This window comes from Halobaculum sp. P14 (assembly GCF_051195155.1).
Lineage (GTDB): Archaea > Halobacteriota > Halobacteria > Halobacteriales > Haloferacaceae > JBNTKA01.
In genome coordinates, this window is sequence record NZ_JBNTKB010000007.1 from 54,119 (window position 1) to 108,786 (window position 54,668).

Consider the following 54,668-nt stretch of genomic DNA (forward strand, 5'->3'; position numbering starts at 1 on the left):
GGCGTGGTCGCCGACGCGTTCGAGGTCGCGAATCGTGAGCAGCAGTCGGGAGACGTCCTGCATGATCTCGTCGACGTCCTCCTCGGAGTCGACGCCCTCCTGCTGGATGAGTTCGCGGACGACGGTGGCGCTGGCGTCTTCGCACATCTGGTCGAGTTCGTCGTCGGTGTCGGCGACTGCGTAGCAGGCGTCGACGTCCTCGTCGGCGTACGCCGCCATCGCGGCGTCGATCATGTCGAGCGTGAACTCGCCGATGCGCTGGACGTCGACGTCGGGAAACACGTCGTGTTCGGCGTCGAGCGTGTACTCGCCGAGGTTCGTCGCGAGGTCGCCGATGCGTTCGAGGTCCGTGATGATTTTGAACGACGACGCGATGAACCGCAGGTCGCCGGCGACCGGCTGCTGGAGCGCGAGCAGGTCGACGCAGTCCTGCTCCAGTTCGAGGTAGAGCTGGTTCACTTCGCTGTCCTCCTCGATGACGCGGCGCGCGAGCTCCTCGTCTTTCTGTTTGAGCGCGTCCATGCCGAGCCGCAGCCGGTCGGCACACAGTTCGCTCATGTAGAGCACGTCCTCGCGGAGCTCTTCGAGGCGCTCCTGGTACTGCTTCCGGGGCATACCGACTCTGCCGCCCGACGCGGGGTAAGCGTTACTCTCGTCGGTCCGCCGCGCGCGTCCCGAGACGGGTCACCGCGGCGGCTACAGGTCGTCTTCGACGTCCGACGTGCTCGACAGCGTCGACGCGAGCACGTCGACGACGCGGTCGCCGAACGCGAGCCCGCCGAGCGCGACGACGACGACGTACGCGGCGAACAGCGTCTGCGTTTCCATACCGAATCGTCGGTGCGCAGAGAGATAAGCCTCGTGCCCGGCGTTCGGCAGTGAGACCGGACTCGGGAGAGGCCGGTCAGGTGAGCATCGGGACCGTGACGACGCCGACTCGGTCGGCGAGCGCGAGCACCAACACGGCCGCCCCGACGACGGCGAACGCAGCGTCGCCCGCGCCGAACCGACGTTCGTTGGTGGCGGGCGGCCGCTCCGTGAACGAGTAGCCGCGCTGCTGGAGCACCGCCATCATCGTGTTGGCGCGTCGGACGACCGTGAACACGACCGGGATGAACATCCGCGGCAGGTTCCGCGCGAGCGTCAGCGGGTTCCGGGTTTCGAGTTTGACGCCCTTCAGCTTCGTCGCGTCCGCGATGCGAATCATGTCGTCGACCGTGAGGTACAGCAGCAGCAGCGTGTACTGCCACGCGAAACAGAACACTTCGGGCGCGCCGAGTCCGCGGAAGCCGTCGGCCATCTCCTCGACCCGCATCGTCGAGAACAGCGACACCGACGTCACCAGCGCCGCGGTCCACGCCAGCGCCAGTTTCAGGCCGGCCGCGAGCGCGCCGCCGTCGAGCGACCACGTGAACGTCCCTGCGACGATCTCGGGGAGCGACGGGAAGAACACGATGGAGAGGATGTTGATGAGCTGCAGCCCGTACAACGCGCCGAGCCACAGCGGCGGGACGCGCGCCAGGACGGCGACCCCGAGGCCGACGACGGTGAGCGCCGCCATCCACTGCCACGTCGGGGCGACGTAGATGAGCGCGACCAGCACGAGGAACACGAATATCTTCGCCCGCGGGTCGCGCCGGTGGACGAGCGTGTCGCGGTCGTTGTACAGCGTCGGGACGCGGAGTTTCACGCTGACACCTCCGTGAGCACGTCAGTGAGTCCGCGCCGGGAGAGCGCGTCGACGTCGACGTCGTCTGCGAGGCGGGCGGCTCGCGGCGGCGCGACGTCCCACTCGACGAGCCGCTCCCAGTTCGAGGGCGCGAACACGGACCGCGTCTCGCCGGTCGTCGCGACCGCGCCGTCGACGAGGACGGTGACGGTGTCGGCGGCCGAACAGACGAGGTCCATGTCGTGTTCGACGAGCACGACGGCCTTCCCGGCGTCTCGGAGCCGCTCGATGGTCTCGTGGACGCTGTTCCGCGCGGCCGCGTCCAGCCCGACCATCGGCTCGTCGAGCACGACGACGTCCGGGTCGAGCACGAGCGCCTCCGCGATGGTGACGAGTCGGCGGTGTCCGCGCGGGAACAGCGTCGGGTCGCGCTCCATCAGTTCCTCGTCGAGCCCGACGAGTTCGCGGGCGTACTCGACGCGGGACTCGATTTCGTCGTCGGTGAACCGCGTCTCCTTGGAGAACCAGCCGGTTCGCTCGTACCGCCGGCGTTCGAGCGGGTAGGCGAGTTCCTCGCGTACCGTCGCCTCCGAGAGCTGCTCGTCCGGGTTCTGAAACGCGGTGCCGACGTCCCACGCGAGGTCCATCGCGGTGGAGTCAGTCGTGTCGGTACCGCAGACCGTGACGGTACCGTCGTCGGGCTTCGACAGGCCGGCGAGCAGCTTCGTGAGCGTCGTCTTCCCGGCGCCGTTGCCGCCGACGACCGCGCGCACCTCGTTGGCGTGGACGTCGAGCGAGACGCTGTCGACCGCCCGGGTTCCGTCGCCGTACTCGTAGACGGCGTCGTCGACCGACAGCTGCGTCGGGCCGAAGCCGTCCGGGACGACGGTCTGCCGCTGTACGTCGCCGACGCCCGCGTCCCGGACCGTTCGCTCGAACTCGCCGTCCGTGAGCGGCGCTCCGGGCAGCCCTGCTCCGTCCGCGACGTGGAGCGGCGTCGGCGGGTGGACGCCGTCGGTGTCGAGGAAGTCGTCCGAGCGCAGCACCGTCTCCGTGGGACCGATGGTCCGGAGGTCGCCGTCGTCCATGACGCCGAGGCGGTCGACGCGCTCGGCGAGGAAGTCCGGGTCGTCGTCGACGACGATCACCGAGGTGTCGCCGGCGAGGTCGTCGATGATGCCGCCGAGCCGCTCTTTCCCGCGGGGGTCGAGCATCCCGGTCGCGTTGTCGAAGATGACGACGTCCGGGTCCATCGCGAGCACCGCGGCGACGGCGACGCGCTGCTGTTGGCCTCCCGACAGCTCCCAGGTCCGCTTGGACGAGGCGTCGAGGTCGCCGAGCCCGACGCGGTCGAGCAGTTCTCGGGCGCGGGCCGCGGCCTCCTCGCGCGGAACGCCGCTGTTCCGCAGCGGCGCCATTACTTCGTCGAGCGCGTACACCTGCGTCATCTGCGCCCCGAAGTCTTCGAACACCATGCCGACGCGGCGGCCGTCGGCGGCGTCGTTCGCCTCCGACAGCGGCACGCCGTCGAGTTCGATGTCGCCGGCGAGGGTGCCGCCGGTGACCGACGGGACGAACCCCGCGAGCGCCATGCACAGCGTGGTTTTTCCGGCGCCGACGGGGCCGGCGAGACCGAGTGCCTCGCCGGGGTCGACCGACACCGAGACGTCGTTCAACGCGGGGTCTGGTTCGCCGGCGTACGTGAATGTGAGCGAGTCAGCGTGTAACATCGGACGGTGGAGTGTGAGGCGGGGACCGAGCGGTCGGTGAGCGAGCGATGCGTGTCGCGGTCATCTCGTCAGTTGGCCGACGAGGAGCCCTGCGGAGCGAATCCGAGGTAGCGCTCGATGCGGCCGTGCAGCAGCGGGTAGACGATGACGAGCGGGATGGCCCCCAGCACGATTCCGTGCGTGACCGTGTTCCCGACGACGTTGATGGCGTAGAACGTCGCCGTCTCGCCGTCGATGACGAGGTACGCGACGCCCTCGATGGCGATCTGAACGAACGCGCCGACGACCGCGGCGATGGACATGTGGGTTTTGTTCGTCGGGTCGCCCCAGCGGTGGAGCACGTACGCGAACGCCCACAGGCCGACGACGTAGCCGAAGAAGCCGAACGCGTCGTCGGCGGCGTACCCCTCGACGACGTCGAGGATGCCTTCACCGAGCGCCATCCCGAAGCCGACCGACAGCGTGGCGGCGCCGTACGGAAGCAGCGCCGCGAGCAGGTACGGCAGGAAGAACGGTTTGAAGTCGGTGTCCCCGAAGAACTCCGGAATCCCTGCGAACTCGGTGAGCAGGAGCCCGCCGACGAACAGTACCGCCGTGATTCCCGTGATGACCATCAGCTTGGCCGGTGGAATCTGCTGTGACTGGTTCTGCGACATCGACTGTTCGTCGGGAGAGCACCCCCAAAAGGCGTGCTAAGAGGTGTACTGAGCGCCCGTGAGCGGTTCGGAACGATATATAGCGCTACCGAGCGGAACCGAATCGGGACACGCCGCCCGGCGGCGCCGGGTCGCTCGCGAGTGACGCGGCCCCGCGTCGATGCGCGACCGTCGGGCGGGAGTGCAGACGGCGACGAACGGATGCTTCGGCGGCGCGGCGGGAAAGCGGGGCCGCGAAGGCCGTCGTCGTGGCGGGCCGGCGGAGTCGCGGAGTCGACGGGCAGGCCGTCGCCGGACTACCCGAACTTCCCGGTGATGTAGTCTTCGACGCGCTGAGACTCGGGGTTCTCGAATATCTTCTCGGTGTCGTCGTACTCGACGAGTTCGCCGCCGGTGAGGAACACCGCGGTCTTGTTGGAGATGCGGGCGGCCTGCTGCATGTTGTGGGTGACGATGACGACCGTGTACTCGTCGGCGAGGTCGGCGATGAGGTCTTCGATCTGGCTGGTGGCGACCGGGTCGAGCGCCGAGGCGGGCTCGTCCATCAGGATGACCTCGGGGTCGACGGCGATGGCGCGGGCGATACAGAGCCGCTGCTGCTGGCCGCCGGAGAGTTCGAGCCCGGACTCGTCGAGCCGGTCTTTCACTTCGTCCCACAGCGCCGCCGCCTTCAGCGCCTCCTCGACGCGCTCGTCGAGGTTCTCGGTGCGGTCCTGGATGCGGAGGCCGTAGGCGACGTTGTCGTAGATGCTCTTCGGGAACGGGTTCGGGTGCTGGAACACCATGCCGATGCGGCGGCGGAGCGCCACCGGGTCGACGTCGTCGTCGTAGACGTTCTTCCCGTTGAACAGCAGTTCTCCCTCGACGCGCGCGGCGTCGATGAGGTCGTTCATCCGGTTGATACACCGGAGGAACGTCGACTTCCCGCAGCCTGACGGCCCGATCATCGCGGTGACCTGGTTCTCCGGGATTTCGATGGAGATGTCGTCGAGCGCCTGGTCGTCGTTGTACCAGACGTCGAGGTGTCGGCTCTCGATGGCCGTGTCGGCTGCGGCGACCGGTTCGGCGTCGTCGGACTCTGAGAGGCCGCCGCGGCCGGGGTCGGTGTCGACGAGCTGGTCCGGACTGGAGTCTGTCGGGTCCGTGTCGCTCATCCGTACATCACCTGGGGCGCTCCCGCGGATAGGTGTTCCGTACCGAGCGGTCGGCCGCGCTGTTCGCCCCGGAGGCCGCGTGTCGAGGTGGTGTCTGTCGGTGGAGTCATTGCTGGAACCTGTTGCGGACGACGATGGCGATGGAGTTCATCGTCAGCATCGCGCTGAGCAGCACGACGATGCCGGCCGCCAGCACCGTCGTGTAGAACTTCGGGCTGGCGTACGTGGACGCCCAGACGTACAGCTGCAGCGGCATCGCGCCGATGGTGGAGTTCCACGAGTCGGGGACGCCGAACACCTGGGCGGCGCCGATGACGAGCAGCGGCGCGGTTTCGCCGATGGCGCGCGACAGCGCCAGGATGGTGCCGGTGAGGATGCCGGGGAGCGCCCGCGGCAGCACGACGTCGCGGGTGGTCTGCCACCGCGTCGCGCCCATGCCGTAGGAGGCCTGCCGGAGCGAGTCCGGCACCGACCGGATGGCTTCCCGCGCCGAGATGATGATGATGGGGAGGATGAGCAGCGCGAGCGTCGCGCCCGCGACGATGAGCGTCCCGGAGTTCATGCCGCCGTACCTGATGAACAGGCCGAGGCCGAGCAGGCCGTAGACGACCGACGGGACGCCCGAGAGGTTGTTGATGTTGATGTCGATGATGCGGGTGACGGTGTTGTCGGGCGCGTACTCTTCGAGGTAGATGGCGGCGCCGACGCCGACGGGGAACGAGAGGACGCCGACGACGATCATGATGAGGACGGTGCCGACGATGCCGGGGTAGATGCCGACCTCGTCGGGGTCGCCGCTCTGGACGACGCTGGTGAGGAACGACCAGTCGACGTACGAGTCGGGGCCGGTGAAGCCGAGCGTCGAGACGACGACGGTGCCGACGACCGCGCCGGCGACGACGACGACCGGGAGCGCCAGCCCGGGTCGCTGGACGGGCCGTTCTCGGAGCACCGTCGCGGCGTACACCGCGGTCGGCACGCCGGCCATGACGGTCATGATGACGCCCGGGAGCTGTCCGACGCCGACGGCGGCGCCGACGAACGCGCCGGCGACCGCGGCGGCGACGGTGGCGGCGCCGGCGACGAGCGGCGCGCGGCCGCCCCACCGCTCGGCGTACTTCGCGACGAGGTACGCCTCGGGGACGCCGAGCGTCAGCGCCATCACGAGCCAGTCGGACGGCACCGTCGTGAGCCCCTGGACGACGCCGGGGACGACGAGCAGCGACGCGGCGCCGACCGCGACGACCGAGCCGACGCGCGCGAGGAACGGGAGGCGCGTGTCGACGCGGCGGAGCGCGACGACGAGCAGCGCCGGCACCGCGAACGCGACGACGAACGACAGCCAGACGAGCGTCGGGATGACGTCGAGAAAGATGGCGGCGAGCCCGCCGGCGTACAGCAGGCTGACCGCCGGCAGGAAGAACGCGAGGAGCCCGGTGGTGAGCGCCGAGTAGCTCCGGCGGTAGAGCCACGCGCCGGTCGCGAGCGTCGGCGCGACGAGCGTGAGCAGGTAGGTGACGTGCCAGCCGGCGTCGGCGGTGAACGGCTGGAAGGCGTCGTTGGCGACGTACAGCAGCAGCGCGGCGAGCACGACCAGGCCGGTGAGCGTCGCGGCGAGGATGGCGTACCGGAACACGATGCCGGCGCGCCGACTGACCTGTCCGAACCCGGAGTCGCCGGTGCCGCCGGTGCCGCCGGTGCCGCCGGTGTCGCTGGCGTCGGCGGCCATTATTCGTACACCTCGCGGTAGCGTCGGGCGATGACGTCGCTGATGATGTTCATGACGAGCGTGATGCAGAACAGCACGAGGCCGATGGCGAACAGGCTGCGGTAGGCGAGGCCGCCGCCGGTGATGTCGCCGAACAGCAGCTGAATCATCGCGGCGGTCATCGTCATCCCGGGTTCGAGGTACGCCTGCGGGTTCAGCGGGTTGTGGAGGATGGCGCGCGACCCGGTGGCGAGCGTGACGGCCATGGTCTCACCGATGGCGCGCGAGAGCCCGAGGATGAACGACGAGATGATGCCGGAGGTGGCGGCCGGGACGACGATGCTGACGGAGACGTCGAACTTCGTCGCGCCCATGCCGTAGCCGGCTTCGCGGAGTTCGTCGGGGACGGCGCTCATGGCGTCCTCGCTGACCGACGCGATCATCGGGATAATCATGACGCCGACGACGACGCACGCGGAGACGATGTTAAAAAAGCCGATGGAGGGGAAGACCGTGGAGAGCGCCGGCGTGATGTACGCGACGGCGAAGATGCCGTAGATGATGGAGGGGACGCCGGCGAGCACTTCGAGCGCGGGCTTCAGGTACGACCTGGCGCGTTCGCTGGCGTACTCGCTGAGGTAGATGGCGGTGGCGACGCCGAGCGGGATGGCGATGACGGCGGAGCCGAACGTCACCATCAGCGTCGCGGAGACGAGCGGCAGCACGCCGAGTTCGGGGCCCGAGAGGTTCCACGAGGTGCCGGTGAGGAACTCCGTGATGGACGCCGTCGCGCCCTGGACGCCGCCGACGTACGGCGCCGTGACGGTGAAGAACTTCGCGGCCTCGTGGACGAGCAACAGCACGATACTTGCCGTCGTGACGACCGAAATCGCGGCACAGGCGAAGAAGAACCAGCGTGCGAGCAGTTCGCGCGAGGAGTTCTCGGTTCGCCGTGTGAGGTCGCCGGTGCTCCGGTCGCCGCTCATTTCAAGTCGTGCATCGGGTGGGGTGCGAAAAAGCGCTTCGTTGCCGTCTCACCGTGCGACACCGTCGCTCGGTTCTCACGGGGCGCTGTCAGTTCGAGTTGGCTTCGTCGATGGCGGTCTGGAGCCGCTTCATCGCCTCCTCCTTCTCCGCTTCGGAGTTCGGGATGTAGCCGACTGACTGCGCGACGATTTTCTGGCTCGTGGACTGTTCGATCCAGTACTTCGCGAACTCGGCGACCTGGTCTTCCGACAGCGAGGACTTCGCGGCGTAGGTGAACAGCGGCCGGGAGAGCGGCGCGTACTCGCCGCTTTTCGCCGTCTCGATGGAGGGTTTCACGCAGCCGTCGCCGTTGTCGACGGCGAGCGCCTTCACGCGGTCTTTGTTCTCGGTGTAGTAGGCGAACCCGAGGTAGCCCATCGCGTACTCGTTCTGGGCGACGCCGTTGATGATCTGGTTGTCCTGTTCGGTCGCCTGGTAGTCCGAGCGGGAGGCGCCTTCCTCGCCGACGATGACCTCGGTGAAGTAGTCGTAGGTGCCGGAGGCGTCGGTCGGGCCGAACAGCTGGATGTTCTCGTCGGGCCACTCGGAGTTGACGTCGCTCCACTTGGTCGGCTTCGATTCGGGCGACCAGATTTCGGCGAGCTGTTCGACGGTGATGCAGTCGCCGTCCTTGAACCAGTCGGCCTTCGGGTTGACGACGACGGTGAGCGCGTCGGTCGCCACCTTCATCTCGACGGGCGAGACGCCGTTGTTCGCACACTGCTGTTTCTCCGCCTGCTTGATGGGGCGGGAGGCGTTGTTGAAGTCGGTTTCGCCGGGGCAGAAGTAGTTCGCGAAGCCGCCGCCGGAGCCGGTGGACTTCACGGAGATGTCGACTTTCGGGTGCTTCTCGACGAAGCGCTTGCGCATCGCGACCGCCAGCGGGAACACCGTCGAGCTGCCCGCGATGTCGACGCTGCCGGTGAGTTCGCCGCTGTTGCCGCTCCCCGAGCCCGGGTTGCTGGTGCAGCCCGCGACGCCGACGGTGCCGACCGCGCCGGCCGCCGCGAGGAAGTTCCGCCGCGAGACGCCGCCGCCGTTCTGCGTGTCCGTCATCACCTGAACCGTGCCGGTTGCCGCGTAAATACCCTACTATGAAATCTATATATCCCTCCCCTTGTGAACCACTGACTCGGTTATAGAGAATCGAGAGAGACATCAATATACCGTATTGGGGCATTTACCGCCGATATTTTGGCTTTTCGGAGAACGGGCCGGTGAGTGGATAGTCTCCTGACACCACCGAATCCGGTCGTCTCGGCCGGCGTTACCCGGCGAATATCTGTAGAATAAATATACGGCAGTAGATTTATGGTGTCCGTTCCCCGTATCCGTACTATGGTCGAAACCCGGAAAGTCCAGGTGACCGGCGGTTCCACGTACACCGTCTCGATTCCGAAGGACTGGGCGACCGAAAACGACGTCAGCGCGGGGAGCACCGTCGAGTTCTACCCGGAGGGGGACTCGCTGTTCTTGACGCCGAAGACCGAAGAGGAGCGCACCGAGGGGACGCTCGACATCGGCGACCTCGGCGGCGAGGAGTTGACGCGCGCGGTGATGACGATGTACGTCTCCGGGTTCGACATCATCGCGCTGGAGACGGGACGCATCTCGAACGACCAGCGGCGCACCATCCGCGACTCGGTGCAGAGCCTCGTCGGCCTAGAGGTGCTGGAGGAGACGCGCGACCGCGTCGTCATCCGCGACCTGCTGGACTCCTCGGAGCTGTCGATTCACAACGCCGTGACGCGGATGCGGCTCATCGCGCTGTCGATGCTGGAGGACGCCGTCGCGGCGCTCGCCGAGGACGACGACGACATGGCGAAGGACGTGATTCAGCGCGACGACGACGTCGACCGGCTGTACATGGTCGTGAGCCGCATCTTCCGCGCGACGCTCCGCACGCCGAAGGCCGCAGAGGAACTCGGGCTGGCGCGGGAGGTGTGTTTCGACTACCACTCGAGCGCCCGGCAGCTCGAACGCATCGGCGACCACGCCACCAAGATCGCGCATCTGACGCTCGAACTTGACGAGCGCAGCGGCGACGACGACGTCCCCGACGAGGTGCTCGACGCCATCCAGGAACTGGAGGTGGAGGCGCGCGACGTCGTCGACCGGTCGATGGACGCGCTGTTCGCCGAGGAGAACACGGAGGCGACGCGGAACGCGAACGACGCCCGCGCCACCGTCCGCAGCGTCGACCAGGAGGCGCGCAGCATCGACGAACTGCTCCGCGGACTCGACCCGGCGCGCGCCCAACTGCTCGGGCTCATCGTCGACTCCGTCTCGCGGTCCGCCGACTACGGCGGCAACATCGCCGAGACCGCGCTGCAGAAAGCCGCCCCGACGCCGTAATCCGGTTTTATACGTAGGTTTCTTCAGTACGTGGCTTTCCGGGTCGTGGCGGCGGTTCTTGCCGAGATGGGGTTTTTCGAATCCAGTGCGACGACTACCGCGACTACCGCGACTACCGCGACTGCCACGACCGCGACCGCCGCGACCGCCGCGACCGCCGCGACCGCCGCGACCGCGCTGCTGCTGGTGCGGCGAGACGCCTCGCCCTCCCCAGCCGACTCACTCGTCGCTTCGCTCCTCGTTCGCCCCTCGCGCGCGTCCGGCGCGGACGGAGCCGCGCCGGCACGCGCCACGCGGGAGAACAGTACCAGAACAGCCGTACCAGAACGACCGAACGTAGCAGAACAGTCGAAAACCGTCTTCGTCCGCGGTGGCTATTCGTCGGTCAGGGGTGCGTAGCCGGCGAGGTCGCGGAGGACGTCGTCGGTGGCGTCGAGTTCGTCGCGGAGCGCGGCGACGCCGGGCTTGCCGAGTCGGTCCGGGTTCCCGTGGACGCGGACGGCCTGTGTGCCGAGCGGGACGAATCCGAGGCCGAGGCGGTCGGCGGTGGCGCGGAGGCCGAGGCCGGCGTCGGCGTCGCCGTCGAGCACGGACCGGGCGGGCGACTCGTGGGCGCGGACCGTGAAGTCGTAGCCGTCGACGGCGTCGGTGAGTTCCTGCCGGGAGACGCCGCGGTCGGCGGCGAGGTCGGCGACGTGGTCGCGGAGGCTGGCGCGCAGCCCGGAGCCGCTGTCGCGGTTGACGAACCGGAGGTCGCGGTCGACGAGCGCCGCGAAGCCGTCGACGTCGTCGGGGTTGTCGGCGGGGACGACGAGCCCCCAGTCGCGGCGCCAGCCGCCGAGCGGGTCGGCGTCGAGGTCGTCGCCGACCGGGCCGGCGGTGACGGCGACGTCGGGGACGCCGTCGCGGAGCCGGCGGGTGGCTTCGCGGGAGCCGACCGGGAGGTAGCGCGGCCGGGGGAGCCGGTCGAGGAGCCGTGACAGCGCGGGGTCGTCCTCGCCGACGCCGAAGAGTTCGGGCGGGCGGACGTCCGGCGAGAACAGGTCGACCGTGACCGGTTCGCCGGCCGCGAGGTACTCGGTGTCCGGGTCGACGGCGACGACGCCGTCGGCGTCGACGAGGCTCGTGGTCGCGCCGGAGCCCTTGTCGACCGGGTAGGCGAGCGTGCCGCCGTCGCCGTCCTCGACGAGGCCGACGGGGAGCAGGCGCATCCGGCCCTCGCTGTACCGTTCGCGGACCGCCATCTCGGCGTCGACCGACGCGGTCTGCGGGTCGGGCTTCCCGGCGGCGTCGCGGACGGCGGGCGCGACGAAGGTGCGGAAGATGGTGAGCGCCGACACCGGGTAGCCCGGGAGGCCGACGTAGGCGGCGTCGCCGACGGTGCCGACCAGCATCGGCTTGCCGGGCTTCAGCGCGACGCCGTGGAGCAGCAGGTCGCCGCGCTCCTCGATGACGCGGTACACCACGTCGACGGCCGAGGCGGACGTCGACCCGGACGACAGCACGAGGTCGCACTCCTCGCTGGCGTCGACGAGGACGCGCTCCAGTTCGTCGTAGTCGTCGCCGACGTGCGGGTAGAGCCGCGGCTCGCCGCCGGCCTCCTCGACGCCGGCGGCGACGGTGTAGCTGTTCACGTCGTATATCTGGCCGCGTTCGCTGTGCAGGTCGCCGCCCGGCCGGACCAGTTCGTCGCCGGTGGAGACGATGCCGACCGTCGGCCGGCCGCGCACCGGCACCTCGTCGACGCCGAGCGCGGACAGCAGCCCGATTTCGCGCGGCGTCAGCTCCGTCCCGGGGCCGAGCGCCCGCGACCCGGCGGCGATGTCGGCGCCGGCGACCATCACGTGCTCGCCCGGCGTCACCGACGACCGAACCTCGATTTCGGTGGCGTCGCCGTCCTCGTCCCCTCCCCCGCCCGCGCCCTCGCTGCCGTCGACTTCGGAGGTCCGTTCGACCATCACGACGGCGTCGGCGCCGTCCGGCATCACGGCGCCCGTGGAGATTTCGGCGCACGTCCCCGGCTCCACCGTCACGTCCGGTTCGGCGCCGGCGTGGACCGCGCCGACGCGGTCGAGCACCGCCGGGTCGGCTTCGTCCGCGCCGAAGGTGTCGCGGGCGCGGACAGCGTAGCCGTCCATCGCCGCCCGGTCGAACCCGGGGACGTCGAGGTCGGCGTCGACGCGCTCGGCGAGCACGCGGCTGCGCGCCTCCCGGAGCGGCACGGTCTCCGGGTCCGGCGCGAGGTCGAGCGACTCGACGGCCTCGCGGGCCTCGGCGGACGACGCGAGGTCGCGGAACTCCTTCCGGTCGCTCATCGGCCCACCTCCCACAGCTCGACGTCCACGGGCTCGCCGGCGTCGAACCCCTCCCGCGACTCGGGGACGACGACCCAGCCATCGGCGCGCGCCGCCGACGAGAGCACGCCCGCCCCCGACGACCGCGTCGGCGTCGCCGTCACTGCCGGCGTCTCCGTCGTCGCCGTCGTCGCGGACTCGGCGTCGGCCGCCGCGGGCGTCGCGGTCGTGTCCGGGCTGCCGGGCGCCGCGTCGCCGTCCTCCGTTTCGGCTCCTGATTCGCCCGGCTCGTCGCCCAGCTCGTCGTCCGAGTCGTCGAGCGTCACGCGGGCGAACGTCCTGACGCCGGGTTCGCTCCGCACTTTCCGGGTGAGCGTGGCGCGCCGCGTCGGCGGCGGGTCGGCCGGGAATCCGCCGACTGCGGCGAGGAGCGGCCGGAGGAACTGGACGGCGCCGACGATGCAGGCGACCGGGTAGCCGGGCAGCATCACGACCGGCGTGTCGTCGACGCGGCCGAGGGCGACCGGGTGGCCGGGCTTGATAGCGACGCCGTGGACCAGCACCTCGCCGGCGTCGGCGACGACGTCCGGGACGAGGTCGCGGTCGCCGACGGAGGAGCCGCCGGTGGTGACGACGACGTCGTGGTCGGTGTCGCGGCCGACGGCGGCGGCGAGCGCGTCGGCGTCGTCGGTGACGACGTCGCGGTGCGTCGCCGCGGCGCCCCAGCGCTCGGCGAGCCGCGACACCGTCAGCCCGTTCGTCTCGATGACCTCGCCCGGCGACGGGTCGGCCTGCACGAGCTCCTCGCCGGTCGGAATCACGGCGACCGTCGGCGGCTCCGCGACCGCGACCTCGGTTTCGCCGACGGCTTTCAGCAGCCCGAGGTCGGACGGCCGGAGCCAGTGTGGCGGCTCGACGACTGCGTCGCCGGCGGCGACGTCCTCGCCGCGTTCGCCGACGTTCTCGCCGGCCGCGACGGCGCCGAACACGGACAGGTCGTCGCCGCGGGCTTCCCCGTCCTCGCTCCGGACGACCGCGTCGGCCCCGGGGGGGAGTTCCGCTCCGGTGTCGACGCGGACCGCCTCCCCCGGCCCGACGGCGTCGCCGGACTCGCCACCGTCGTTGCCGTCGTCGCCGACGCCGCCGACGATGCGCAGTGCGGCGGGCGACCGGTCTGACGCGCCGAAGGTGTCCTCGGCGCGGACCGCCCAGCCGTCCATCGCCGCCCGGTCGTAGCCGGGGACGTCGACCGACGACGTGACCGCCTCGGCGACCGCTCGGCCGTCCGCGGCCGACAGCGGAACCGACTCGGTGCGGCCGTGCGGCGTCGCCGCGGCCAGCAGCCGCTCGCGGGCCGCAGCCAGCCGCGTCCGGCGCTTGAATCCGGCGTGCGTCCGTTCTTCGCTCATACCGTGTGGTTACGGCGGCGAGGGTAAAAGAGCCGTACTCGCGGCGAACCGGCGGCCACCCGCGCCGGTCGGGGCGAACCGCCGCCCGTGCCGTCAGTTCGAGCCGCGGCGGGAGAGCAGTCTGCGGGCGCGGGTGCCGCGGCGCCGGACGCCGTCGAGCAGCCCGCGGACCGTGGCGACCGGCCTGACGGGCGCGATGACCTCCTCCGGCGTGTCCGGCGGGACCGCCGCGACAGACACCGGGACGTCGGGCGATTCGGCGTGCACTGGCGGCGACGCGTCCGTCTCCACGCTCCCCTCCTCGGACATGACTACCGGCAACGTAGGCCCCCTTTCTGATAAATCATTGGGAGAGGATAGCACACAGAGTTGTTCGCGGTCGGCAGTCCGCGGTCAGCGGTCGGCGGCACCGCGGCCTTTTTCGACCGCCCGGCCCAACGACGGTGTATGTCGAAGCTGCGCGAGGCGCTCCGGGAACTCCCCGAGGCCGTGTTCGCGGACCTCCTCGAACGCGACGACGCCTACCTGCTCGTCGTCGACCTGCCCGGCGCGTCCGCCGAGACGACCGACGTGGTCTTCGAGGGCGACCGGCTCCGAATCGAGGCGCGCCGCGAGAAGAAGCCGCCGGCCGAGTTCGACTACGTCGAGGAGAACCGGTCGCTGTTCCTCGAAGCGACGCTGCCGCTGCCGCGGGACGCCGCCGGCGACGGCGACGCCTCGATGGACCGCGGCGTGCTCGAGGTGCGGCTGCCGAAGCGCACCGCCGCCGAACACGCCGTCCCCGTCACGGACGAGTAACGCGGGTGGTGACGCTGGCATTCCTCCGCGCCTACAGGCGGTTCCCGGTCGTCGTCTACCGGTTCCTGCCGCTCGTCGTCGCGTACCTCCGCGACCGACGCCGGTTCCTGCTGTTCGGCCGGTCGCGCGACGTCACCCCCGAGACGCGGGTGCGGCGCGCCGAGGTGCTCCTGGAGACGCTGCTGACTCTCGGCCCGACGTTCATCAAGCTCGGCCAGATTCTGTCGACGCGGCCCGACGTGCTGCCGCCGGAGTACGTCGACGTGCTGTCGTCGCTGCAAGACGACGTGCCGCCTGCGCCGTGGAGCGACGCGGAAGCCGTGCTCGAAGCGGAGCTCGGCCCGGTCGACGACGCGTTCGACGAGTTCGACACGGAGCCGATTTCGGGCGCCAGCCTCGGGCAGGTGTACGCCGCGACGTTCCGCGGCGAGCGCGTCGCCGTCAAGGTTCGGCGGCCCGGCATCGAGGAACTGGTGAACGCCGACCTCCGCGTCATCAAGTGGCTGCTCCCGGTCGTGACGTGGTTCGTCGGCAGCGGCCAGGCGTTCTCGCTGTCGAACCTCGCCGACGAGTTCGACCGCACCATCAACCAGGAGATGGACTACCGGCGCGAAAAGCGGATGCTCGAAGAGATCCGCGGGAACGTCGGCGACCACGACCGCATCGTGATTCCGCGCACCGTCGACGACGCCTCCACCGGCCGCGTGCTCACGATGGAGTACCGGCCCGGCACGAAGATTTCGGACACCGAGGCGCTCGACGAGATGGGCATCGACCGGACGGAGCTCGCGTCGACGCTCGAAACCGTCTACCTGCAGATGATAATCGACGACGGCGTCTTCCACGCGGACCCGCACCCCGGGAACCTCGCGGTGACAGAGGAGGGCCGCATCATCTTCTACGACTTCGGGATGAGCGGCCGCGTCGACCCGTTCATCCAAGAGCGCATCGTCGACTTCTACGTCGCCATCGCGAACCAGGACATCGACGGCATCCTCGACGCGCTCGTCGAGATGGGGACGCTCAGCCCGGAGGCCGACCGGGACGTGATGGCCGACGTGATGGAGCTCGCCATCGCGGACGTCCGCGGCGAGGACATCGGGCAGTACCGCGTCCAGCAGGTCATCCAGCAGGTGGAGTCGACGATGTACGAGTTCCCGCTGCGGCTCCCGCAGAACATGGCGCTGGTGCTGCGGGTCGCCACCGTCGTCGAGGGCGTCTGCGTGACGCTCGACCCAGAGTTCGACTTCATCGACGTCGCCACGGACTACCTGAAAGCCGAAGGCTACCTCGAACGGTCCGCCGAGCGGTTCGCGAAGGAGGCCGGCGAGCAGGTGCGCGACACCGCGGAGGCGATGGTGACGGTGCCGCCGAAACTCGACAGCGTCCTCGACTCGGTGCAGCGCGAAGACCTCACCGTGAACGTCAACATCGAGGACGGCAACGACGTGCTCGACGACCTCGCGAAACGCATCTCGTACGCGATTCTGACCGCCGTCGGGCTGCTGTCTGCGGCCATCATCTACTCGTTCCGGACGCCGGCGACGGCGCTGCTCGACACGTACGTCGCAGCCGGAATCGTCGTCGCGACGCTGCCGATGCTGTTCTTCCTCTACCGGTCGTTCCGGCGGACGCGCGAGCGCGGCATCCAGGCGAGCCCGCAGTTCACGCGGCAGAAGATGCGGCAGCGGCAGAGCCCGGACGACTCCGACGGCGGCGCCGCCACGGGCATCGAACGCTCCGTCGACCGGGACGTCGGGGCGGGCGGCGACCGCAACGGCGGGTCGGACGACGAGAAGTAACGGCAGGCGGCCGGCGACCGGCGGCCGCCGCCCGACGACCGATGGCCGGCGACGGCCTATTCGAGTTCGTCGAGTACCGCGTCGGCGACGTCGACCGGGCGCTCGTGGTGGACCCAGTGGGTCGCGTCGTCGAACGTCGTGAGCCGCGCGTCGTCACAGCGGTCGGCGCTCTCGTAGGCGAGTCGCTTCGGAAGCACGCGGTCCCGGCCGCCCCAGACGACGCGCGTCGGGACGGTGACGCGGTCGGCGTCGGGCGTCGGCCGGTACCGGGCGGCGGCGCGGTACCAGTGCAGCATCGACCTGAGCGCCGCCGGCCGGCTCCACGCGTCGCGGTACCGCGACAGCGCCCGGTCGGAGAACGTCCCGGGGAGCGACGACCAGCGGAGCAGCCAGGTGAGCAGCCGCCAGTTCAGCGCGCGGCAGGCGGCCTCCGGCAGCGCCGGAAGCTGGAAGAACGCGGCGTAGCTCTGCCGGAGCAACTGGACCGGGTCGCTCGTCAGCGCGTCGCGGAACACCCTGGGGTGGGGCGCGTTCGCGGCGACGAGCGCGGAGACGCGGTCGGGGCTGTGGAGCGCGACCCACCAGGCGACGAGGCCGCCCCAGTCGTGGCCGACGAGCGCGGCCTCCTCGCGGCCGTACGCGTCGACGACGCCGGCGACGTCGGCGGCGAGCCGGTCGACGTGGTAGTCGCGGACGGCCGACGGCTTCTCGCTGCGGTTGTAGCCGCGCTGGTCGAGGGCGACGACGTGGTGGCCGGCGTCGGCGAGCGGCCGGAGCAGGTCGCGCCAGGCGTACCAGAACTCCGGGAAGCCGTGGAGCAGCACGACGAGGTCGCCCCGCGTCGGCCCGGCTTCGACGGCGTGGAACCGCCGGCCGTTCGCCTCGACGAACCGCGACTCGCCCGGGACGTCGTCCGGGAGGTCGGGCGCGCCGTCCGTGACGGGCGACGAGTCGGTCACGGGCGGGCGTACCAGCGGGCGCGGCGAAAACGTAGCGGCTCCCGCAGCGCGCCCGGCCGGCGACCCGCCTAGCTGCGGTTGCCCGCGGCGAGGCTCCACACCGCCGTCACGCCGAGCAGCAGCGCGGGGATGAACGGCAGCACGAGCATCGCGGCGAGGAAGTCGAGACCGAGTTCGTCGGGTGTGGTCGGCCGGAGGTAGATGATTCCGGGGACGACGAGGAACGCGACGACGACGACGGCGACGAGCACCCAGCCGGCGCGGCCGAGGTCCTGTTGCTCGTCGTCGTCCGCGTCGCCGTCCGCCGCGGCAGCGTCGCCGCCGTCGACGGCGCCCGGTCGGTGGACGTAGCCGCCCGGCTCGTCGCCAGCCGCGTCGGCGGTAGCCGCGTCGGCGTCGTCGCTGGCGCCAGTGCCGGCGGCAGCGCCGGCGTCCGCGTCGGTCTCCGCGGCGCCGGTGTTCGTCTCCTCAGAGTTCACTGTCTGGTTTCACCACCACCTTCCCAAAGCCCTCCCGGTTTTCGATGAGTTCGTGCGCGGCCGCCGGCTCGGACATCGGGACGACGTCGCGGACGCGCGGCTCGAAGGTGCCGTCCCAGACGAGTTCGAGGACGTCGTCGACCTCGCCGGGCGTCGCCATCGTGGAGCCGATGACCGACAGCTGGTTCCAGAAGATGCGGTTGATGTCGGTCTCCGGGCGGCCGCCGGTGGTGGCGCCGCATGTGACGATGCGGCCGCCCTTCGCGAGCGACTTCAGCGAGTCGCGCCACGTCGCCGCGCCGATGTGGTCGACGACGACGTCGACGCCGCGGCGGCCGGTCTCGTCGCGGACCCAGTCCGCGAGGTCCTCCTCCTCGTAGTTCACGACGTGGTCGGCGCCGCACTCCTCGGCGTACCGCAGTTTCTCCTCGGAGGACGCCGTGGCGTACACCTCGGCGCCGACGTAGTCCGCGATCTGGACGGCGGCGTGGCCGACGCCGCCGGAGGCGCCGAGGACGAGGACGGACTCGCTCGGTTCGAGTTCGGCGCGGGTCACCAGCATCCGCCACGCGGTCTGGAAGACGAGCGACGCGGAGCCGGCGGTCTCCCAGTCGACGTGGTCCGGCACCGCGACGAGGTTGTCCTGCGGGACGGCGGCCTGTTCGGCGTGGACGCCGCGGACGTGTTCGCCGAGGATGTGGAAGTCGACGCACATCGACTCCTCGCCGTGCCGGCAGAACTCGCAGTCGCCGCAGGCGACGCCGGCTGAGACGGCGACGTGGTCGCCCGGCTCGAACCGGGTGACGTCGTCGCCGACCTCGGTGACGACGCCGGCGGCGTCGCTGCCGGGGATGTGCGGCATGTCGAGGTCGATGCCGGGCATCCCTTTCCGCGTCCAGATGTCGAGGTGGTTCAGCGCCGCGGCTTTCACGTCGACGAGGACGTCGTCCCGTCCCGGCTCCGGGTCGGGGAACTCGCCGTATTCGAGGACGTCTCGGTCGCCGTGCTCGGAGAACTGAACGGCTTGCATGATTGTTGATGACACCGCGGGGGTCAAAACGCTACCCCCGACTGTCGGCGGGTGGACGGCAGTGGTCGGCCGGCGAACGTCGGCAGTCGGCGGGCGCGCGAAGAGAGGGGGGACGCGGACTGCTGCCGGCTGGAGGGCGGTCAGTGGGGTGCCAGCGTGACCTGCTTTCGCCGCGGGCTACCTTACCCCACCGGTCGGGAATCTTCCCGCGTCGCGGGCGACCCCGGAGCCGGCGGGCGGCTTCCCGGAAGCGCAACACAAATGCGGGAGGAGCCGAGTTATCGGACAGATGAACGGTGCGGACACGGAGACGGTCGCCGACGTCCTCGCGAAGCGGCGCGACTGCCTCGACGCGCTCGCCGACGGCCCCGTCGAGAAGCGCGACCTCGTCGACAGGCTCGACACGCCGCGGACGACGCTCGACCGCGCGGTCGGCGAACTGACCGACGTCGGCCTCGCCGAGGCGGCGAACGGCGGCTACCGCGCGACGACGTTCGGCCGCGAGGCGCTCGCCGTCCACGACGACTACCGGAGTCGACTCGGCGGCCTCACGGACGCCGCCGAACTGCTCGACGCGCTCCCCGCGGACACGGCGCTGTGCGCCGACTTCCTCGACGGCGCCGACGTCCACCTGTCGTGCCCCGACGCCCCGGACGGCGTCGTCGACGTCCTGCTCGACAGCGTCAGCGACGACGCTCGGATTCGCGGCGTCGCGCCCGTCGCGCTCACCGGCCACGTCGAGTCGTTCGGCGACGCGGCGGGCGGCGGCGCAGAGCCGCCCGAGCTCGTCGTGACGCCGGGCGTCCTCGACCACCTCGTGGAGACGCTCGGCGACGGCGTCAAGCAGTCCGTCCGCGACGGCGAGATGCGGCTGCGGTGCGGCCGCGTGCCCGCCCGGTTCGGCCTGTGGCTCACCGGCGACGACCAGGCCGGCGTCGTCGTCTACACCGACACCGGCGTGCGGGGCGTCGCGCTCAACGACGACGAGGACGCCGTGGAGTGGGCCCGCGACCGGTTCGCGCGCGTCCGCGACCGGAGCGCCCCGGTCACGCCGGCCGTCGTGGACGACGTCGCCGCGGGCGACTTCGACTTCTCGGCCGACCGCGCCGACGCCGACGTCGACGCCGACGCCGCCGGGTAGGCCCGGAGTTTTGTGACCCGCGGCCGTACCGCGAGCCGTGACCGACGAAGCCAGCCACGGCGGCGGACGCGACGCAGACGGCGAGCACGCCGACGACAACGGCCATCGAGGCGCGGACGGCGACCACGCGACCGACGACGACCACGACCACGCGGACGGACACGACCACCACGGCGACGACCACCACGGCGACGACCACCACGGCGACGACCACCACCACGAACACGACGTCGACACGGTCGGGTACGCGGTCGTGACGGTGTCGTCGACCCGCCGCATCGACGACGACCCGTCCGGGGACGCCGTCGTGGCCGCCGTCGAGGACGCGGGCGGCGAGGTGGCGACGCGGGACCTCGTGAACGACGACTACGACGGCGTGCAGAGCGCGGTGGACCGGCTGGTGGAGCGCGACGACGTCGACGTCGTGGTGACGACCGGCGGGACGGGCGTGACGCCGGACGACGTGACCGTCGAGGCGGTGCGGCCGCTGTTCGAAAAGCGGCTGCCGGGGTTCGGAGAACTGTTCCGGACGCTCTCGCGGGCGGAAATCGGGACGGCGGTCGTCGGCACCCGCGCCACCGGCGGCGTCGCCGACGGCGTCCCCGTGTTCTGCCTGCCGGGCAGCGAGAACGCGGCGCGGCTCGGCGCCGAGGAGATTATCACGGCGGAAGCGGGCCACCTCGTCGGGCTGGCCACCCGCGGCGAACACGACGACGAGAACGGCGACGACGAGAGCAGCAGCGGGACCGGCGACGGGAACTGAGTCGCGGCGGTTCGGCCGGCGTCGGCGACACGGGAACGCGGCGCACGGGGGCGCGGGATGGACACCTTCTTGGGTGCGAGCGGCGGAGTGACGCTATGTTGATTACGGTCTCCGGCCCGCCGGGCAGCGGGAAGAGCACCACGGCGGCGTCGCTCGCGGAAGCCTTCCAGCTGGAGCACATCTCCGGCGGCGACATCTTCCGAGAACTCGCCGCCGAACGCGACATGACGCCGGTGGAGTTCAACGAACTCGCCGAGGAGGACGACCAGATCGACCGCGACCTCGACCGGCGGCTGCGCAGCGTCGCCGTCGACCGCGACGACGTGCTGCTGGAGTCGCGGCTCGCCGGCTGGCTCGCGGCCGAACACGCCGACCTCCGCATCTGGCTCGACGCGCCGCTCGGCATCCGCTGTGAGCGCATCGCCGACCGCGAAGGCAAGCCGGTCGAGCAGGTCCGCGAGGAGACGCGGCGCCGCGAAATCAGCGAGGCGAAGCGGTACCGCGAGTACTACAACATCGACATCGGCGACCTCACCATCTACGACATCAGCTACAACACGGCGCGGTGGTCGCCGGAGGGCGTCCTCGGGATGTTGACGACCGCCATCGACTCGTACGACCCCGACACGGACGAGGGGAAGGCGCCGGTGGAGAACGTCGACTACGACTTCTGACCGATGCGTCCAGCACCCGACGACCGGAGCGTCGACGACCTGCTCTCGTTCGGCGTCGTCAACCTCGACAAGCCGCCGGGGCCCTCCGCCCACCAGGTGAGCGCGTGGGTCCGCGACGCCGCCGGCGTCGACCGCGCCGCCCACGCCGGGACGCTCGACCCGAAAGTGACGGGCTGTCTCCCGGTGCTGACGGGCGATGCGACCCGGCTCGCGCAGGTGTTCCTCGAAGGCGCCAAGGAGTACGTCGCGGTGCTGGAACTGCACGGAAGCGCGCCGACCGACGCCGAGCGCGTCGTCGCGGAGTTCGAAGGCGACCTCTACCAGAAGCCGCCGCGGAAGTCCGCCGTGAAGCGCCGGCTCCGCACCCGCGAGGTGTACGCGCTGGACGTGCTGGACTCGACGGACCGGCAGTTACTGCTCCGCGTCCGGTGTGAGTCCGGGACGTACGTCCGGAAACTGTGTCACGACGTCGGGCTGGCGCTCGGCACCGGCGGCCACATGGGCGACCTGCGCCGCACCGCGACCGACCCGTTCGACGACCGCGACCTCCACGCGATGACGGACCTCGTCGACGGCCTCGCGTTCGCCGGCGCCGGCGCGGTCGACAAACACGACGGGGGGGACGGCGACCGCGACCGCAACGACGACCGCGACCGCGACCGCAACGACGACCGCGACGGCGACGCCGCCGAGCCCGACGAGTCGCTGCTGCGAGACGTGGTTCAGCCGGCCGAGCGGGCGCTGACGCATCTGCCGCGGGTCACGGTCGCGGAGAGCGCGGCCGCGGAAATCGCGAACGGCGCGCCGGTGTACGCCCCCGGCGTCCTCGACGTCGCGCCGGCGACCGACCCGGTGCCGGAGTTCGCCGGTGACGCCCCGACAGTGGGCGACCTCGTGGCGTGCTACACGCCGAACGGGTCGGCGGTCTGTCTCGGCACGCTCGTCGGCGACCCGGAGGCGTCGAGCGGCGAGGTCGTGTCGCTGGAGCGCGTGCTCGTCTGACTCGGCGCGGCGTCGCGGTCGGCGACGTCCGTCCACCGTAGCGTGCCGGTGAGCCGAGGTTTTTCCCGCCCAAGAGCGACGGTGCGGTATGGACGAGACGCTCGAAGTCGGGTCTACGGCGGCTGCACCGGGCGAATCGGCCGACGGCTGGCTGGTGGCGGCGGACCACCCGACGGGGCGCGCCGAGCGCCTCCCGGTGGTGGTCGTCAACGGCGCGGCGGACGGGCCGACGCTGTGGGTGACCGGCGGCGTGCACGGCGACGAAGCGACCGGCGTCGCGGTCGCGCAGGACGTCGCCGTCGAGGCGCGGGGGCTGGCGGCCGAACTCGCCGGCGCCGTGGTCGTGGTGCCGACGGTGAACCCGGCGGGGCTCCGGCGGAACGAGCGGACGTCGTACTACGGCGACCACGACCCGAACCGGTACTTCCCGGACGTGGAGCGCGAGTCGACGCGGCCGCCGGAGACGCAGGAGCGAATCGACAGCCGGCTGTACGAGGCGTTCGCGGAGACCGCGGACCTGCTCGTGGACTGCCACACGGCGCAGGTCGGCTCCGTCCCGTTCAGCATCCGCGACCGGGTGCTGTACGGCGACGAGCGCACTGAGGCGGAGGCCGAGGCGCTCTCGGAGGAACTCGGCCGGCTGGTGTCGGCGTTCGGGCTGCCGGCGCTCCGGGAGTACCCCGCCGAGGAGTACGTCGAGGAGTCGCTGCAGCGGTCGCTCGCCGGCGCGGCGCTGAACACCGCCGGCGTCCCGGCGTTCACCGCGGAGCTCGGCGGGCACAGCGTCGTCGAGGAGGACGCCCGCGCGGCCGGCGTCGCCGGTGTCTTCGGGGTCGCCGTCGAGTTCGGGCTGCTCGACGCGCCGCCGGCCGACGTCGGCGAACCGGGCGACGGCGTCCCGGACGCCCCGGTCGACTACCCGGTGCGTCGGTTCGTCGGGCCGCGCACCGACACCGCGGGGCTGGTTCGGCACCGCGTCGAACCCGGCGACGAGGTGTCCGCCGGCGACGTCGTCGCCGACGTGGTGTCGCCGCACGGCGCGCCGCTCGCCGAAGTCGAATCCGACCGCGACGGCTACGTCGTCGCGCACGCCGAAGGGCTCGCAGCCTACGAAGGCGAGGCGGTGGCGAGCATGGCGGTCCGCGACGACGGGCCGCTCGTCGTGCCGCGCGACCCCGACGGCGGAGACGACGGAAACGGCGGCGGCGACGACGGCCGAGCCTGACACGGCAGGAGACAACTCCGGCGGCGGCCGCTGAAACGGCGAATCCGAACGGCCAGAACCGAGGTTCTGCGTCGCCGCCGACGTCTGCGGTGCTTCACACGTCGCCGTCACCAGCAGCGGCGTCGCCGTCGGCGTCGTCTTCGTCCGGGTCAGGCGCGTCCGATTTGTCGGGCGCGTCCGGAGTATCCGGCGGGTCGCTGCCGCTCTCGGCGCCGTCCGCGTTCGACGCCGAACCGCCGCCCGTGCGCGCGTCCCGGGTCGAACCGTCATCGTCGCCGTCGAGGAAATCGAGGCCGTCGTCGTCGCGGTCGCGGTCGGCGCCGCCCGAACGGCCGGCGCTCCCGGCGTCTGAGTCGGCGCCCGAATCGGGCGGGTCTGACGCGTCCGGCGCGTCGTAGCCCGGCGGCTGCTCGTCCTCGTTCGGGCCGACTCCGTCCACGAGGTCGTCGTCGCCGTCAGTGAGTTCGTCGACCGCGCCCTCAGGTTTCGGTTCGGCGGCGCTGCTGTCCGCGTCCGGTTCGTCGGGGGCGTCCGGCGCGTCGTAGCCCGGCGGCGTCTCCTCGCCGCTCCCGACCCCTTCGACCAGGTCCGCGTCGCCGTCGGTGAGTTCGTGGACGGCGGACTCCGAGCGCCCCGGCCGAGCCGCGTCTTCGGGGTCCGGCTGGTCCGACGGGTCGCCCGACCGCGTCGCGGTGCGCCCGAACGGCGCCGTGAGCGCCGCAGCGACCGACGCGAACACGCCGCGGCCGCGGGCGGTGTCGGATTCGTCCGGCTGGTCTGGGGCGTCAGACTGCGGGCTCCGCGCCGCCGACGCCCCGAACAGGAACCGCTTCGCGCGGTCGACGACGCCCAGCCGACGCGTCCGGTCGGGCGGGTCCGGCGCGTCCGACTGCGGCGACGACTCCCCGCCGCCGGTCGGCAGTTCCTCCGGGAGTTCCTCGGGCAGCGCCGCGTCGATGTCGGAGCTGATGGCCTCGAGCGCCGCAGCGTCCGTCAACTCCTCCACCGGGCCATCGGCGGTCGTCTCCCGCGTCCGCTCCGCACCGGCCGACTCGTCCGTGGACACTGAGAGCTCCGGCCGCGTCACGGTGTCGACGTGCGACGGCGAATCCGCGTCGTCGCCGTCGACGCGAGTCACGTCGAGGTTCCCGACGAGCCGCCGGTGCGGCACCGGCATCGTGATGCCGCGCTTCTGGAACCGCTCTTTGACGGCGTGTGCGAGCGCCGACCGGGTCTGGACGACCGCGGCGTGCTCCGGCGGCTGAATCCAGACCGCCGCCCGCAACACGACCGCCGACGCCCCGAGTTCCGCCGTGAACACGGACGGCGACGGCGTCTCACGGACCGTCTCCAGCCGAGCCGCCTCCTCCAGAATCACGTCCGACGCGGCGCCGATGTCCTCGCCGTAGCCGACGCCGACGCTGAACGTCTCCTTCACGTAGTCGTTGTTCGAGTGGTTCGTCACCGCCGCGTTCGCCAGGTCCGAGTTCGGCACCGTGATGGTGCGGTTCTCGAACGTCCGCACCCGCGTCGTCCGGAGCGACACCGACTCGACGACGCCGGCGTACTCCCCCCACGCCACCCAGTCGCCGACCTCGAACTGCGGGTCCGAAATCATGAACAGGCCGCTCACGAAGTTCCCGATGACGTCCTTCGCGGCGTAGCCGGCCGCAATCGTCCCCGCCGCACCGACGGTCGCGGTCGCGCTGACGACGTCGTCCAGCCCGGCGAGCGTCAGCCCGGCCCACAGCGCCGCGACGTACACCCCGACGCCCACCACTTTCTGCGCCAGCTTCCGCACCGCCGGGTCGCCGAGCGACTCCCGCCGCCGCAACACCCAGTCGACGGCCGGCTCAATCAGGAAGTTCCCGACGAGGTACACCGCAGACGCACCGACGACGAACCCGACGACCGCCTGCACCACCGCGTCGACCGGCACCGACGGCAGCAGCACCCCCCACGGCAGCAGCGCGTTCATGGAGGAACCGACGCCCGGCCGCCACTAAACGCCGAATCTATCGTCCCCCCAACCCGGAATCAGTCCGGGACCGACCCAATCCACCCCGGCCACGAAGACCCCTCCGGACCGCCACGGACGACGACGGCACCCGACGGCTCTCCCTCCCCCGAAACGAAGCGCTTAACCGACGCCCTCGCCTCCCTCTACCTGCGGGACCGTAGGGTAGTGGTATCCTCTGCCGATGGGGTCGGTAGGACCTGAGTTCGAATCTCGGCGGTCCCATAAACCTTCTGACAACACTCATCCGCCTCAGTGTAACTGCCACCAGACGCAACCGAGGTGGGGGGTGTGACAGCCCGACTCGACAACGAGGCGGGCGATACATCCTGCCGTAACTGCGGCACCCACGTCTCCGAACGCTTCGCCGCCGTCTTCGGCGACAACAACGACCAAGTCCACCGCTGCCCCGCCTGCGACTCCACACCGCGGCTCGACCGCGGAACCCCCGCAGGCAAATCCGTCCACATCCCCGACCCCGAAGACCAATCTGTGCGGCTCCGCGGCGGCCGTGTCCGCGCCCGCGACGACGAAGGTGATGGCAAATGAGCGCCAACCGAGGCCGCTCCATCGCCGCCCGCGACGCACAAATCCGACGCGAACTCGAACCCGACGTCGGCCCCCTCGACGATGACGCCGACTGCGACGCCGGCCCCTGCACCGAGTCCGCCGTCTTCGCGGTCCCTGCTCCAGAAGGTGGCGAAGCTCGGTACTGCCCGTATCACGTCGCGTGGTTCCGGCAGCAGAACCCAGAGATTTGGGAGCGACTCGAAGCCGCCCCCGAACGCGTCCTGGACGAAGACCCGAACGACTTCGCGACAGTCGGCAATCGGTTCGTCGCACTCGCGGACGCGCCCGAGACGCTCGCCGATGACACGCTCGTCCGCGTCGCACTCCTCGTCAACGGGCAGGCCCTCTACGAGAGCGAAGAACCCGACGAAGCCGAGACCGTCGACTACGTCGCCGTAAACCGGCGCCTCGACGTCACCGCTTCCGCCAAGGTACCGGTCGAGAAAGCCGGAGAGTGGCTTCGCGGGAACCGCCGCAAATACGGCTGGCTTGCCGTCGAGGATGACGTCGTTCGCGCGCTCCACGGTGACCGAGACGCGCCTGTCGGAGGTGACGGACAGTGACCGTCCGAACGACGTACTTCGGCGGACTTGGCAGCGTAGTCGAGCCCGCCGAAGACGAGCTCGTCCTGGGCGTCGTCCGCTACCCACAGGAGTTCGTCGAGGATGTCGTTGACCGAAACGTCCCGGCGCTCGCTCCACCGCCGTCACTGCTCGACGCGTACAAGACCGTTGAATCCGCCGCGGAGCGAGACGGAGCCGACGACCCGGCGGCAACCGCCTGGAACAGCGTCGACTTCGAAGAGCGGTACCGCGGTTTCATCGAGAACCCCGGTCAACAACAGGTCCTCTCGAACCTTCGTGAACAGGCCGCGGACGGCACCGGCGTCTGGCTCGTCTGCTGGGAAAAAGACGCAACCCACTGCCACCGACGGCTACTCGCCGAAATCCTCGCCGAATCGGCCGGCGTCGACATCGAACACCGCCCCCATCCGAACACGCTCGAGAGAACGAAGGAAGACGACGAGCCAGAACCGACTGCGATCGACGATTTCGGAGGTGACGGCCGGTGAGCGCCGACACCGCGATAATCCGGACGTGCCCCCACGAGGCCCGCATCAACCTCAACTACGCCACGAAGGGGTCGCTCGCCGACAACATGGCGCCCTACTGGGCTATCTGTCGGTTCATGCGCCAGCTCGACGGCGGCACCACTCTCGACGCCCGCTTCCCGTGGCTCGCCGGTGTCGACCCGCACCCCGTCTCGGAAGCCGACCCCGTCGACGACGACCCGCGCGAACAGGTCGAGGTCTCGCTGTACTACGGGACCGACGACGACGGTGACTACGCCGGGAAAATCGCACCACACCCCGATTTCGACCTCCCGCAGGACCGCTCTATGTGGGAGCCGCGCATCCACGTCGACGGCGCCGGTGAGAGAAAGGCCAACTTCCACGTGCGGCCACGCTACGACGGCATGACCCACGTCGAGACCGGGAACTCGATCCCCTCGCCGTTCGACCATCCGGACCAGCCCGACACCGGATTCAACGTCGAGGTTCAGGGCTCGAACCTCGAGCCCGACGAGTACCCGCACTGGCTTCGTTGCGCCTGCAGCGCCCTCGCTCAGGCGCTCGGCGACGACTGGAACAGCGACTACTTCACCCGGCCACTCCCGACGAGCAACATCGGCGCCCACGAGCGGTACGTCCGGCTCTCGCGGTCGATTGCCGAAAAGCTCACTCGGATGGGCGGCGCCTTCCAGCAGCTCGCGATGCTGCTGTCCACGCAGGATACCTCGAAGGGAGCGTACTTCTGGGACAGCGGCGACGACCACGGCGCCATGTACCGGCTCGTCTCACACGCCGACGCCGCCTCGTCGATGATTCCCAGCCACAGTCTCGGGACGCAAGCCAAGTGCTACGACCCCGAGCACGAACACTCCGACCCAGAGGACCCGCTGTACCACCCGAAGTTCGGCGTGCTGTTCCAGAGGAAGGTCTCTGACATCCGCATCAACTCCGACACCGTCGCCTGGAACCGCCGGTACAACCTCGTCGAAGAACTCGAGGAACGACTCGTCAACATCCTCACGTGGGCGGGCATCCCGATCGCACCCGACGCGCTTGGCTCCTCGAACGACAGCGCAGCTGCGTTCGTCGAGGACTGGCACTTCTCGCCAGCCCCGACACAGCGTGACATCGAACTGTTCGACGACCCGACGCCCGAAATCGAGCGCTCCCAGGAGTCGATGCTGGTCCGGTCCTTCCAGCGCATGACCACCTCCGACCTCTCGCTCACCGAGCAGCTCGTCGCGGACGGTGGCCGCGCCCGATACGACGACCTCGCCGAGCAGTCCGAGACGAGCGAGACTACCGTCTACCGCTGGCTCAGCCGGATGGGCGACGCCATCGAATCGCAGAACGGCGTCATCTCGTTCAACTCAGCGCATCTCCGCGAACAGTTTGAGGAGATCCTCGGCCGAACTGTGACGACCGTCGAGAACGCGGTCGACCAGGCCGTCCGTGCAGCCGACACCGTCCTCGAGAAGGACGCGTATCAGCGGGTGCCAGGAGACCCGTTCGACAGCTGGCGCGAGAAGTGGGACGCAGTCGTCGACGACGACGGCCACGAGCTGCACCTCGGCTCCTGCCTCCCGCACCCCGACGAAGGACTGCATGCTCCCGTCACCGCCGGCGACGTCACCACGGACGGGTTCGAAGCGTGGCGAAACGCGGGCAAGGCGCCGGGGAACTTCCCGAAGCGCGTCCGCTGGAGTGACGCGTCCGGCACCGAGCACGTCGAGGACGCCAACACGCTACTCCGACACGACCCGAGCGAAGCCGCCGAACAGGCCATCGAGAAACTCGCCCGGAGATTCCGCGGGAAGGACGTCGTCGACGCGATCGAGCAGGTGCGCCGCATGATCGAGGCCGGAACCACCTGGACTCCCGAACAGATACAGACCGCCGTCGAGCGCGCCGGCTTCGATATCGACGTTGAGGAGCACGCCGTGAAGACGTTCGAGATCCCCGGCTGAAGCGGTCCTCGTGAGAGGCATCACTACCCAGCACCCCTTTATTCCGCCGTCGCGCGACAGTAATTCCCGGTAGCGTGTCGTTTCTGTGAACGGTTCGGTGTCACGACCGCAGAGCCGCGGCCGGCCATCCGCACCGACCGGGCAGTACCCCTTAGGGAGTGTGCCTAAGGGCACCCCCCTACGGGGGGACAACAAAATACCCCCCGCACCGCTTCGGGCGGCGCGCGAAAATCAGCCACCCCTTGCAGATATGCGCGGGCCGATTAAGTGACGAGGCGTCGTCGAGCCGCGCATGCCCGAAGCAAGTATCACCGACCGTATCTGGATTGTCGCGCTCCGTCGGTCGGAACCATTCACCGTCGAGGAGGTCGTCGACGAAACAGGAGCAGGCGAGCGCACCGTCCGCCAGCACCTGTCCGTACTCGCGGAGAACGGCTTTCTCGGCCGACGCGGGGGGCGCGGGGCTACTAAGGTCCGGTACGTCCGCAGTGAACCTGTGACTCCAATGGAGGCAAGCAGATGATTATTGACCCCACGAGCATCGTCGACGCCCTCCCGGCAACCGAGTTGTCCGAATCGGCCGTCGAGGAGTTGGCAGACCACGACGCGATTGACCGTACACGGGTCGAATTAAAGTCGGATGCCCTCGGTCCGCAGGGCTATCGAACAGAGCTCGTCGAGGCGTTCTGGGTCGAGATTGACGGCACAGCCCACGTTCTGCAGTACGAGAATAACGGATGGGCCCACCGCGGCACGTTCGAACCAGACGGCCTCGAGGACCACGAACTCACGGAGACGGCATTCGAGAAGATCAACTACTGAATCACCTTCGTGAGTGTGAACTCGCGGCCAGAATCTCGGCGGTTTCAGTGCCGCTAATTCGGACTACTTTGACCTCTGAAAGAGCCCTAATCCGGGGTATATAAGCCATCTCGACAGCGCCCACGCACCCCGTGGGGGGTATTCGCGATCATATCTGAATACCGCGCGCGCGTATTCTTCACCGTCAGAACTGTGAGCGGTCACCCTGGGCCCACACTGGGCGTATTTCCGAACGGCGACCCCCGAAGAATTTCGGTGAGATTCGGTCGTCCTGCAGAGCTAGCTTCGTCGATGAATCTCGAAGGGATTGCCCCGATGTCCACAGTGAGAGAGGCGTGGTCACGCGCGGACCGTTTATCACGTCCGGTCAGTACCCTCAGACCATGCAGACGCTCCAGAACAAGAGCGGAAGTGGCGTCGTGACGCTTCCCAAATCGTTCCTTCAGCGCGACGACGTCCTCGACGACGGCGAGATCCCGAACGAGCAGAACCTCCTCGTCGACCGACTCGGTCGCCGTGTCTACCTCGTCCGGCTCGTCGACGGCGGAACCATCCCCGAGGCCGAAGAGAGCGAAGCCGTCCAGCGAATCGTCGCCCGCAAACTTATGGACCAAGACGCGCTCGGTCAGCCCCGCACAGCAGACTAATCGAGGAGTATTTTCTCCCTGTCATCAACTGTAGCCGTTGCTGGCGACTCACGAATTCGGCAACCTCAACTCTCAGGGAACCTATTAATCTGCCAGATTCGTCGTTGAAGCAGCCGCTAACACAGTCTACGAACTGACCGGAGCAATTTTCTCTGTACTCTCTTTGGCGGAAGATACGTATGGAATCGACCAACGTGAAAGGAATGTTCGTAGGTGTACAGATGACCTTAGTTGGTATCTTTCTGCGGCAACTTGTCGGGAATGACCCTTTGTTAACTGCTGCCAGTATTCTCCTTGTCGTGATCGGAGTCCTTGTCACGCTCCTATCGTGAACTGAAACCCTCCATATCGACTGATAGGTTCACCATCTGTACTTACCCAACACACGATAGCACAGATTTCCGTAGTGGATTGTACAAAGCCTCATACCCGCAACTTTCTCGGCCTTGCATACAGTACGTATACATATGAGTACGAGTATCCGTGTCTCCGACGAGACGAAACGGAAGCTCTCGAACCTCAAGCGGGAAAGCGAGACGTGGGACGAGTTCCTCAAGCGGCTCGCCAACGACGAGGAACCGATCAACGTCGGTGCGTGGTCTGACGAAGAAGCAGACCGTGCCCGCGATGCCGTCAGCCGGTCTCGAGAGAGTTTCCGGCAGTGACGTTCCTCGACTCGTCAGTCATCATCGACATGCTCGCCGGTGTCGACGACACGGTCGAGTTCGTCGAAGAGCAAGGCGAACCATACCTCACGTCCACGCTCTGTGTCTTCGAAGTCGTTGACGGGAAGCTCGGTGCCGGCTCGACTGACGTCGCAGCCGCCCGCGAGGACTTCGGCGGCGTCACCGCTCTCAAGCTGACCGAGAGCATCGCGCTAGAAGCCGCACGACTACAGGACGAACTCCTCGACGACGGGCAACGGATGGCGACCCGCGACCTCCTCATCGCCGCAACTGCTCGGTCAACCGGGGACCAGTTAGTCGTCGCAGATAGCGACTTCCAGACCGAAGTTCTGGAATCCTACCTCACAGTGACTAACCTCGGGGAATAGCTCCAGCTACCGGTATACAGGGTTTCAGTATGTATAGGCGACAAAACCCAACTCCTTCAGACTGATATCCCATTTCTCCGGGTTCCACACAGCACCACACTCCTTACACTCGAATTTCTCTTCACGAATATAGACGTTAGACGCTTCAGAGCGGCGATCTGCAAGGTGTTTGCTCAATCCCTGAAGCCAGCCGGATTCCGAATGACGAACCTCGCTAGCAGTTTTGGCTCCTTCAGCAGCATCAGACATGTTTGATGATAGCTTCGCTATATCAGCGTGAGCCAACGCGTGGGCAATCTCATAGAGAGCTTTCATATGGGCCGTATGCGAGGACAGGGCCTCCCAGCCGACGAAGGGGTCAGTGCCGCACTTAGGACAGCGACCGAAGTGTTCGTTTAACTCTTTCCAGGCTTGCTTTGTCTCTGGAGCAAACGGGCCCATATCCACCAGTTAATGTAGACTGTAATATGGTTATTCGTATAGTCTTATTTTAGTTCAAGTCGGGTTCACGACCACTCTCACTTTTCCAGAGAATGTAGACTATGAAGTGTAGGGCTACCGAACGCCGATGTAGCTGGCGACCTCGCGGGCGATCTTCTCGGTCGTCGCCTCGACGAGACGCCCCTCGACGTGATTCATGTCGGCGTGTCGAACCGTGACGACTGTCCACGGGTTCACGTAGCTCTCTCGCGGCAGCCCACCCGAAACGAAGTCGTCGTCGGTGAGTGGGATAGCGACCGCGCGCTTCGTCGTCGTGCTTGCCGCGTAGAGCGCTTCTTCGTCGTGGAACGGGTGTGAGTCATCGCTCAAGCAGACGTACGGGCGGTAGTCGTGGTCCGCGAGGAGATCGGGCCCTTTCACGACTGCACCCCGCTCGTAGCCCTCACTCATTCATCATCTCTGTAGTAGTCGTCCGTCGTTGAGGCAGAGCTAGCGTTCATCTGTGCCGCGTACGCGGCGAGGCGGTCATCCTCTGCAATCGCCCAGTACCGCCCGCGGTGGCGGACGAGGCCGCGGTCCTCCAAGCGCGACAGCGCAGCTCCAACGCTCCCGCGCTTGATGTCTGTTGCTTCGTGGATCTCTGTCTGCGTGAACGCCTGTTCGCTATTCTCGGCGAGGAACTGGAGGATGCGATACGGCTGTGTCCCCTCCTGGAGGTCGAGGATGTCCGCGGGCTCCTCGTCGAAGTGGTCGATGCTGATGGGCATGTGTAATAGAACGCAATAAAGCATAATAAGTCTGCGGGACTCCCTCGCGAGAGAGATCACCCATGAAGTGTCCGGGGCTGATATCAGGTGAAAACAACTCGAGATACCGGCTTCCCAACCCGACCCCCGGCGCGCCACCGGCGCCGGAGGGAATAGACACAGGGGAACCCCAACATAGCGGCCCTCGAGAGTCAGTGGCCGGCTGCGGGGGATAGCGACGGGTCCGGCCCTCAGCCGGCCATACCAATTGAGGCCGGCTATCTGCTATCAAACTCATCCCTGTTCACGACCACTCACACTTTTCCAGAGAATCGTCTCCGGAAAATCCCACACCACAACACCACCCAACTCCCCCCGCGCGGGCCGTTTAATGGAAACATCGTTCACATCCCACCATGGCCTGGAAACGCGAACCACTCATAGAAGACGAACTCAACCAACTCCTCGACGCAGCCGACCGCCACGACCTCGAACATAAAACCACCATCCGCGTCCTCGCTCACACCGGGATGCGCGCCGACGAATTCGCACACATGCGCTCCGGCTGGGTCGACTGGCAAGACGAACTCGTCCGCGTCCCCGCCTTCGAAGACTGTAACTGCTCGAACTGTGCGCAGAAAGCCGCCGCTCGCAACGCCGACATCGAACAGATGTGGATACCGAAAACAGAACACGGCGCCCGAACCATCCCACTGAAAGAGCCCGACACCTTACGGACCCTCCGCGACTATTTCTCCCACCACGAAACGATCGGCGTCACCAGGCAAACCATCGGAAACCGAGTGAAACGCGTCGCAAGCGACACCGAAATACGCAAGAAAATCACGCCGCACGTACTACGCCACACCTACGGAACACTAATCGCCGCCCGCGGGGCGACGCCACAGTACATCAGACAGACCATGGGCCACGCCGACCTCTCCAGCGCGAATGACTACCTCCAGTACGCGGGAACCCAGCTCGACGCAGAAGCCGAAGAGTTGTGGTGAAGTGCGGCAAATTTCGGAAGAAGTTCGACCGGCTTTCCGCGAGAATACCTGATCTGCATTAGTCGGAAACCAACTATACCCGACCCAAGTAACACTAAATCTTGGCTCACGGACTCAATTCCAAATGGGTACCTGCGCAACTTAGCCTCTCTTCGCGCCATGCTAAGCCTGTGTTCATATTGCGGGTGTGCACGAATTAGATATCCCAAGTGGCATGAGATTTTTATGTTAGTTAGTACAGTGTACAAATCAATGGGAAGAAATATTCGGGACGACATTATTCTACTGTCAATCAGACCTAAGTTTGCTAGGCAGATATTTGATGGTGAAAAAATATATGAGTTCAGAAAGCCATCAGTTCCCACCGACGTATCCTACGTACTGTTGCTCGAGAACGGCTCTAAAGACATACTTGGGGGGTTTGAGGTGGGAGATGTCATTCGAAAAGATGTTGACGAACTCTGGTCTGAATATGGTAAAGGGACCTCCGTTAAAGACCGGTTCTACCGATACTATGAGGGGTGGGAATACGGCTTAGCATTTGAGGTGCAAAAGCCAGATGAGTTTGAACAGTCAATTCCAATAGAGACAATCACAGAAGCGGACTCAAATCTGAACGTTCCCGATCAGTTCTCACATATTTACCTGACTAATCGATCACTGAGTATACTAACAGACTACTCGGACATCCTTGAGAGTTACTTCCCGAATGAAACATTGGACAAGTGGGTTCAGGATACTGGCGACAGCGAAGGTTCTAAGCGTGGTTTGAATATTCGAGAGATGGGACCACATGAAGAAGAAGAATTCAGGTCATTAGTTTCTGGCTCTCAAGTTCCCGACGAATACGGAGAGATTGACAGCACCTTCACAGATCATATTATTGAATCACATGAACAGGGTGAAGATCCGTACGGATATTTCACACTGAAAAAGACAGTGTTTACTCTATTAGTAGGAGATTCAATAGCTGGATTCACTGTTACAACAAGAAAACGTGGCCATAGCGTGAAGTATGGTCCAACTGTACTAAAAGAGGAATTTCAAGGGAAAGGGCTGGGACCGCAGTTCCGGAAAAAATTAGATCAAAGGCTTGCATCTGAAGGAGTTCACAAGGTTTACTCCACGATTCCCGAGAGCTCTAAGCATGCCTATAGCTACTTAATTAACTCAGGTTATGAAATTGAAGCCCATATGCGAAGACAGTATAATACTGAACATAACGAATTAGTTTTCGGGAAATTGCTCGGCGACCAAGGAGTAGCTGACGACTACAAGCTAGAAAGGAATGACAGAGGTATTGATTTGCAATTCTCAAAGGGTTCAGACGGGTTTGAGGGGTTCTCTGACTTCGTTGTAGATCGAATGAGTTACTGGTACACGGGGATCGACCAGAACTTCGTCAACGCCGTCCAGGAAGCCGAGAAGCGAGAGCTTGGAGGAGATTTGTCCACCAAGGGAAAAGAGGTCTTCATTGGCCACTCTGGGGGAAATATCAAGTGCTGCGTTATTGCAAGCCGGAAACGGGGTCGAGCGATCAAGCTGAGCCCTATGCTATCAAGTACTAACCGTCGTGGGATAAGCCAGTTGCTTAAATTTGCGGAGAGTGAACTATCTAAGTATTCCGACATCAGGAAATTCTATTCGCATGTCCCAGTAATAGACCACGAATCCCTACGAGCATTCAGAACACGCGAATATAGGGCGGAGGGACTTCTAAAAGAACCGTACAAACGTGGAGTAGACATGGTTTTTATGGGGAAGTTTGACTAATGGCGGACTGGAAATCAAAGGCTGTAAATTACGGTGTGTCCGTAGCTGGAGTACTTCTCGCCATTTTCATAGCCGTCATAGAGAGCTTTGGTGGCCCGTTGCTATCTACCAACCAATTAATTGCCACTTATGCTAGTCTTTTGTTTATCCAGATAGCAATTGTTCTGAATCGTTCTCTGGAATCGCTTTCTCCAGTTGTGTCTTATGTAGAAAACCGCGCTATTACGGAACCTATATGGGAATCTGACTTCTATAATAGGTTCCGTTCCGACGTACAAACCTCGGAACAGCGTGTGCATATTTCATATTTCGACAACAGTGATCCCCGGCAAAGCCATACCACAAGAACAGCGAATTATTACGAGGAAATTGGAGATATCATATCTGACAAGACGGCAGAAGACGTTAAATTCCGCAGAATAATTCGGGGGGTCCCGCAACTAGAATCCTGGGTGGATGACTTACTCGAGGAACGCCAAGGAAATGGCAACTACTCGTTAGCCTGTATTTTGGATGAAGAACCAGAAGAAGACCTAAAATCCCATGTTGCCGTTCAATTAATAGACGACGACATTGTATATTTCGTTGCTATAGGTGAACAGCAAGAATCAAATAACCCTAGGGATATTCGTGTCGAATCTAAAGAGTTGAATGAGCAATGGCAGAGATACTATGACAGAATTTGGGACGATAGTTGTGTCCTTATGAGAAGAGGGGAGATAAACCAGGGCAACCTTGCCCAGTACCGTAGTCATATAAATAGGTTGTCAGATGACTGAGCATGACCTTGCACGAGCAGAATATGGTATCAGTGCCTGCCAAGAATATCCAACGTGCAATGCAACAACAAAGTGTGAGATCACACTAAGCTCAATTCAACCTGGTGACGAACGGCGTGGCTCTAGGGATGCGAAGGTGATACTCGTGACGGAGGCCCCAGACCAAGCCTCTAGTGAGGGAACTGCGTATAAAGGCGGAATAAGTGGGCGCATCCGGTCGATGTTTACTGAACAAAAATATGGGGTTGGGCTGAGTGACTCATCAGGGGGATTTAGTGAATTCCTTGACTCACATCAGATCTATGCGACTTCTGCCATCAAATGCCACGTTAACGGGAGTATATCCGAACTGGGGAATTCCGTGATTCGAAATTGTAGGTCAAAATATCTCGAGAAGCAGATAGAAGCTATGGATGATTTAGAGTTGATCGTTCCGATGGGAAAATTGGCAGCAGCATCGATTCTAAAAAGGAACTACTCATCATTCAATTTGACTAGTCTCGTAGGTCGACAAAGAGGAATGGTAGACGATCCTCAAGATTGGGATGCCCCAATTGTTGTATTGCCTCACCCTTCTGGGGCAAGCACATTGTCAAATCCGCCTGTGTTTTCTGAAAACGATAGTCGACAGGTAGCGAAGCAGAAAGATGGATTTAGACGTGCTTTAGTAGAGATCAGGAAACGACTCGATTCGGTAGGTTACGACGTATTGGATGATAACCCGGACTCTTGGGAAGCGTCGGGAGGATTATCATCTTTCACTTGAGGGAATTTGTTGATGAACTCTTCAGGGTCAACGTAATAGAAGCTCTGAGGTGGAGTGAATCTCCATTGGTTCCCGTCTCGATAGTTAAGCGAAACAGGTGGTCGAACAGCCCTGGGTCTGGCTATGTGAATCGCGGTGCCTACCTCTGAACCGGCGAAATACTCCTGAAGTGACTCTTTTGTGGACGGGGTATTTTCAACGCCCATCTCAACCAGCTCAGGCACCGGGAGCCGTTCGATTTTGGGAATTTCAAATACGCCGATTATCGCCTGAGTAGGCGAAGGTTCATATAAAAATGCAATGTCGGGCTCGTTTTCACGTTTAATTGACCCCCGTCTGAACTCAATCCGTTTTCTACCGCTCATTATGTCCTGGCTGTGGGGTTTCTGGATAGCAATCACCATCCCATTAGCATCCAGATCAGGGATTGCACTTAGATTAGCAGCAGCGTAATCCGCCAATGTCCGATCTTCAAGATCTGGAGTAGCACCAAGAGACCACTCCCGGGAATTCCCTTTCCGATTAGAATATACTCGACCTGATTCCTCAAATTCACTGAGCTTCCCGAAGGCCCTTCGGCGTGAACACCCGACCCTATTAGCTACTTGTTTAGTCGTGAGAGGCGCACCGCTCTCGCTGAGCGCTTGTATGAACATCTGGTCATCATACTCTGATTGAAAATTCCCTCTTGAATCTCTATTTTGGTATCCCATCGTGAATTGGAGAAGGTTCTTATTTGACCAGCAATGCCGGGAGCGTATAAATCTACTTGAGTCAGCTAGCGAAAAGTGTAACCTGAACTCATTCGAGGTTCAGGTAAGGATCCGTCACTTGGAATCGCATGGGTCCTTGATTTAGGTCGGAAGTCTGAACTCCCTGACTAGTGATTGGATCCAACAGCAATTAGAAGATTGTACTTTGTCGGAGGCTCTTCGTGAACAAGGATTCTTAGTGTGTTCCCCATATACATCAAAACCGGTGGCGCTATTGAGCAGGTGTATAAGTGCTTCACAGAAATTTTGCGTTATTTTTGGAGGCCATCAAACCATTAAATTCTGATCCAAGTAATGGTCATGAATGCGAGACAGGGAGACAAACATCAATTTTCCTTTTCTGACGGCTCTGCCTCGTGAGGTGTCGCTATTTGAGATAGACTATGTTCGATCCCTCGAAAAATTGGAACCAAGATAGTGATAGATAGCCAATAGATGATGAGGGCGATGTAAACACCAAATGTTGATAATAACCCTGCAACCTCTCCTATGAATACGTAGACAGCTATTCCGAAAACTACAGACGTCAGAGTCACCACAAACGAGAAAGCTAATGACCTCAAGAAGTCCCTAGATGTAGAGAATAAAAAGATCGAAATCCCGAGTACCCAGTATAAAGAAGTTGTAAGCTGGCCCGGGCCAACATGTGGAATGAATGTGAGAGGCCGATACTGTAGGAATAAGACAGTTATCTGGAGAAAAAAGCCAGCGCCAAACCCGAGAAACCCGATCACCTTGTGAACTTCAGCAGAGATACCCGGGAACTCACCAGATTGTTTCTCTAAAAGGTCTGCTCCTGTAGCAACGATACCTGAAGTACCACTCACTGCCAATCCATAGACGGTATTATTCACCCTGTAGAGTGTCGCTGCATCGATCACCCATGCCAATACAAAGAATATTGCAATCACCGATACAGACCCCTTTACAGCCCTCTGACCTGCCAACCACTCCTCGTTTGATTTTAGCAATTCGTCGATTCCCTCATGAAAAGTACACAGCCAGCGTAGTAACAACTTAGAGATACAGTCTACCACCCTATTTTTGGCCCTATATATTTGGTGAAATAACCCAGTGGCTAATGCAGCAACCAGATTTATTGGATACAGAACGGATGGAAGGATCCGAGGCATTAGCCAATTTCACGTATCCAGTCGCATTAGCTTTCTCACGGTAGTAGACCAGTTAGTCGAATAGATAATTTGGTGTAGAGAGAGGGATGAATCCGCGTCTCACCATCGGCCGACGAACGGAGCAGAAGTCAGTCGCGAGCGACGAGGGAGAAACCCACCACGAGATTGAAACGCATCGGAAGAACGACCTGGTGGATGAACTGTTGGAGCCGCCTCGAAATCTGCTATCGACTTGATTCACGAATTCGGATCGGAACCCGGATCGGAACCTTCCGAATCCGCCGCTGTCTTGCGATTCGAATCGGATCGGAACCCTTCGGAACCCTACGGGTCAGCTTCTTATTCCCTCTCCCTTGAGACCACAGTGTGGCACGAAACTGGCATCGAATGGCTCGGCCGAGTCACCCCAAACGGACAGGGGTTAATCTTCTAGAGACTCTGGCTCGAGTTGACCATCAAGGTAAGCGCGGCCGCGGTCAGAAAGCCGGTAAATCCCTCGGTCCTCGTCGTAATACTCTACGAGGCCCTTCTCGCGGAGAATTGGGACGTGCTCGCGGACGGTCTGGTGCTTCCAATCGGTATTCTCCGCAATCATCGCCGGCGTCAGAACTAGTTCTCGGTTACCCGAGTTCTCCAGCCGCTCCAAGATGTCCCTATCAACAGGGGTCATCCATGAAGCGAGCTTGGGGCGCATTACTTACCGGCCTGTACGGACGTCGCTTGACTATTTTCATGTCACAGCCACACCAAACTCGGCTGTTTGTCGGGCAAACTAACCTGTTGGTAAGAGTTAAGTCATTGACCTACAGAACAGTTTGTCACGGAGGTGCTTCGCGGACCCGCCGGTCGGCGGTGGGTCCAACTCGCGATAAGAGCGGACCCAGCGCTGCAACGCTGGTCCGCGCGGGCCTTCGTGAACAGAGCACGAAAGCCATGTTCCCAAATTCGACGCTAGGGGAAGAACACCCCGCACATCTGAAAGCCCCACCGCCTCCGACGCGGTGGCTTACTCGAACAGACCTGACTAACCGCGACGCCCTGTCCCTGTCCAAAGTTCGGGGCGTCGCGGCGAGGGTCACCCTGAATCGTCCGCGAACCACGCGCAGAGCGCAGTATCCGCAGTACGACCAGAGCAATGTCTGATTACAACAGCGACGCCGAAAAGTGTACCGAGAGTAACGAACGCGCCGACCAGTCTGACGAGCCTCCAGTCCACGAGCTGGGCGCTATCAACCACGTCGTCGTTGAGGGCGACCGGGTCCGGCTCGAAGGCCCCGAGGCGGCCGCCGAGTTCGGCTTCCAGATGCCGCAGCTCGCCCGCGCCTTCGCCGAAGCCGTTCTCCCGGACGGCTACAGCGTCGTCCGGGACACGGAGGTGCGCGGATGAGTTCCACCCTCGCCGACACCGACGCGCCGACCTGGACCGACCTCACGGCGTTCGAGGGGAACACGCTCTACGCAGTCGCCGCCCTCGAAGCCGACAGCGAGCCCACCTACGGCCTCGCAGTCAAACGCGTCCTGAGCGACCTGTACGGACAAGAAATCAATCACGGCCGACTCTACCCGACTCTCGACGGCCTCGACGACGCCGGGCTCCTCGAAAAGTCCGAACTGGACAGCCGCACCAACCGCTACGAACTCACCGACGTCGGCCGCGACCTCCTTCGGGACCGGCTCAGACAGCTCAGCGACGCGGTCAACGGAGGTGATAGCGCATGACCGCCGACGACCCCGCTGAGAACGCCGACACGGCCCCGGACGCCGACGCGACCAACCACGCGGCCGAACACTCGACCGCCGACAGCAACGACGACACGGCCGACCTGACGCACGTCTACGACGTCGGGAACGCAGCCTCCCCGGCCGACGCCGGACCCGGCGACACCTGGCTCACCGGCCGCTACGACTACGTCGTCCTCACCTACTCCGAGGGCGGCACCCCGCGGCTCCACGACCCGCGCGGCGAAACCATCGCGACCGGCACCGGTATCACCGACTACTACGTCGACGGCGAACTCCGAACCAGCTACGGCGACCGCAACGCCCCGAACGCCCGCACCGACTTCCCGATTCGAGGTGACGGCGAATGAGCGCCCCGGACGGAGCGGCCTGCCCCGGATGCGGCCGGCGAATCTCCGGCATCCAGGCGAACGGACCGCACACGCACACGGCGTCCCCCTGCGGCTGCGGCATCGACGCCGCAACCCTAACCGCCGCAGGACAGTTCGAACCACAGTACACCGACGCCCTCAGTGCGCACGGCGTGACCGACGGCGGACCCGGACAGTCCCAACTGGAGTACGAATCGGTCGCCGCCCGCGTCGGCGAGCTGCTGAAAGCCGGAGACGTCGACGCGGCGCTCGACACCCTCCGGGAGTCGAAGAACGTCATCGTCTACGTCACAGACGACGAAGGCGTCCACACCTTCGAGTACGACGACTCGGAAGACGAAATCACGTTCTTCGTTCGCGGCACCGTCGGATGCGAAGCCGTCGACACCCGGGCCGCACTCGAAGTCGTCACCGACCGACTCGATTCGCTCGACGTCGAGGTCATCGAGTACGTCCGTTCCACCAACACCGTCTCCTACGGGGTGGATGCCTGATGTCGCCTCAGACCGACGGCACCGACTGGACGTGCCCGAACTGCGGCGACGACGGCGAACCGATGACCCGCCACGGCTCCGACGTGACCTGCGCGAACTGCCTCCACGTCGACGGAGCCGCGAACGACAAGTCCCTGTGGAACTACGACCTGACGGTTCGGCAGGCACGGCGCGTCCTCCACGTCCTCGACGAGCCATGGAACGGAACACCTGAAACCGTCGAGGCGCGGCTCCGCGTCTGCATCGAACGGAGCGGCCAACTCAACGACCTGCTGGCCGACATCCGCGAAACGGAGGTGGACGATGCCCAGTGACGAATCCAGCCGTGCAACCTATCGGCGCTACGTCGGCGATCCCGACGAGCACGAGTACGGGGACGAGCGAGTCGGCTACAACGTCCCGACAACTGTTCGGAGAGGCGGAGCGACTCGCCCGATGCAGAAGGAACCGCTCGCCGGGAATGGGACTGCGTACAAAAGCCATTCAGTAGCGATGGCTTGCGAGGAATGCTACACAGTCCGGTATTTCGCCACCTCCCACTTTGTGACGGCGTACAACTGTCGGGTGTGCGGCGCCGTCCGGTGGTTCTTCTTTGGATGGGGGCTGAACAGCGGGGAGTTGCCGGAATCGGGGGACAAGGCCCAGCCAGGCGAGACGCTGGTCCCCGTCGACGCACTCGGAGGTGAAGAGCAGTGAGTGTTGACTGGCCGGCGCAGTTCGGGCGGACGCCTGCAGATGAGCGCTCGGCAAACCGCAGCTTCGAGGTGTCACTCTCGGACGCTTTCGAGGACCTCGAAGGCGAGCTTGACCGGCTCGGCGTCGATGACTTCCGGTACTCGTTCGACGCAGACGCGCGGCAGCGAGACGGGCGACCGTACGCCCGCGCTCGCCCTGACGACCCGAGTTTCGTGCTCCGCTGGTCGATGGGCGGTGCGCAGTACGCGGTCGCCTGTGACCGGTACTCTCGGCTTCGAGACAACGTTCGGACGGTGGGGCTGTACGTCCGAGAGAAGCGGAAGATGGAGTCCCGACCCGTCGCGACCGGAGAATCCGAGTTCGCGAACGCGCGGCTCCCCTCCGGAGACGACGTGGTCGAGGCTGACCCGGCGCCGCACACCGTTCTCGGCGTCGCCAGTGACGCGTCAGAAGCCCGCATCCGGGACGCCTACCGGGAGAAGGTGAAGGAGGTACATCCGGACAACGGCGGCGACCCGCAGGCGTTCCATCGAGTCCAGCGAGCCAAGGAGGTGCTGCTCGATGAGTAGCGTGCGCAGCGCCGGCAAACGGCTCGTCCCGGACCACCTCACGAACGTCGGGAGCGAACCCGACCGTGGAAGCGACCTGAAGTGCCGGACGTGCCGACGGTGGATTACGGTCGGCCCGGACGGAACGGAGTTCGGGCACGCCCGTCGCGGCGGGCGTGCCGGCGGTGAGCTCGACGGTCGGTGTCCGCACCGTCCTGAGTCGGTCGAGCCGACGTACTCCGGGACGGTCCCGGAGTCGGCGAAGTCAGTGAGCTTCGACGAGCGCGGACAGTTCTGCTCGCCGGAGGTATCGGAATGACGTCTCCGTCTTCGGGTGACGGCACCCGCAGCGACCTCAAGCCCATCACGCCGCGGCAGGCGATGGGCGAGTGGCTGGACATCATCGATTCGGACACCTCCGGGAGTACGTCTGACTCCTACAAGCGCCGCGTCAGCCAGTTCATCGATTGGTGCGAGTCCGAGGGGATCATGAATCTGAACGACGTCGATGGCCGCGACCTCAAGGCGTACCGCGACCATCGTGAGCCAGCTCTCAACAGCACGTCGATGAAGAACGAACTCCGGACCGTCCGGCAGTTCCTCGAGTACGGAGTTGCTCTCGAGGCGGTGGAGCCGGCGTTGGCCGAGAAGTTCACGCAGCACATCCCTTCGTTGACGAAAGGCGAGGTGTCTAGCGACCTGACGATAAGCCGCGAGCGGGTCCACACCATCCTGGACCACCTCGACAAGTTCCGGTACGCGACGCGAGACCACGCGCTGTTCATCACGATGTGGGACACCGGAGCCCGGATATCCGGGCTCCGGGCGCTCGACGTCGGCGATTTCGACGTAGAGGACGGCACCGTTCGGTTCGTCAGCCGGGAGGAGTCGGGCACTCGGCTGAAGAACGGTGTTTCGGGTGAGCGGCTGAACGTCCTCAACGAGAAGACGGTCACGGTGCTCCGAGACTACATTCGTGAACACCGGATGGACCGCGAGGACGACTACGGCCGCTCGCCACTGTTCACGACGAAATTCGGGCGACCGACTACGTCGACGGTTCGGCAGACCGCGTACTTGCTCACGCAGCCGTGTTTCCACAGCGGGTGTCCGCATGACGAAGAGCCGGCCAGCTGTCCGTACCGGAAGCACGGCCACGAGAGCAAGTGCCCGTCGTCGTTGAGCCCGCATCCGATTCGGACCGGTCGGATTACGGACCTTCGGAACCGGGACGTGCGGATCACGAAGGTCGCCGCGCGTGTCGATGCGATGCCGGACACGATCAGAGCGTACTACGACAAGCCGAATCTGGGTGAGGAGCTGGACCGTCGCCGAGACGAAATTTCGGCAGCAGGACTATGACGTGTTCAGCATCGTCAGGGGCTGAAGTGGGGAGGATTGCACTTCTGGGTGAAGTGTCTAACTCTCGGCGGTCCCACTTCTAACTTTCTCGAGCCTCACATACGGCGTTCTCCCAGCGTTTCCGTGAACCACACCTAACCAGAGCCATCCGCCTGACCCGGTTACGTGCCGAACTTCAGGGGGACGGTTGGTCCTCACGTCCGGCGTCTCCGATGCAGAAGCCTGGTTCTCTCTCGGCGTCGACGAGCAGATGGTTACATTCATGCACCGGTGGCCTTCACGAATCTACTGATGGAGTCCGAGTTACGCACGCATTTGCTGTTCGTGGAATTTCTCCTGGTTGTGGTCGTCGCGATCGGGGTGTTCATCTACGGGCAGCTGGTTCCGCAGTCAGGTGTGCTCGGGCTTGGGCTCCTCGGCGCCGTCGGGCTGCTGTATCTGTACGTGTACGACTCTACCGAGTAGTACCGACAGCGGCGACGGGAGAACCCAGGGGCTGTGGCTGAGGGGCGCGGAGCAGGAAATCGGTGACCGCGGGATTTGCATCCGTCGAAACGACGTGCCGAATCGCCAACCGAACTCTCGCCGGGCGGTGTCAACCTCACGTAGTCACATCACGGACTCGAGACCTGCCGCTAGGCGGTGACGAGTCTCGCTTCGGACGGCGGTACCGGTTCCCGAAAAGAACGGGTCAGCTGGCGCTTACGACGGCGTCTGACCTTTCGCGAGCGTCTGAGACGTCTGTCCGGTGGAGGACGTCCAGATCACGCGGACGTCGGTGTCGGACGGAACAGCGATTTCGTCGTCGGCTGTCCCAGTATTACTCCCGTTTAGAGTAACCGAGTCGCCTGCTGAAACGGGCAGGCTGAAGTTGACTGTGCCCGCGGATGAGCTCAACTGGACGTTCTTCGAGTTGTCCGAGTTCAGTGTCGCCCCTCCCTGGTGAGTAGCGGTAACGAGATAGTCCGTGTTGGAATTTGTGGTCCCCGTCGCGTCTGTGTAGTCGAAGCCGAACGATGCCTGTGGCGGACTCGTCTGCAGGTTCTGGCCGAGCCCGAGCACGAACGTCCCGATGACGGCCGCGAGGATGACGGTGATCGCCACCATCAGGATGACCCCGATGACCGGCGACACCGCGCGGTCGTCCGAGATGAGCCGCTTGAGTTCCATACGGTCACGGGCACCGACGGAGTAGTGAAAAAAGCAGTTGCCGAGGCCGAAGAGTTAGCTCCTCGCTGACAGTTCTTCGGGTGGCACCTCGGAGACTCCGTTGGATTCACGAGTCGCCCAGGAGCCGTAAAACCGGTCCGTGTGAGCGTCGGGTGTCAGGCCGCCCGCGTACTGTCAGCCGCCGAGGATTAGTCGAGCGGTTCGCGTCAGTGGTCCGACGCGAGCGGGACCGCGTTCGTCGCCTCCAGCACCGTCCCGGACGAGCCGACGGCGACCGCGGGGTCGGAGAGGGCGACGCCGTGGAGCGTCGCGTCCGTGGCGGTGTCGGCGACGACGTAGCCGTCGAGGGTGCGGCGGTAGACGCCGCCGGAGCCGCCGACCGTGACGACCTCGGCGCCGTCGGTGGCGACGTCGCTTACGTCGGTGCCGGCGAGGCTGTCCAGGAGGACGTCGCCGGCGGCCGTGACGACGCAGCCGTCGCCTTCGTGGGAGACGGCGACCGTTCGGTCGGCCGCTGCGGCGCCGGCGGCGACGGTAGTTTCGAGCGCTGTGCCGAGGTCGGTGGTCGACCAGTCGCGGCCGTCCGCGGTGCGGCAGAGGAAGCCGTCGCCGGTCACGACGACCGCGTCGTCGCCGCGGGCGCCGATGGCGACGATTTCGTCGCCGTTCGGCGGACGCGTCGTGCGGTCGACCGTCGGCGAGCCGCCGCCGGGCGTGATGACCGTGACGGCGCCGTCGTCGTCGCCGACGAACACGGTTTCCGAGCCGGCGTCGCCGACCGCGGCGACCGCGACGAACGTCGTCGTGTTGCCGCCGGGCGCGGAGTAGTCGTGGGTCCGCGCGCCGCCGAGTTCGTACGTCCCGAACGCGCCGGATTCGCCGGCGACCCAGATGCGGTCGCCGTCGTCCGTCGCGTCCGCGGCGCAGAGCGCGTAGCCGTTCGCGGCGACGCCGTCTTCGAGGACCGCGTGCCAGTCGCCGTCCGCGCGGCGGAGCGCGGTGCCGCCGCCACCGACCGCGACCGGGGTGCCGCCGGCGTCAGCGGCGTCGTACAGCGTCTCGTCGACGGGCGTGTCGACGCGGCGCCACGCCGCCGAATCGGGCTGGTCCGTCATGGGCGGGTGCTTCGAGCGGACGCCGGATAAGCCGCGGTGACAGTCCAGCGGTCTGAAACGTCGGCGAGCACAGCAGCCGCCGAGTCGTGCCGAATCGAATCTGGCCGGCAGCCCGGATGGGTCGAGTCGAGCCGGCTCCGAGTGGGTCGAGTCGAACCGGCTCCGAGTGGTTTTGGTCGGCGAACAGATTGAAGCCGCTCACCCGGGACGGTGAGATATGGACGACGAGGCGTACTACGAGACGGTTCTCGACCAGCTCGACGAGGACGACCTGGAGGCGGTCGCGTCGGCGGCGGCGACGCTGCACAGCGCGGCGGCGCGGCTGGAGGAGTACGAGGCCGAAAACGGCGCGACGGACGTGGCGGAGCAGTACGGCGACATCGCGCGGAGACAGGAACGCATCGAGCGGCTCGCCGTCGAGAAAACGGAGTGACGTCGCCCGCCGCAGCGACGAGCCGGAGCGGGTCGTCTCGGCTCAGTCCTCTTTCGCTTTCGGGTTCGTGACGGCGCCGTTGGCGGCGGAGCCGAAGTCGCGGGCGTACTTCGCGAGGACGCCGCCGGTGTACGGCGGGTCGTTCGGCTCCCAGTCGTCGGCCCGGCGCGCGAGCTCGTCGTCCGTCAGGTCGACGGAGAGGTCGCGGTCCGGGATGTCGACGGTGATTCGGTCGCCGTCTTCGACGAGCGCGATGGGGCCGCCGTCGGCGGACTCCGGGGCGACGTGTCCGACCATCGGGCCACGGGTGGCGCCGGAGAAGCGGCCGTCGGTGAGCAGCGCGACGTCGTCCTCGTGGCCGGCGCCGACGACGGCGGCGGTGACGCCGAGCATCTCGCGCATCCCGGGGCCGCCGCGCGGGCCCTCGTTCCGGATGACGATGACGTCGCCCGACTCGATGCCGCCGGACTGGACGTACTCCATGGCGTCCTCCTCGTTCTCGAAGACGCGCGCCGGGCCCTCGTGGCGGAAGGCGTCGTCGCCGGTGACTTTCAGGACGGCGCCGTCGGGCGCGAGGTTCCCCGTCAGGACCTTGATGGCGCCCTCCTCCTGGTACGGCTCGTCGACGGTGTAGACGAAGTCCGCGTCGATGAGGTCGTCCTCGGGGATGATGGCGGCGTCTTCGAGGTGTTCGATCTCCTCGGCGACGGTGCGGCCCGTGACGGTCATGGCGTCGCCGTGGAGGTAGCCGCCCTCCAGCAGGCGGCGCATCACGACCGGGACGCCGCCGACCTCGTGGAGGTCGAGCATGACGCGGGTGCCGCCGGGCTGCATGTTCGCGATCTTCGGGGTGCGGCGGGAGATCTCGTCGAACTCCTCGATGTCGAGGTCGACGTCGGCTTCGGCGGCGAGCGCGAGCAGATGGAGGACGGCGTTCGTCGACCCCCCCATCGCGACCTGGACCGCGATGGCGTTCTCGAACGACTCCTTCGTCAGGATGTCAGACGGCCGGCGGTCCTCGCGGACGCACTCCAGCGCGAGTTCGCCGGCGTGCCGCGCGACGTCGTACCGCTCTTCGGACTCCGCGGGCGGCGACGCGGAGCCGAGCGGCGCCATGCCGAGCGCCTCCGCGATGGACGCCATCGTGTTCGCGGTGAACATGCCGCCGCAGGAGCCGGCGCCGGGGCAGGCGTTCCGCTCCAGCGAGTCGAGTTCCTCGGCGGACATGTCGCCTTCGGCGTAGGTGCCGACGCCCTCGAAGACGTTCTGGACCGTGACGTCGCGGCCCTCGTGTTCGCCGGGCATGATGGAGCCGCCGTAGAGGAACACGGACGGCAGGTCGGTGCGGATGGCGGCCATCAGCATCCCCGGGAGGTTCTTGTCGCAGCCGGCGACCGTCACCAGCGCGTCCATGCGTTCGCCGAACGAGACGAGTTCGACGGAGTCCGCGATGACCTCGCGGCTGATGAGGCTGGCTTTCATCCCCTCGGTCCCCATCGAGATGGCGTCGGAGATGGTGACGGTGCCGAACTCGATGGGCATGCCGCCGGCGTCCTCGATGCCGTCGCGGGCCGCGTCCGCGACGTCGTCGAGGTGGACGTTACACGGCGTGATGTCCGCCGCCGGGTTCGGGATGCCGATCATCGGCGACGACAGGTCCGCGTCGTCGTAGCCCATCGCCCGGAACATCGCGCGGTGCGGCGCGCGCTCGGCGCCCGACGTGACCTCGTGACTCCGGAGCTCCTCGGACTTCTCGCCCGCGAACTCCTCGTGCTCACCGCCTCGGCCGCGACGCTGCTGCTCGCTCATAGTCGGAGGGTCGGTGCGCGCGCTGATAAACCGTCGCCCGCGGACAGTTCTTGCTGTCGATTCGAAAGCCGCGCCGCGGCGACGACGGGGCGCCGCGGCTCGAACGGAAGCGCGAGCCGCGAAAACCGCAAGAGAAACCGGACCGGAGAGCGCGGTCAGCGAGCGCCGCTCAGCACTCCGACCAGCCGCAGGACTCGCAGGTCTTGCAGCCTTCGGAGTAGTACAGCGTCATGCTGCCGCAGTCGGGGCACTCGGGGGATTCGCCGTTCGCGATGAGTTCGTCGACGGCGTCGGACTCCTGGGCCGCGCCGCCGCCTGCGGCCTCGGGGCCGCCGACCGCGGGTTCGGGGCCGGCGTCGGTGTCGACGTCCGCCGCGTCGACGTCGACCGCCGCGCCGCCGTCGGCCTCGTGGCTGTCTGCGGCGACCGACACGTCGTCGAGGTTCTGCTGTTCGGGGTAGCCCTTCTCGACGTCGCCGTCGAGGTAGCGGCGCATCGCGGTGCCGATGGCGTCCGGGATGGACTGGATCTGCTCGCCCTTGTCCCACGCGATCTTCGGCGACCGGGTGCCCTGCAGTTCGTCCACGATCTCCCGCGGGTCGACGCCGGAGCGCAGCGCCGTCGAGATGACCTTCGCGAGCGACTCCGTGAAGCTGTTCGTGAAGCCGCCGGAGTGGCCGATGTTCGCGAACAGCTCGAACGGCTCGCCGGTCTGCGGGTCCTCGTTGATGGTGACGTACATCTTGCCGTAGCCGGTCTCGATGAGCTGCGTGATGCCGTGCAGCGAGTCCGGCCGCGGCCGCTTTTCGGTGTAGTCGATGTTGACGGTCTTCTGGTCGGCCGCTTCGAGCAGCTCGTCGATTTCGGCGTCGACGGCGGCGCGGACGTCGTCGTTGTCGAGGAACGCCTCGATGCCGCCGAACACCTCCGAGATCTGCTCGACGATGGTTTCTGCGGCCTCGCTCTCGTCAGCGAACTCGGCGTTGTCGGCGCGGGTCGTCAGCACCTGCTTCGACCGGGTGCCGTCGCGGTAGTACGTGACGCCCTTCCCGCCGTGCTCGTAGATGTACTCGAAGACCTCCTGCGCGTCCTCGACGGTGGAGTCGTTCGGCGCGTTCACCGTCTTCGAGATGGCGGAGTCGACGCCGGCCTGACAGGCGACCTGGACGCCGGCGTGGTCCTTCGCGTCGAGGTCGCCGGTGACGACGAACAGTTCGCCGATCGCGTCCGGCACCGTCTCCAGCCCGTCGACGCCGTCGAACTCGTTGTTCGCCATCTGCTGTTGGGCTTCCTCCTTGACGGCGTCGACGTCGATGTCGTTCGCCTCCAGCGTGCGGAGGAAGTAGTCGTCGAACTCGACGAGCATCTCGTCGCCCTGCACGTCGTCGGAGACGTTCTTGTAGTAGGCGACGTTGTAGATGGGCTCGCAGCCGCCGGTGGTGTTGCCGACCATCGACGTCGTCCCGGTCGGCGCGATGGTCGTCGTGTTGTGGTTCCGGATGGAGAAGCCGTCCGCCCACTCGTCGGCGTCGAGGCCGACGTACTGCTCGAACCAGTCGCGGTACTCCGTCGGGTCGGCGTACTTCGAGTCCGCCCAGTCGTTGAACGAGCCGCGCTCCTCGGCGAGTTCGTGGCTCGCCCACTTCGACTCGTGGTTGATGTGGGTCATGAGCTGCTCGGCGATCTCGTTGCCGACGTCGCTGCCGTAGCGGACGCCGAGCTGGATGTACAGCTGCGCCAGCCCCATGACGCCGAGCCCGATCTTCCGCATGTCCCGCACCTTCTGCTCGATTTCGGGGACCGGGAAGTCCGACATCGTGACGACGTTCTCCAGGAACCGCGTCCCCATCTCGACGCGGTAGTCGAACTCGTCCCAGTCCATCGCGTCGTCGAGGAACGCCTCGACTGCGGCCTCCGTCGAGTCGTACTCGTCGGCGTGCTCGTCGCTCCAGACGCGCCAGTCGGGCGCGTCGAGGTCGGCGAGCGTGGAGAGGTTGATGTGGCCGAGGTTACACGCCTCGTACTCCTCGAGCGGCTGTTCGCCGCACGGGTTCGTCGCGAGGATGCGGTGGTCCGGGTGCTCGTCGACGTCGAAGCTGTGGAGCTTGTTCACCCGTTCGAGGTAGATGACGCCCGGTTCGCCGTTCTCGTGGGCGCCCTCGACGATCTGCTCCCACAGTTCGGCGGCGGGCACCGACAGCACCTCGCCGACCTCGACGTGTTCGCCGAGCCCGAACATGTCGTACAGCTCCTTCGTCTCCGGCGTCGCGACGTGCGGCTCCTCGGTGCGCGGGTTCGTGAACGTGAACTCCTCGTCGTTCTGGAGCGCCTCCATGAAGTCGTCGGTGACGCCGACGGAGATGTTGAAGTTCGACAGGTGGCCCTCGACGGCGTTCCGGAGGTGCTTCGGGACGCGGCCGTCCTCGTCGATGAGCTCGCGCGCCTCCTCGAGCGCCTCCTGGAAGCTGGTGTGGGTGTAGTCGTCGGGGTCGTTCAGCCGCAGCGTGTTCGCCAGCGAGACGTCCTTGTTCTTCGCGTGGAGGAACTGGATGACGTCGGGGTGGCTGACGCGCATCACGCCCATCTGGGCGCCGCGTCGCGCGCCGCCCTGCGCGATGGTTTCGCACATCTGGTCGAACGTCCGCATGAACGTGATGGGGCCGGACGCGATGCCGCCGGTGGAGCCGACGGCGTCGCCGTACGGCCGGAGCTTCCAGAACGCGTAGCCCATGCCGCCGCCGGACTGGAACACCTGCGCGGCCTCCTTGGCGGTCTGGTGGATGTCGTCGATGTCGTCGTCGGGCGAGTCGACGAAGCAGGCGGAGAGCTGCTGGAGTTCGTCGCCGGCGTTCATCAGCGTCGGCGAGTTCGGCATGAACGACAGCCGCTCCATCAGCTCCTGGAACTCGTCGGCGACGTCGGCGACGTGCTCGCGGACGTCCGTCGGCAGTTCGGGGACGACGGTGTCGTACGCGAACTTGTTGACGTTGTAGACGGAGAGCGTGGTTTCGGCGTCGTCCTCCGGGGTGACGCCGGCGCCGAACACCTCTTCGGCGAGCTCGTCCCGCCGCGGGTGGTCGGGCTTGAGCTGGTCGGGCGTGACCTCGATTTCGACGCCCTGGTTGTCGGCCTCGTAGACGGCTTCGGCGAGCGCGACGTTCTTCGCGACGCGTTCGAACAGCTCCTCTTGGGTCTCGGTGAGGTTGCCGTCGGCGTCCTTGCGGAGGTAGCGCGCCGGCAGAATGTTGTCGTAGGCGTTGCCGGTGAGCCGCTCCTGTAGCGTGTCTCCTTCGGTCCGCTTGATCGGTAGTTCGAGTTCGTCGGCGCCGAGGTCCGCGCGGCTCATTCGTGAGATACCTCCCCGGTACAGCCCCTGAGCTGACCGGATTCCGTGGTGATGTAGTGGTGTTCCATGGTGAGTTTCGGACGGAATTCTCCTTCCGGATGCACACGCATAAGCAGTGCGGGTCCGGGTGGAGTTGTGTTAGTTCAAGCGAGCTTGTCCGACGGCTCGCTGAGCGACGCTGGGGCGAAGATGCCCCGTGTGGTACACACAGAGGCTAACGGACGAGCCACCATAAGAGTGTGCAGAGCGGAGCGAAAGTGTCGCCGTCCCCGGATTACGCGCGAAACCGCACGACGCGACCGCTGAACAGACTCGTGTATAGTACGCGGTTCCGAACGTCGTACCAAACCGTCAGCCCCGGAGTCGGCGGCCCGGCTCGACGCGGCTGGTCGGGGACAAGCGGTATGTGGCGGGGGTGAGAACGCCGGGGTATGACCGCATCCGCGCTCGCCGCACCGACCGTCGCTTCGCTCGCCGCTCCGCTCGCCGCCGCGCTCCTCCAGCTTCCCGAACCGCTCAACACGACGCTCGGGAAGGTGTTCCTCGCGCTCGTCGCCTTCCTCGCGGTGCTTCTGGTCGGCCGCATCGTCATGAAGGTCGCCTGGAAGCTCGCGCTCGTCGCCGCCCTCGTCGTCGGCGCGTTCCTGCTCGTCACGACCTACCTGCTGTGAACGGGACTCGCAAGCAGTAAACCGTCCGCGCGAAACCGCCATAGCATGCTCATCACGCTCGAAGGCCTCGACGGCAGCGGGAAGACGACGGCGTGGGAGGCGCTCCACGACGTCTACCCGGACGCCGTCTTCACCCGCGAGCCGACCGATTCGTGGTACGGCGATGCCGTGAACCGGTCGCTGAACGAGGACGACTCCGACCCGCTCGCCGAGCTGTTCCTGTACACCGCCGACCACGCCGACCACCTCTCGCGGGTCGTCCGGCCGGCGCTGGCGGACGACGAACTCGTGATTTCGGACCGCTACACGGACTCGCGGTACGCCTACCAGGCCGCGTCGCTGTCGGGGACCGACCTCCAGCGGCCGCTCGAGTACGTCCGCGGCATCCACCAGGCGTTCACGCGCGAACCGGACGCGACGCTGTTCTTCGAGGTCGACCCGGAGACCGCGGCGGCGCGCGCCGGCGCGACCAACAAGTTCGAGCACGCCGCGTTCCTCGCGCAGGTCGAATCGAACTACGAGCGGCTCGTCGACGCCGAGCCGGAGCGGTTCGTCCGCATCGACGCGACACGCTCACCGGAGGAGGTGCTCGACGCCGTCGAGGACGCCGTCGCCCGCCTCGTCGACGCCGACTGACCCGCATACCCGAGTTCCGCCGCCCGCGGCGACGCGGCGAACGGACGTTTATCACCGATGACGACCGACACACAGCCATGTCTCAGGGTGGCGTCGCGGCCGCGGTCGCCGTCGCGGTCCTCGTCGTCACGGCGGGGTGCGGCGCCGTCGGCGGCCCGGGCGGTTCCGGCGACGACGCCCGAACCGTGAATCCGGCGCTGCGCGAGACGCCGACCGCGACGGCGACGCCGACGCCGGGGCCGCCGCCGGGCGTCGGCCGCGGGAACGTCAGCGTCTGGGTGGTGACGAACGCCCACGAAGACGCTCTCGACGGCCGGAGCGTCACGGTGCGGTACCGCCGGACGGTGGTGGCGGCCAACGGGACCGCGCTGGCGACGGTGACGGAGACGCGGCGCCGCGACGGCGACGCGCTGCTGTACGAACTGCGGACCGGCGGCGCGAATCCGAACGCGGTCGCCGTGCCGTCGTGGAACGCCTCGGTGTGGACGAACGGGACGTGGACCGCCACGCGCCGCGTCTTCGGCGAGCGCGGCCCGCCCGGCGAGGACGGCAGCGGCGGCGCCGTGCGGTACGGCACCGTGGACGGCCGGCCGGCGTGGAGCGGGGTCGACGGCACCGGCGCGGACCTGCTCCGCGCGACGCTGGCGCCGCTGACGCTCGAGTACGCCGGGACGACCACCCGCGGCGGCGAACGGCTGTTCGTGCTCCGCGCGACCGACGCGTGGGCGGCGGACGGCTACCCGAGCGGCGTCTCGAACGTCTCGCTGGCCGCGTTCGTCACGGCCGACGGCGTCGTCCGGTCGTACCGCCTCCGCTACGACGCGGTCTACGGC

General features: G+C 66.1%; 61 protein-coding genes and 1 tRNA gene (2 of these 62 running past the window's edge). 36 read left to right on the top strand and 26 right to left on the bottom strand.

Features of this window, described 5'->3' with window-relative positions; all coding sequences use genetic code 11:
* From phoU to ACQUS7_RS13235, 9 genes are all read right to left on the bottom strand, one after another.
* Positions 1–615: the 5' portion of a phosphate signaling complex protein PhoU gene (gene phoU, locus ACQUS7_RS13195; protein ID WP_435124648.1), read on the bottom strand. It extends 60 nt beyond the left edge of the window; the window shows 615 of its 675 coding nt (coding positions 1–615); its start codon is at positions 613–615; its stop codon lies off the left edge, out of view.
* 81 nt (positions 616–696) lie between these two features.
* Positions 697–828, bottom strand: a complete 132-nt coding sequence (locus ACQUS7_RS13200; protein ID WP_435147601.1) for a hypothetical protein — start codon at positions 826–828, stop codon at positions 697–699.
* A 76-nt stretch (positions 829–904) separates the two neighbouring features.
* Positions 905–1,690, bottom strand: coding sequence for an energy-coupling factor transporter transmembrane component T family protein (locus ACQUS7_RS13205; RefSeq protein ID WP_435124643.1), 786 nt, complete (start codon positions 1,688–1,690; stop codon positions 905–907).
* The gene (locus ACQUS7_RS13210) at positions 1,687–3,399 is read right to left on the bottom strand and encodes an ABC transporter ATP-binding protein (protein WP_435147603.1); all 1,713 of its coding nucleotides are present in this window, start codon (positions 3,397–3,399) and stop codon (positions 1,687–1,689) included. Before ACQUS7_RS13210 ends, ACQUS7_RS13205 begins: the two co-directional genes overlap by 4 nt.
* A gap of 68 nt (positions 3,400–3,467) precedes the next feature.
* Positions 3,468–4,055: a hypothetical protein gene (locus ACQUS7_RS13215; RefSeq protein ID WP_435124639.1), complete on the bottom strand. Its 588-nt coding sequence runs from the start codon at positions 4,053–4,055 to the stop codon at positions 3,468–3,470.
* A 296-nt stretch (positions 4,056–4,351) separates the two neighbouring features.
* Positions 4,352–5,209 carry a phosphate ABC transporter ATP-binding protein PstB gene (gene pstB / locus ACQUS7_RS13220; protein WP_435124636.1) on the bottom strand — a complete coding sequence of 286 codons (858 nt, stop codon included), beginning with the start codon at positions 5,207–5,209 and terminating at the stop codon, positions 4,352–4,354.
* A gap of 106 nt (positions 5,210–5,315) precedes the next feature.
* Entirely contained in the window at positions 5,316–6,938 is a 1,623-nt protein-coding gene (pstA, locus tag ACQUS7_RS13225) for a phosphate ABC transporter permease PstA (protein WP_435124633.1), read from the bottom strand.
* On the bottom strand, positions 6,938–7,903 hold the full coding sequence (pstC, locus tag ACQUS7_RS13230; protein ID WP_435124630.1) for a phosphate ABC transporter permease subunit PstC: 966 nt from the start codon (positions 7,901–7,903) through the stop codon (positions 6,938–6,940). The genes pstA and pstC overlap by 1 nt, the downstream gene beginning before the upstream one ends.
* Before the next feature lie 88 nt (positions 7,904–7,991).
* Positions 7,992–8,999, bottom strand: a complete 1,008-nt coding sequence (locus ACQUS7_RS13235) for a phosphate ABC transporter substrate-binding protein PstS family protein (protein WP_435124627.1) — start codon at positions 8,997–8,999, stop codon at positions 7,992–7,994.
* A gap of 282 nt (positions 9,000–9,281) precedes the next feature.
* On the opposite strand from ACQUS7_RS13235, the gene ACQUS7_RS13240 reads away from it, so the two are divergent.
* Positions 9,282–10,298: a PhoU domain-containing protein gene (locus ACQUS7_RS13240; RefSeq protein ID WP_435147607.1), complete on the top strand. Its 1,017-nt coding sequence runs from the start codon at positions 9,282–9,284 to the stop codon at positions 10,296–10,298.
* A 374-nt stretch (positions 10,299–10,672) separates the two neighbouring features.
* On the opposite strand, the gene ACQUS7_RS13245 is transcribed toward ACQUS7_RS13240, so the two are convergent.
* The 3 genes from ACQUS7_RS13245 to ACQUS7_RS13255 form a co-directional block, all read right to left on the bottom strand.
* The gene (locus tag ACQUS7_RS13245) at positions 10,673–12,613 is read right to left on the bottom strand and encodes a molybdopterin biosynthesis protein (protein ID WP_435147609.1); all 1,941 of its coding nucleotides are present in this window, start codon (positions 12,611–12,613) and stop codon (positions 10,673–10,675) included.
* Entirely contained in the window at positions 12,610–14,001 is a 1,392-nt protein-coding gene (locus tag ACQUS7_RS13250) for a molybdopterin molybdotransferase MoeA (RefSeq protein WP_435147611.1), read from the bottom strand. The genes ACQUS7_RS13245 and ACQUS7_RS13250 overlap by 4 nt, the downstream gene beginning before the upstream one ends.
* Positions 14,002–14,094: 93 nt before the next feature.
* On the bottom strand, positions 14,095–14,310 hold the full coding sequence (locus tag ACQUS7_RS13255; protein ID WP_435124616.1) for a hypothetical protein: 216 nt from the start codon (positions 14,308–14,310) through the stop codon (positions 14,095–14,097).
* Between the two features lie 138 nt (positions 14,311–14,448).
* Between ACQUS7_RS13255 and ACQUS7_RS13260 the strand changes: the two genes are divergently transcribed.
* Both ACQUS7_RS13260 and ACQUS7_RS13265 read left to right on the top strand, forming a co-directional pair.
* Positions 14,449–14,799: an Hsp20/alpha crystallin family protein gene (locus ACQUS7_RS13260; protein ID WP_435124613.1), complete on the top strand. Its 351-nt coding sequence runs from the start codon at positions 14,449–14,451 to the stop codon at positions 14,797–14,799.
* Positions 14,800–14,804: 5 nt separating this feature from the next.
* Positions 14,805–16,601, top strand: a complete 1,797-nt coding sequence (locus tag ACQUS7_RS13265; protein WP_435147614.1) for an ABC1 kinase family protein — start codon at positions 14,805–14,807, stop codon at positions 16,599–16,601.
* Between the two features lie 56 nt (positions 16,602–16,657).
* Here the strand turns inward: ACQUS7_RS13265 and ACQUS7_RS13270 are convergent, their stop codons facing one another.
* The 3 genes from ACQUS7_RS13270 to ACQUS7_RS13280 all read right to left on the bottom strand — a co-directional run bounded on the left by ACQUS7_RS13270 (position 16,658) and on the right by ACQUS7_RS13280 (position 19,069).
* Complete coding sequence (locus ACQUS7_RS13270; protein WP_435124608.1) at positions 16,658–17,560, bottom strand: alpha/beta fold hydrolase; 903 nt, start codon at positions 17,558–17,560, stop codon at positions 16,658–16,660.
* A 68-nt stretch (positions 17,561–17,628) separates the two neighbouring features.
* Positions 17,629–18,039, bottom strand: coding sequence for a hypothetical protein (locus ACQUS7_RS13275; protein WP_435124605.1), 411 nt, complete (start codon positions 18,037–18,039; stop codon positions 17,629–17,631).
* Complete coding sequence (locus ACQUS7_RS13280) at positions 18,029–19,069, bottom strand: zinc-binding dehydrogenase (RefSeq protein ID WP_435147616.1); 1,041 nt, start codon at positions 19,067–19,069, stop codon at positions 18,029–18,031. The genes ACQUS7_RS13275 and ACQUS7_RS13280 overlap by 11 nt, the downstream gene beginning before the upstream one ends.
* A gap of 289 nt (positions 19,070–19,358) precedes the next feature.
* Between ACQUS7_RS13280 and ACQUS7_RS13285 the strand changes: the two genes are divergently transcribed.
* The 5 genes from ACQUS7_RS13285 to ACQUS7_RS13305 all read left to right on the top strand — a co-directional run bounded on the left by ACQUS7_RS13285 (position 19,359) and on the right by ACQUS7_RS13305 (position 23,874).
* Complete coding sequence (locus tag ACQUS7_RS13285) at positions 19,359–20,210, top strand: helix-turn-helix transcriptional regulator (RefSeq protein ID WP_435124599.1); 852 nt, start codon at positions 19,359–19,361, stop codon at positions 20,208–20,210.
* Positions 20,211–20,247: 37 nt separating this feature from the next.
* Positions 20,248–20,973 (top strand): MogA/MoaB family molybdenum cofactor biosynthesis protein, encoded by a 726-nt coding sequence (locus tag ACQUS7_RS13290; protein ID WP_435147619.1) that lies wholly within the window; start codon positions 20,248–20,250, stop codon positions 20,971–20,973.
* A gap of 95 nt (positions 20,974–21,068) precedes the next feature.
* Positions 21,069–21,647, top strand: a complete 579-nt coding sequence (gene cmk, locus ACQUS7_RS13295; protein WP_435124594.1) for a (d)CMP kinase — start codon at positions 21,069–21,071, stop codon at positions 21,645–21,647.
* Positions 21,648–21,650: 3 nt separating this feature from the next.
* Positions 21,651–22,649, top strand: coding sequence for an RNA-guided pseudouridylation complex pseudouridine synthase subunit Cbf5 (locus ACQUS7_RS13300; protein ID WP_435147621.1), 999 nt, complete (start codon positions 21,651–21,653; stop codon positions 22,647–22,649).
* An 88-nt stretch (positions 22,650–22,737) separates the two neighbouring features.
* On the top strand, positions 22,738–23,874 hold the full coding sequence (locus ACQUS7_RS13305) for a succinylglutamate desuccinylase/aspartoacylase family protein (RefSeq protein WP_435124589.1): 1,137 nt from the start codon (positions 22,738–22,740) through the stop codon (positions 23,872–23,874).
* A gap of 94 nt (positions 23,875–23,968) precedes the next feature.
* Here the strand turns inward: ACQUS7_RS13305 and ACQUS7_RS13310 are convergent, their stop codons facing one another.
* Positions 23,969–25,852: a mechanosensitive ion channel domain-containing protein gene (locus ACQUS7_RS13310; RefSeq protein ID WP_435147624.1), complete on the bottom strand. Its 1,884-nt coding sequence runs from the start codon at positions 25,850–25,852 to the stop codon at positions 23,969–23,971.
* 193 nt (positions 25,853–26,045) lie between these two features.
* On the opposite strand from ACQUS7_RS13310, the gene ACQUS7_RS13315 reads away from it, so the two are divergent.
* The 10 genes from ACQUS7_RS13315 (at position 26,046) to ACQUS7_RS13360 (ending at position 32,023) form a co-directional block, all read left to right on the top strand.
* A tRNA-Pro gene (locus ACQUS7_RS13315) sits at positions 26,046–26,116 on the top strand.
* Between the two features lie 66 nt (positions 26,117–26,182).
* Positions 26,183–26,440: a DUF7563 family protein gene (locus tag ACQUS7_RS13320; RefSeq protein ID WP_435147626.1), complete on the top strand. Its 258-nt coding sequence runs from the start codon at positions 26,183–26,185 to the stop codon at positions 26,438–26,440.
* Positions 26,437–27,024 (top strand): hypothetical protein, encoded by a 588-nt coding sequence (locus ACQUS7_RS13325; protein ID WP_435147628.1) that lies wholly within the window; start codon positions 26,437–26,439, stop codon positions 27,022–27,024. Before ACQUS7_RS13320 ends, ACQUS7_RS13325 begins: the two co-directional genes overlap by 4 nt.
* On the top strand, positions 27,021–27,533 hold the full coding sequence (locus ACQUS7_RS13330) for a DUF488 family protein, N3 subclade (protein ID WP_435147630.1): 513 nt from the start codon (positions 27,021–27,023) through the stop codon (positions 27,531–27,533). The genes ACQUS7_RS13325 and ACQUS7_RS13330 overlap by 4 nt, the downstream gene beginning before the upstream one ends.
* The gene (locus ACQUS7_RS13335; protein WP_435147632.1) at positions 27,530–29,500 is read left to right on the top strand and encodes a hypothetical protein; all 1,971 of its coding nucleotides are present in this window, start codon (positions 27,530–27,532) and stop codon (positions 29,498–29,500) included. Before ACQUS7_RS13330 ends, ACQUS7_RS13335 begins: the two co-directional genes overlap by 4 nt.
* Positions 29,501–29,792: 292 nt before the next feature.
* On the top strand, positions 29,793–30,023 hold the full coding sequence (locus ACQUS7_RS13340; RefSeq protein WP_435147634.1) for a hypothetical protein: 231 nt from the start codon (positions 29,793–29,795) through the stop codon (positions 30,021–30,023).
* On the top strand, positions 30,020–30,322 hold the full coding sequence (locus tag ACQUS7_RS13345; RefSeq protein ID WP_435147636.1) for a hypothetical protein: 303 nt from the start codon (positions 30,020–30,022) through the stop codon (positions 30,320–30,322). Before ACQUS7_RS13340 ends, ACQUS7_RS13345 begins: the two co-directional genes overlap by 4 nt.
* A gap of 383 nt (positions 30,323–30,705) precedes the next feature.
* Complete coding sequence (locus tag ACQUS7_RS13350; protein WP_435147638.1) at positions 30,706–30,969, top strand: hypothetical protein; 264 nt, start codon at positions 30,706–30,708, stop codon at positions 30,967–30,969.
* A gap of 467 nt (positions 30,970–31,436) precedes the next feature.
* Positions 31,437–31,634: a DUF7557 family protein gene (locus ACQUS7_RS13355; protein ID WP_435147640.1), complete on the top strand. Its 198-nt coding sequence runs from the start codon at positions 31,437–31,439 to the stop codon at positions 31,632–31,634.
* Positions 31,631–32,023, top strand: a complete 393-nt coding sequence (locus ACQUS7_RS13360; RefSeq protein WP_435147642.1) for a PIN domain-containing protein — start codon at positions 31,631–31,633, stop codon at positions 32,021–32,023. Before ACQUS7_RS13355 ends, ACQUS7_RS13360 begins: the two co-directional genes overlap by 4 nt.
* A gap of 24 nt (positions 32,024–32,047) precedes the next feature.
* On the opposite strand, the gene ACQUS7_RS13365 is transcribed toward ACQUS7_RS13360, so the two are convergent.
* From ACQUS7_RS13365 to ACQUS7_RS13375, 3 genes are all read right to left on the bottom strand, one after another.
* Positions 32,048–32,470 (bottom strand): hypothetical protein, encoded by a 423-nt coding sequence (locus ACQUS7_RS13365; RefSeq protein WP_435147644.1) that lies wholly within the window; start codon positions 32,468–32,470, stop codon positions 32,048–32,050.
* A 108-nt stretch (positions 32,471–32,578) separates the two neighbouring features.
* Entirely contained in the window at positions 32,579–32,914 is a 336-nt protein-coding gene (locus ACQUS7_RS13370; protein ID WP_435147646.1) for a hypothetical protein, read from the bottom strand.
* The gene (locus tag ACQUS7_RS13375) at positions 32,911–33,231 is read right to left on the bottom strand and encodes a helix-turn-helix transcriptional regulator (protein ID WP_435147648.1); all 321 of its coding nucleotides are present in this window, start codon (positions 33,229–33,231) and stop codon (positions 32,911–32,913) included. Before ACQUS7_RS13375 ends, ACQUS7_RS13370 begins: the two co-directional genes overlap by 4 nt.
* Before the next feature lie 395 nt (positions 33,232–33,626).
* On the opposite strand from ACQUS7_RS13375, the gene ACQUS7_RS13380 reads away from it, so the two are divergent.
* The 4 genes from ACQUS7_RS13380 to ACQUS7_RS13395 all read left to right on the top strand — a co-directional run bounded on the left by ACQUS7_RS13380 (position 33,627) and on the right by ACQUS7_RS13395 (position 37,538).
* Positions 33,627–34,220: a tyrosine-type recombinase/integrase gene (locus tag ACQUS7_RS13380; RefSeq protein ID WP_435147650.1), complete on the top strand. Its 594-nt coding sequence runs from the start codon at positions 33,627–33,629 to the stop codon at positions 34,218–34,220.
* Positions 34,221–34,460: 240 nt separating this feature from the next.
* Positions 34,461–35,993 (top strand): hypothetical protein, encoded by a 1,533-nt coding sequence (locus tag ACQUS7_RS13385; RefSeq protein ID WP_435147652.1) that lies wholly within the window; start codon positions 34,461–34,463, stop codon positions 35,991–35,993.
* Positions 35,993–36,772 (top strand): hypothetical protein, encoded by a 780-nt coding sequence (locus ACQUS7_RS13390; protein ID WP_435147654.1) that lies wholly within the window; start codon positions 35,993–35,995, stop codon positions 36,770–36,772. The genes ACQUS7_RS13385 and ACQUS7_RS13390 overlap by 1 nt, the downstream gene beginning before the upstream one ends.
* The gene (locus tag ACQUS7_RS13395) at positions 36,765–37,538 is read left to right on the top strand and encodes a uracil-DNA glycosylase family protein (protein WP_435147656.1); all 774 of its coding nucleotides are present in this window, start codon (positions 36,765–36,767) and stop codon (positions 37,536–37,538) included. Before ACQUS7_RS13390 ends, ACQUS7_RS13395 begins: the two co-directional genes overlap by 8 nt.
* Here ACQUS7_RS13395 and ACQUS7_RS13400 read toward each other — a convergent pair.
* The 3 genes from ACQUS7_RS13400 to ACQUS7_RS13410 form a co-directional block, all read right to left on the bottom strand.
* Positions 37,472–38,194, bottom strand: a complete 723-nt coding sequence (locus ACQUS7_RS13400) for an ASCH domain-containing protein (RefSeq protein ID WP_435147658.1) — start codon at positions 38,192–38,194, stop codon at positions 37,472–37,474. The genes ACQUS7_RS13395 and ACQUS7_RS13400 overlap by 67 nt on opposite strands.
* A 443-nt stretch (positions 38,195–38,637) precedes the next feature.
* Complete coding sequence (locus tag ACQUS7_RS13405) at positions 38,638–39,444, bottom strand: hypothetical protein (RefSeq protein ID WP_435147660.1); 807 nt, start codon at positions 39,442–39,444, stop codon at positions 38,638–38,640.
* A gap of 421 nt (positions 39,445–39,865) precedes the next feature.
* Complete coding sequence (locus ACQUS7_RS13410) at positions 39,866–40,138, bottom strand: ArsR family transcriptional regulator (protein ID WP_435147662.1); 273 nt, start codon at positions 40,136–40,138, stop codon at positions 39,866–39,868.
* Between the two features lie 441 nt (positions 40,139–40,579).
* On the opposite strand from ACQUS7_RS13410, the gene ACQUS7_RS13415 reads away from it, so the two are divergent.
* From ACQUS7_RS13415 to ACQUS7_RS13460, 10 genes are all read left to right on the top strand, one after another.
* Positions 40,580–40,831, top strand: a complete 252-nt coding sequence (locus ACQUS7_RS13415; protein WP_435147664.1) for a hypothetical protein — start codon at positions 40,580–40,582, stop codon at positions 40,829–40,831.
* Positions 40,828–41,163: a PadR family transcriptional regulator gene (locus ACQUS7_RS13420; protein ID WP_435147666.1), complete on the top strand. Its 336-nt coding sequence runs from the start codon at positions 40,828–40,830 to the stop codon at positions 41,161–41,163. The genes ACQUS7_RS13415 and ACQUS7_RS13420 overlap by 4 nt, the downstream gene beginning before the upstream one ends.
* Positions 41,160–41,534 carry a hypothetical protein gene (locus ACQUS7_RS13425; protein ID WP_435147668.1) on the top strand — a complete coding sequence of 125 codons (375 nt, stop codon included), beginning with the start codon at positions 41,160–41,162 and terminating at the stop codon, positions 41,532–41,534. Before ACQUS7_RS13420 ends, ACQUS7_RS13425 begins: the two co-directional genes overlap by 4 nt.
* A complete protein-coding gene (locus ACQUS7_RS13430) occupies positions 41,531–42,049 on the top strand; it encodes a hypothetical protein (RefSeq protein ID WP_435147670.1) in 519 nt (172 codons plus the stop codon). The genes ACQUS7_RS13425 and ACQUS7_RS13430 overlap by 4 nt, the downstream gene beginning before the upstream one ends.
* Positions 42,049–42,363, top strand: coding sequence for a hypothetical protein (locus tag ACQUS7_RS13435; protein ID WP_435147672.1), 315 nt, complete (start codon positions 42,049–42,051; stop codon positions 42,361–42,363). Before ACQUS7_RS13430 ends, ACQUS7_RS13435 begins: the two co-directional genes overlap by 1 nt.
* Positions 42,353–42,745: a hypothetical protein gene (locus ACQUS7_RS13440; RefSeq protein ID WP_435147674.1), complete on the top strand. Its 393-nt coding sequence runs from the start codon at positions 42,353–42,355 to the stop codon at positions 42,743–42,745. The genes ACQUS7_RS13435 and ACQUS7_RS13440 overlap by 11 nt, the downstream gene beginning before the upstream one ends.
* Positions 42,742–43,314, top strand: a complete 573-nt coding sequence (locus ACQUS7_RS13445; RefSeq protein WP_435147676.1) for a J domain-containing protein — start codon at positions 42,742–42,744, stop codon at positions 43,312–43,314. Before ACQUS7_RS13440 ends, ACQUS7_RS13445 begins: the two co-directional genes overlap by 4 nt.
* On the top strand, positions 43,307–43,612 hold the full coding sequence (locus tag ACQUS7_RS13450; protein WP_435147678.1) for a hypothetical protein: 306 nt from the start codon (positions 43,307–43,309) through the stop codon (positions 43,610–43,612). Before ACQUS7_RS13445 ends, ACQUS7_RS13450 begins: the two co-directional genes overlap by 8 nt.
* Positions 43,609–44,655: a tyrosine-type recombinase/integrase gene (locus ACQUS7_RS13455; RefSeq protein WP_435147680.1), complete on the top strand. Its 1,047-nt coding sequence runs from the start codon at positions 43,609–43,611 to the stop codon at positions 44,653–44,655. The genes ACQUS7_RS13450 and ACQUS7_RS13455 overlap by 4 nt, the downstream gene beginning before the upstream one ends.
* 291 nt (positions 44,656–44,946) lie before the next feature.
* On the top strand, positions 44,947–45,120 hold the full coding sequence (locus tag ACQUS7_RS13460; RefSeq protein ID WP_435147682.1) for a hypothetical protein: 174 nt from the start codon (positions 44,947–44,949) through the stop codon (positions 45,118–45,120).
* A 237-nt stretch (positions 45,121–45,357) separates the two neighbouring features.
* On the opposite strand, the gene ACQUS7_RS13465 is transcribed toward ACQUS7_RS13460, so the two are convergent.
* Both ACQUS7_RS13465 and ACQUS7_RS13470 read right to left on the bottom strand, forming a co-directional pair.
* The gene (locus tag ACQUS7_RS13465; RefSeq protein WP_435124581.1) at positions 45,358–45,825 is read right to left on the bottom strand and encodes a type IV pilin; all 468 of its coding nucleotides are present in this window, start codon (positions 45,823–45,825) and stop codon (positions 45,358–45,360) included.
* A 206-nt stretch (positions 45,826–46,031) separates the two neighbouring features.
* Positions 46,032–46,940: a hypothetical protein gene (locus tag ACQUS7_RS13470; RefSeq protein WP_435147684.1), complete on the bottom strand. Its 909-nt coding sequence runs from the start codon at positions 46,938–46,940 to the stop codon at positions 46,032–46,034.
* A gap of 217 nt (positions 46,941–47,157) precedes the next feature.
* Here ACQUS7_RS13470 and ACQUS7_RS13475 point away from each other — a divergent pair, with 217 nt between their 5' ends.
* Complete coding sequence (locus ACQUS7_RS13475; RefSeq protein ID WP_435147686.1) at positions 47,158–47,373, top strand: hypothetical protein; 216 nt, start codon at positions 47,158–47,160, stop codon at positions 47,371–47,373.
* Between the two features lie 42 nt (positions 47,374–47,415).
* Here the strand turns inward: ACQUS7_RS13475 and ilvD are convergent, their stop codons facing one another.
* Complete coding sequence (ilvD, locus tag ACQUS7_RS13480) at positions 47,416–49,182, bottom strand: dihydroxy-acid dehydratase (protein WP_435147688.1); 1,767 nt, start codon at positions 49,180–49,182, stop codon at positions 47,416–47,418.
* A 169-nt stretch (positions 49,183–49,351) separates the two neighbouring features.
* Complete coding sequence (locus tag ACQUS7_RS13485) at positions 49,352–52,528, bottom strand: adenosylcobalamin-dependent ribonucleoside-diphosphate reductase (protein WP_435147690.1); 3,177 nt, start codon at positions 52,526–52,528, stop codon at positions 49,352–49,354.
* A gap of 431 nt (positions 52,529–52,959) precedes the next feature.
* Between ACQUS7_RS13485 and ACQUS7_RS13490 the strand changes: the two genes are divergently transcribed.
* The 3 genes from ACQUS7_RS13490 to ACQUS7_RS13500 all read left to right on the top strand — a co-directional run.
* A complete protein-coding gene (locus tag ACQUS7_RS13490; RefSeq protein ID WP_435124569.1) occupies positions 52,960–53,199 on the top strand; it encodes a hypothetical protein in 240 nt (79 codons plus the stop codon).
* 45 nt (positions 53,200–53,244) lie between these two features.
* Positions 53,245–53,835 carry a dTMP kinase gene (gene tmk, locus ACQUS7_RS13495; protein WP_435124566.1) on the top strand — a complete coding sequence of 197 codons (591 nt, stop codon included), beginning with the start codon at positions 53,245–53,247 and terminating at the stop codon, positions 53,833–53,835.
* A gap of 77 nt (positions 53,836–53,912) precedes the next feature.
* Positions 53,913–54,668: the 5' portion of a hypothetical protein gene (locus ACQUS7_RS13500; protein ID WP_435147693.1), read on the top strand. 132 nt of this gene lie beyond the right edge of the window; only the first 756 of its 888 coding nucleotides appear in the window; the start codon lies at positions 53,913–53,915; its stop codon lies off the right edge, out of view.

Excerpts from the sequence above, each read along its gene's own strand:
- ACQUS7_RS13210 (WP_435147603.1), bottom strand. The coding sequence starts at position 3,399 with ATGTTACACGCTGACTCGCTCACATTCACGTACGCCGGCGAACCAGAC.
- ACQUS7_RS13390 (WP_435147654.1), top strand. The coding sequence starts at position 35,993 with ATGGCGGACTGGAAATCAAAGGCTGTAAATTACGGTGTGTCCGTAGCT.
- ACQUS7_RS13375 (WP_435147648.1), bottom strand. The coding sequence starts at position 33,231 with ATGCCCATCAGCATCGACCACTTCGACGAGGAGCCCGCGGACATCCTC.
- ACQUS7_RS13485 (WP_435147690.1), bottom strand. The coding sequence starts at position 52,528 with ATGAGCCGCGCGGACCTCGGCGCCGACGAACTCGAACTACCGATCAAG.
- ACQUS7_RS13305 (WP_435124589.1), top strand. The coding sequence starts at position 22,738 with ATGGACGAGACGCTCGAAGTCGGGTCTACGGCGGCTGCACCGGGCGAA.
- ACQUS7_RS13380 (WP_435147650.1), top strand. The coding sequence starts at position 33,627 with ATGGCCTGGAAACGCGAACCACTCATAGAAGACGAACTCAACCAACTC.
- ACQUS7_RS13475 (WP_435147686.1), top strand. The coding sequence starts at position 47,158 with ATGGACGACGAGGCGTACTACGAGACGGTTCTCGACCAGCTCGACGAG.
- ACQUS7_RS13240 (WP_435147607.1), top strand. The coding sequence starts at position 9,282 with ATGGTCGAAACCCGGAAAGTCCAGGTGACCGGCGGTTCCACGTACACC.
- ACQUS7_RS13405 (WP_435147660.1), bottom strand. The coding sequence starts at position 39,444 with ATGCCTCGGATCCTTCCATCCGTTCTGTATCCAATAAATCTGGTTGCT.
- ACQUS7_RS13215 (WP_435124639.1), bottom strand. The coding sequence starts at position 4,055 with ATGTCGCAGAACCAGTCACAGCAGATTCCACCGGCCAAGCTGATGGTC.
- ACQUS7_RS13260 (WP_435124613.1), top strand. The coding sequence starts at position 14,449 with ATGTCGAAGCTGCGCGAGGCGCTCCGGGAACTCCCCGAGGCCGTGTTC.
- ACQUS7_RS13250 (WP_435147611.1), bottom strand. The coding sequence starts at position 14,001 with ATGAGCGAAGAACGGACGCACGCCGGATTCAAGCGCCGGACGCGGCTG.
- ACQUS7_RS13285 (WP_435124599.1), top strand. The coding sequence starts at position 19,359 with ATGAACGGTGCGGACACGGAGACGGTCGCCGACGTCCTCGCGAAGCGG.
- ACQUS7_RS13395 (WP_435147656.1), top strand. The coding sequence starts at position 36,765 with ATGACTGAGCATGACCTTGCACGAGCAGAATATGGTATCAGTGCCTGC.
- ACQUS7_RS13345 (WP_435147636.1), top strand. The coding sequence starts at position 30,020 with ATGATTATTGACCCCACGAGCATCGTCGACGCCCTCCCGGCAACCGAG.
- ACQUS7_RS13435 (WP_435147672.1), top strand. The coding sequence starts at position 42,049 with ATGTCGCCTCAGACCGACGGCACCGACTGGACGTGCCCGAACTGCGGC.
- ACQUS7_RS13340 (WP_435147634.1), top strand. The coding sequence starts at position 29,793 with ATGCCCGAAGCAAGTATCACCGACCGTATCTGGATTGTCGCGCTCCGT.
- ACQUS7_RS13280 (WP_435147616.1), bottom strand. The coding sequence starts at position 19,069 with ATGCAAGCCGTTCAGTTCTCCGAGCACGGCGACCGAGACGTCCTCGAA.
- ACQUS7_RS13455 (WP_435147680.1), top strand. The coding sequence starts at position 43,609 with ATGACGTCTCCGTCTTCGGGTGACGGCACCCGCAGCGACCTCAAGCCC.
- ACQUS7_RS13440 (WP_435147674.1), top strand. The coding sequence starts at position 42,353 with ATGCCCAGTGACGAATCCAGCCGTGCAACCTATCGGCGCTACGTCGGC.
- ACQUS7_RS13465 (WP_435124581.1), bottom strand. The coding sequence starts at position 45,825 with ATGGAACTCAAGCGGCTCATCTCGGACGACCGCGCGGTGTCGCCGGTC.
- cmk (WP_435124594.1), top strand. The coding sequence starts at position 21,069 with ATGTTGATTACGGTCTCCGGCCCGCCGGGCAGCGGGAAGAGCACCACG.
- ACQUS7_RS13430 (WP_435147670.1), top strand. The coding sequence starts at position 41,531 with ATGAGCGCCCCGGACGGAGCGGCCTGCCCCGGATGCGGCCGGCGAATC.
- ACQUS7_RS13490 (WP_435124569.1), top strand. The coding sequence starts at position 52,960 with ATGACCGCATCCGCGCTCGCCGCACCGACCGTCGCTTCGCTCGCCGCT.
- ilvD (WP_435147688.1), bottom strand. The coding sequence starts at position 49,182 with ATGAGCGAGCAGCAGCGTCGCGGCCGAGGCGGTGAGCACGAGGAGTTC.
- ACQUS7_RS13415 (WP_435147664.1), top strand. The coding sequence starts at position 40,580 with ATGTCTGATTACAACAGCGACGCCGAAAAGTGTACCGAGAGTAACGAA.
- ACQUS7_RS13370 (WP_435147646.1), bottom strand. The coding sequence starts at position 32,914 with ATGAGTGAGGGCTACGAGCGGGGTGCAGTCGTGAAAGGGCCCGATCTC.
- ACQUS7_RS13350 (WP_435147638.1), top strand. The coding sequence starts at position 30,706 with ATGCAGACGCTCCAGAACAAGAGCGGAAGTGGCGTCGTGACGCTTCCC.
- ACQUS7_RS13200 (WP_435147601.1), bottom strand. The coding sequence starts at position 828 with ATGGAAACGCAGACGCTGTTCGCCGCGTACGTCGTCGTCGTCGCGCTC.
- ACQUS7_RS13425 (WP_435147668.1), top strand. The coding sequence starts at position 41,160 with ATGACCGCCGACGACCCCGCTGAGAACGCCGACACGGCCCCGGACGCC.
- ACQUS7_RS13300 (WP_435147621.1), top strand. The coding sequence starts at position 21,651 with ATGCGTCCAGCACCCGACGACCGGAGCGTCGACGACCTGCTCTCGTTC.
- ACQUS7_RS13310 (WP_435147624.1), bottom strand. The coding sequence starts at position 25,852 with ATGAACGCGCTGCTGCCGTGGGGGGTGCTGCTGCCGTCGGTGCCGGTC.
- tmk (WP_435124566.1), top strand. The coding sequence starts at position 53,245 with ATGCTCATCACGCTCGAAGGCCTCGACGGCAGCGGGAAGACGACGGCG.
- ACQUS7_RS13245 (WP_435147609.1), bottom strand. The coding sequence starts at position 12,613 with ATGAGCGACCGGAAGGAGTTCCGCGACCTCGCGTCGTCCGCCGAGGCC.
- ACQUS7_RS13235 (WP_435124627.1), bottom strand. The coding sequence starts at position 8,999 with ATGACGGACACGCAGAACGGCGGCGGCGTCTCGCGGCGGAACTTCCTC.
- pstA (WP_435124633.1), bottom strand. The coding sequence starts at position 6,938 with ATGGCCGCCGACGCCAGCGACACCGGCGGCACCGGCGGCACCGGCGGC.
- ACQUS7_RS13450 (WP_435147678.1), top strand. The coding sequence starts at position 43,307 with ATGAGTAGCGTGCGCAGCGCCGGCAAACGGCTCGTCCCGGACCACCTC.
- ACQUS7_RS13420 (WP_435147666.1), top strand. The coding sequence starts at position 40,828 with ATGAGTTCCACCCTCGCCGACACCGACGCGCCGACCTGGACCGACCTC.
- pstB (WP_435124636.1), bottom strand. The coding sequence starts at position 5,209 with ATGAGCGACACGGACCCGACAGACTCCAGTCCGGACCAGCTCGTCGAC.
- ACQUS7_RS13355 (WP_435147640.1), top strand. The coding sequence starts at position 31,437 with ATGAGTACGAGTATCCGTGTCTCCGACGAGACGAAACGGAAGCTCTCG.
- ACQUS7_RS13460 (WP_435147682.1), top strand. The coding sequence starts at position 44,947 with ATGGAGTCCGAGTTACGCACGCATTTGCTGTTCGTGGAATTTCTCCTG.
- ACQUS7_RS13470 (WP_435147684.1), bottom strand. The coding sequence starts at position 46,940 with ATGACGGACCAGCCCGATTCGGCGGCGTGGCGCCGCGTCGACACGCCC.
- ACQUS7_RS13325 (WP_435147628.1), top strand. The coding sequence starts at position 26,437 with ATGAGCGCCAACCGAGGCCGCTCCATCGCCGCCCGCGACGCACAAATC.
- ACQUS7_RS13400 (WP_435147658.1), bottom strand. The coding sequence starts at position 38,194 with ATGTTCATACAAGCGCTCAGCGAGAGCGGTGCGCCTCTCACGACTAAA.
- ACQUS7_RS13410 (WP_435147662.1), bottom strand. The coding sequence starts at position 40,138 with ATGCGCCCCAAGCTCGCTTCATGGATGACCCCTGTTGATAGGGACATC.
- ACQUS7_RS13255 (WP_435124616.1), bottom strand. The coding sequence starts at position 14,310 with ATGTCCGAGGAGGGGAGCGTGGAGACGGACGCGTCGCCGCCAGTGCAC.
- pstC (WP_435124630.1), bottom strand. The coding sequence starts at position 7,903 with ATGAGCGGCGACCGGAGCACCGGCGACCTCACACGGCGAACCGAGAAC.